Source organism: candidate division WOR-3 bacterium (genome assembly GCA_039802005.1).
Classification (GTDB): Bacteria; Hydrothermota; Tepidihabitantia; order SM23-42; family JAOAFX01; genus JAOAFX01.
Map to the genome: position 1 here is coordinate 57,672 of JBDRVV010000004.1, position 57,671 is coordinate 115,342.

Below are 57,671 nucleotides of genomic sequence, written 5' to 3' on the forward strand. Positions count from 1 at the left end.
TGATGTCACCCAGGGTGTGGTTCACGAAGATTGTCACATTGCATCATTATTATTATCAAAGGCAAAAGGTATAATAATTGCGCCGAACAAAATTGATTTATTGAATAAACAGGAATACAGAAAAATCTTACATTCTACGATTGGATCATTTAGGTTCGTTGATTTCGCACCCGTTGTTCTTATTTCAGCAAAACAAAATATTGGCATTGATAGATTACTTCAGGTAATAATTGATGTTTATTCAGAACTCAACAAAAAGGCAAGTACAAAAACCCTTAAGGATTTACCAGATTCACTCAAACCTCCACCGAACGGCCGAATTTTAAAGATAACCCAAACTGACACAAATCCACCAAGATTCAGGGTTCAAACAACAGTCCAATTAAAAGAAAATTATATTCAATATTTGCGCAACACAATAAGAAATTATTTCGGGTTCTCTGGTGTTCCTATAATTATCAAAACTGAACAGACAAGGAAAAATAAATGATGAATATAACAAATATTCTGATTTCTTTTCTTATTGGAATGCTATTCGGGATAATACCATTTTCTTATTTGTTGGGACTTATAAAAGGTGTTGATTTGAAGAAAACCGGAAGCGGCAATATCGGCGCAACAAATCTTGGCAGATCTCTTGGTTTAACATTTTTCATCATTGGATTTTTACTTGATGCGTTAAAGGGTTTTTTACCAGTACTCATTACCCGTTCTTTCAATCTCTATCCCGCCTTTGCAGGTGCCGGAGCAATCCTGGGGCATATCTTTAATCCTATTTTTCATTTTAAAGGTGGAAAGGGGGTATCAACAACGATTGGCGTTGCTCTAAGTATTGTGCCCCAACCATTTTTGATAGCAATTGGCGTATGGTTGATTATTTATCTAAGTACCTATATAGTTTCAATCGCCTCAATAAGTATGGCAATAATTCTTTCCATTGCTACATTTTTGATTGGAAAATCAGAACCGAGTGAAAAGATTTTGATTGTAATTATCAGTATACTCGTGCTCTATGCCCATCGTTCAAATATAAAAAGATTAATAAACAAAACAGAATCAAAAACAATCCTGTGGAGGAAGAAATGAATATAGCAATTCTCGGATGTGGTAACTGGGGTTCGGTGTTCGGCATTATGCAGTATAAAAATGGTCATAGTGTAAAAATATGGGAATTTGATAAAAAACGTGCTGAGAAGGTTCAGAAAACAAGAGATAACAGTCCATTTCTTTTAAAATATAGAATCCCTGATTCAATCTTGATTGATTGGCGTTTGGAAAATATAGTAAAAAATTGTGACCTAATAGTATTTGCAGTACCCTGCCAGACATTGAGAAATGTTTTAATCGAAATGGAAAAAATAAAAATAAAAACAAAAGAATTTTTGAGTTTAATAAAAGGGATTGATATAAAAACCCTCCAGTTACCATCAGGAATTATCAAAAACAGATTTCCTGAAAGTAAATGTTTTGTGTTATCAGGTCCCTCAATTGCAAATGAGATAATAAGAAATGAACCGACCGCTGTCGTCCTTGCCAGTTATGATTTAGATAGGGCAAAAAAATTACAACCCGAGATTGCTGCGGAAAATTTTAGAATTTACATATCTGACGATGTAATCGGAGTTGAACTTGGTGGTGCGGTTAAGAATGTACTGGCGCTCGCCTGCGGAATAAGTGATGGATTAGGGTTTGGTTCTAATGCCAAAGGTGCATTAATATCACGGGGTATCTTAGAAATTCAAAGGCTTGGCTCAAAAATGGGCGCAAATCCTAAAACATTTTATGGGTTATCAGGTCTTGGCGATTTGATAACCACATCTTTCAGTGAAGAATCGAGAAATCATTTATTTGGCAAGATGCTCGGCAGGGGTAAATCTGTAAAAGAAATAAAAAAAGATTTTGTAATGGTTGCCGAAGGGGTACCGACTGCAAGGGCGGTAATGGAACTTGCAAAAAAATATAATGTTGAAATGCCAATATCAAAGGTTGTTTATGAAATCATTTACAAAAGAAAATCCCCTTTACAGGGTTTAAAGAGTTTAATGTTAAGACCATTAAAAAATGAATAGAGGAGGTAAGGATGGCTGAGAAAGAGTTTTATTCTATAAAAGAAGTAGCAAAAATGCTTGAAATTCCTGCTTATGTATTGAGATACTGGGAAAAAGAATTTCCTATGCTTAGACCACACAGAAATAGACTGGGCAGGAGATTTTATTCTCAGAAAGATATAGAAATAGCACGTATGATAAAAGTAATTTTGTATGAACAGGGATTTACAATAGCGGGTGCGCGAAAAAAGTTGGCATCTATAACCCAAGGTCCGGAACAATTAACATTGCCGTTAAGTGATGCAGTAAAGATTATAAAAGAAGTGAAAGAGGAGTTAAAAGAAATCCGCTCTCTGTTAGATTAAAAATCTTTAAATTTTAGAATCCTGATTGACAAGGTTTTTATGTTGAATATAATAATTATGTTTGCCGGGATGATGGAATTGGTAGACGTAGCGGACTTTTGAGAATTCCGCTTCCGTTTAGCGGAATTCGAAATCCCGCATGCTGTTTGCGGGAAAAATCCTATCGCCGTGAGGCGATAAAAAGATTTTAGTATTGATTTATATTATCGTTGCCGGGATGATGGAATTGGTAGACGTAGCGGACTTAAAATCCGCTTCCCCGCAAGGGGAGTGCCGGTTCAAGTCCGGCTCCCGGCATTGTCGTAGTATAAATGCCAACCCCGCCACTTTGTGCGTCGGATTAAACTTTGGATTTTGACATTTGAAATTTTGAATTACAATAGACCTTTCTGCCTATATCTTGCAATTCTATTCAGGAGTGTCTTATATGATACCCTCAGTCTCCTTGCCGTCTCTGCTTTATTCCACTCTGTTTGCTCAAGAGTCTTTTTGATAAGTTCTGCCTCAGCCATTTCTCTGCCATAATTTGCTGCGGTCTTTAAATCCATATTTCCCACTAAAACTTCCGCTCTCTTTTTTGTCTGTAATGGCAACAGGATGTGTTCAGAATTTATAGTTTCTCCAGCCAGTATATTTGCCCGCTCAATGGTATTCTCCAGTTCACGCACATTTCCGGGCCAATCATAATTAATTAATTTTTGAAGGGCAGATTCCGAAATCTTCTTATTTGATTTTATTTTTTTTAAAAAATGTTCAACAAGCAAAGGAATGTCTTCTTTTCTGTCTCTCAATGGTGGAATTATTATTGGGAAAACACTTAATCTGTAATAAAGGTCTTCCCGAAATCTTCTTTCATTAACGAGGGTATGTAAATCCTTATTGCTTGCCGCAATTATGCGGACATCAACTTTTATTGAAGCAGTTCCACCCAGACGTTCAAATGTTTTTTCCTGAATGACCCTCAATATTTTTGCCTGCAGATCAATACCCAGATCTCCAATCTCATCAAGAAATATTGTGCCTTTATGAGCAAGTTCAAATTTTCCAATCTTCCGTGCCACCGCACCGGTAAACGCGCCTTTTTCTGAGCCGAATAATTCATTTTCCAACAATTCACTTGGTATCGCTGCACAATTTATGGTTACAAACGGAGCCTCCTTTCGGGGCGATAGACTATGACAGGCCCTTGCAAATAGTTCTTTTCCAGTCCCTGATTCACCAAGAAAAAGCACAGTTGCTTCAGTTGGTGCAACTTTTTTGAGTAACTCAATTGATTTTTTTATCACTTCACTCACACCTACAATTTCAGGGAAACCATGGATATTTTGGACCATCTCTTTGAGCAGAATGTTTTCATATTGGGCTCTTTGCTCCCCAATGATCTTTTTGACTAAAATAATAAGTTGCTCTGTATCAAATGGTTTGGTAAGAAAATCACAGGCACCCATTTTCATTGCTTCAACCGCTCTCTCCACTGTACCAAATGCCGTCATTATAATAAATTTTGCCTCTGAATCAATGTTTTTCAATTCACGGAGGACATCAATACCATCAATGTCGGGAAGACGTAAATCCAACAATACAAGATTTATCTTTTCTCTCTTAAAAATCTGAATAGCCTCACGCCCATTTCGGGCAATTAAGGTTGAGAAACCTGCATCATCAAGTGCCACCTTCAATATCTCAGCAAAACTTGTTTTATCCTCAACGATTAGTATATCTGCCATTAGATTTTAAAATTCTGTATTACCTTTGCGAGCCTTTCAGTAATATTTAGCAATTCCTGGCTTGTGGCAGCAAATTCCTCAGTTGCTGCTGATTGTTCCTCAAGCGAAGCAAGGATTTGCTCTGCCGCAGTAGAATTATCCTTTGAAATATTAAATGAGTCCTCTATTTGTTTCAACATTGCAGTAATTTCTTCTTCTTCTTTGGAAATAACATTTTTGATATTTTTTATTGCCCCATTCAATTCAATAACCGCATTTGATATTGTGCGTAATGATTCGGTTGTGGATTTAACAACCTGATTTCCATCATATATTGCCTTTCTTACTTCTTCGGAGCTTTCCGCTACACTTTTTATTGAATCAATCATTTCTTTTACTATTTCCCCGATCTCCATCGCTGAGTTCTGGGTATTATCTGCAAGTTTCTTTATTTCATCAGCAACAATGGCAAAACCCTTTCCGAACTCACCCGCACGAGCAGCCTCAATGGAGGCATTGAGGGAGAGAATATTTATCTTTTCTGATATTTTATTGATAGTCTCTATTATTTTCGTAATTGTATTTGATACATCATGTAATTTTGCCATCAATCCAATAAGATATTCATACCTGGTTCCTATAATCTCTATATTTTTTAATGCCATATCACTCATCTGTAATCCATTATTTGCACTTGCTGAAAAATTCTCAGCGTGAGTCTCAACTTTTTTTATGTTATCAACAACTGAAAAACTTATTTCACTTAAAGACTTACCCATAGAAATTGATTTATCAAGTTCCTGAAACTGGCGGTCAACGCCTTCGGTCATCTTCTGGGTTGTAGATACAATCTCTGAAATTGCCGTTGACAACTCATTTGATGTTGATGCAATCTGTGCGCTGATTTCGCTCAATTGTTTAGATGTATCAACGACCAGTTTTATTATATTTGCCTCGGTCTCAACGAGAGTCTTAATAGTTCTGCCTAAAAAATAAATTTCGTCCGGTGCTCCCTTTTCTTCAATATGTACATGCAAATCTCCCTTCTCCACTTTTTTCAAAACTTCTTGCAGTTCTTTAAGGCGCACAAGGTCACGGTCAAAGTCTACAATGAGTAAGAAAGAAACAAATGTTAAGAAAATTAGTTTAACTAATTCCATCCCCAAATTTATTTCCGGGTATAAGTTCTGAGTCAAAACCAACATTAAAACATAAGCAAAGTCTACAAGGGCAATGGCGTAAATTCCATTTTTTATCCCGAGCAGGTAGCCCGGATGCAAGATGATATAGAAATATATCAAAAAGAACGGAATTCTTAATTGAGGTTGAATAAATGATAGACAAAATGTTAAAATTGTTGCAGTCACGGTAGTTATGATATAAGGAATTACAGGCGAATAGATATTTTTGGTTGACAGTATGTAAATGACCAGCCCGAAAATAAAGACAATTGCGGTAAGAACAGGTATAAAGATTGGAACTGGAAAGAACTTTAAAATTGCACCGAATAAAAATACCACCTCAAACAACAGGCAGAATAGCATAGTTGCCATACTGCCTTTTTTGGCAAAATTTAAACCTTTCAACCTCATATCTTCGTTGGTATTCATTATCACCTCCTGAAAATTTCCTGGGTTTTCTTCATCGCACAGAACTCACCACACATAGTGCAGGTGAGTGCGGAATGAGAACGTTTACGTAAAAATATTTTCTTCGCCCTTACGGGATCAATCAAAAGGTTGATCATTTTTTTCCAGTCAAGAGAGAATCTTGCTTTAGACAAATTAAGGTCACGCATCTTTGCCCCAACCAAGCCTTTACCAATATCTGCAGCGTGGGCAGCAATTTTTAAGGCAATAACACCTTCACGCACATCTTCCACGCTTGGCAAACCGAGGTGTTCAGCAGGAGTAACATAGCATAAAAAATCCGCCCCATAATAAGCAGCAAGGGCACCTCCGATTGCAGCAACGATATGGTCATAGCCTGCTCCAATATCTGTCACCAACGGACCAAGCACATAAAATGGTGCACCATCACATATTGTTTTTTGTAATTTGATATTTGCCTCTATCTCATTTATTGGAATATGTCCCGGCCCTTCCACAATTACCGAAACATCATTCATTCTTGCTTCTTTTACTAAATCACCAATTATCACAAGTTCTCTTATCTGATATTCATCTGTAGCATCACTAATCGCACCAGGTCTCAAACCATCGCCAAGACTAAGTGTTGCTGTGTATTTCTTTGCTAACTTGAGCAGACGATCGTAATATTCATAGAGAGGATTTTCTTTATTATTTGCCTTCATCCATTCAATCATCATTGAACCACCACGACTCACCACACCACAGACTCTTCTCTTTTTTTCCATTCCCCTTATTGCTTCCCTGGTGATACCACAATGGACCGTAATAAAATCAACGCCATCTTCAAGATGTCTTTCTATTGTTTCAAATATTTCATCAACACTCGCCTTTGTAAAAGGCTTTTTCTTCTTGCGCATATCAATCGCCACTTGATATATCGGTACCGTCCCCACTGCCACACTTGATGCATTCAAAATCTCTCTTCTGATTCTATTAATATCTCCACCCGTTGACAAATCCATCACCGCGTCAGCACCACTCTCAATAGCAACCTTTAATTTTTTCAACTCATATTTTAAGTTTGCAAAATCAGGCGATGTTCCTATATTGGCATTTATCTTCGTCCGACATCCCTTTCCTAATATGAGGGGTTTTATTTTATGAAGGCGACTTTTTATTAAAACCGCGGTTCCGTTTTTTAAATTTTTTTTCAATGTCTCGGTGCTTATCCCTTCTTCTTTTGCCAGTTTACCAATCAAATCATTCATTTTGCATACTCCACATTAACACCAAGGGAGGTCTTAGGAACTGCATATGCAACAAATTTTAATATAAAATTCATTGCCTTTTCTTCATTTGGTGCTTCAAATATTAAAACATAATCCGGTTTGCCAAAAAGTGATAAAAATTCTCTAATCTTTATTTCTTCGGGAACTTTTAAAGTCTTGACTGCATTGAGCAATTCATCAGCACGACCTGGAATAACATCAAGCGTAGTGATAAAAGTCATTCTGCCTCCTCATAAATTATATTATATGCTAAAATGTAAAGCTGTCAAGAAATAGGTGGATTCTATAAAGTGCCTTGATATATTCTATATTTTTTATATAACCTACCACCCATTTTTAAAATTGTATTATTTACTGGGTAATTATCCTCAAGGGTCCAGCTCAATTCTCCACTATTGTATCCGAGTTTCATTCCGGCCTTCAAAGTTTCAAGGACCATCAATCCTTCAAGGCCCAATTTTTGATAATCTTTTTTAACCCCCATTATCATCAATCGAGCCTCCTTAATTTTATTTTTGTAATAGAGAAATTTTATCATTCCAAGGAGGTCTAATTTACCATTTAGTTTTTTTAGAATAAAGTTATAATTTGGTACAGTTAGAGAAACACCGACCGGAACATTATCAATTTCAACAATTATAACCAATTCGGGGACAATGAGATCTTTAAGAGTCTTGGCAATATGAGAGAATTCGGAATCAGTCATTGGTACAAAACCCCAGTTTCTGCTCCAGGCGTCGTTATAGATTTCTTTAATCTTTTTCACTTCGTTTGAGAAGTCATCAATATCAACCGGTCTTACCTTTAAATCTCTCACCCTTTTACGAATAAGCGAGCACATTTTTTCTAATCTCTCAAATGGTGCATTTTTTGCTTCAATATAAAAAGCATATAAATCCTTTGCCTTTGTTAGTCCTGCGGCTTGGGCGAGTTCATGGTAATATTCAAATGTATATGTCATCATAATCATCGGCTCTAAGAAATAGCCTTCAAGGAGAAATCCCACCTCTTCATTGGTCGAAGGATTGAATGGACCAACAAATTTAGTCATTCCTTTTTCTTTATGAAATTCGCGCACGGCATTGAATAATGCCACCGCCGACTCTACATCATCTTCGCACTCAAAGAATCCAAAATATCCAGTCTTCTCATTCCAGAATTCAATAAAATTGTAATCAACTATTGCACAAACCCTACCAACAACTTCCTTATCGCGATAAACAAGAAACATCTCTCTTTCTGCATGCTCCCAGAATGGATAATTTTTCTTATCAAACATATTGTAGACATCTTTTTTTAAAGGTGGAACCCAGTAACGGTTATTTTTGTATAAACGATACGGCAACTCTACAAAAGACTTTAATTCCTTTTCATCTTTGACCGGAACTACTTTTATCACTTTACCAGACCAAATTCTTTAGCGCACCGTCTAAATACATCAAGCACGATATTTATATCTTCGTCTGTATGCGTAGCCATATAACTTGTTCTGATAAGTGCCCTGCCCGGTGGTGTGGCAGGAGAAATAACTGGATTGGCAAATACACCATTTTCAAAAAGGCTTTTCCAGAAGGCAAAACATTTTTCATCTTCACCGATAATCACGGGGATAACCGGGGTTATGCTCTCACCTGTATCAAGCCCGATATCTTTAAATCCCTTTCTCACTCTTTCTGTTACTTCCCAGAGTCTTTTCCGGCGTTCTGGTTCAGTCTTTATTATCTCCAGAGATTTTAACGCACTGGCAACTGATGCCGGGGTCATACTTGCCGAAAATATGAGTGCGCGGGCAGTATGTCTAATGTGGGTTATCACATCCTTTTCCGCTACGACGAAACCACCAAGTGATGCGAATGATTTACTGAATGTACCCATGATTATATCAACTTCATTTAATAAATTGAAGTGTTCACATACACCACGCCCGTGCTCTCCCATCACACCAATGCCATGAGCATCATCTACAAGCAGCCTCGTGTTAAATTTTTTCTTCAGTTTTACAATCTCCGGTAGATTTATTACATCGCCCTCCATACTGAAAACTCCATCTACCACAATCAATTTTCCTTTATTATGGGGTATTGATTTCAATATTCTTTCCAGGTCATTCATATCATTATGTTTAAATTTTTTGACCTCAGCGAATGAAAGTCTACAACCATCTATGATGGATGCGTGGTCCTGCCTATCTATGATAATAACATCGTCTTTACCCGCAATCGCAGATATTATTCCGAGGTTAGTTTGAAATCCGGTTGAAAATACAATTCCATCATCTTTTTCAAAAAAATCGGCGAGCTCTTTTTCAAGTCTGATATGAATATCAAGTGTCCCGTTTAAAAATCTTGAACCAGAACAGGTCGAACCATATTTTTGAACCGCTTCAATTGCAGCTCTTTTCAATCTTTCATCTGCAGCAAGTCCAAGATATCCATTGGAACCTATCATAATATATTCCCTGCCGTTAATCATTACTCTATGGTCCTGTGCTGATTCAATTGGTGTAAAATAAGGATAAATATTTATACTCTTGGCACGATTTACTGCTTCAACGGTGGCTTTGCATTTTTTAAATATATCCATTTTTTTATTATAATGAATTTCTCACTAAAGTCAATATCATAAAATGTTTCGCAAAAACCACTTCAGTTCAAAGATTTTTTCAATGTCCTTTGCATTCAGGAATTTTCTTGTCTCACAATCTTCCTCAACAATCTTCTTTAAATGCCTTTTTTCTTCCATTGACCTGAACGAAAGTTTCTGAACCAGATCATACGCTGTCTTTCTATTCATCCCTTTCTCAATCAATCTATTCATCAAATTCTGTGATGCATAAAGCCCAAGACTGTTATTGATATTCTCCATCATCCGTTCAGGATAGACCCTTAAATTTTCTAAGACCCATATAATTTTTTTGGTTATATAATGAACAATATGAAATGCATCAGGAATGATAACCCTTTCTACCGAAGAATTGGTCAAATCCCTTTCATGCCAGAGATTGATGTTTTCAAACGCTGGTATCAAATAACCCCTGAGGACCTTTACAAGACCACATACCCTCTCACAGGTAATTGGATTTTGTTTATGAGGCATTGCTGATGAACCCTTTTGACCTTTCGTAAATGGCTCAGCCACTTCACCAATTTCAGAGCGTGAAAGATTTCTTATCTCGGTGGCTATTCTCTCAATGGCACAACCATATAGCACAAGGGCGGTTAGCAGAAAGGCATGCCGGTCTCGTGGTATTACCTGAGTTGAGACCGGTTCCGGCACCAAGTCTAATTTTTTCATAACCTTCTTTTCAATGTCCGGTGGAATAATTGTATAACTACCAACAGCACCTGATAATTTACCGAATGCGATTTCTTTTTTTGCCTGACATAACCGCTCTCTTGCCCTCAATACTTCCTGATACCAGGAATTTATTTTATAACCAAATGTGATAGGTTGAGCGTATATCCCATGGGTTCTCCCAATTTGCGGTGTCTTATGATATTTAACTTCAAGCCTTTTCAAATTTTTTAATAGTTTATCTATATCCTTCAGTACAATGTTAAGCCCATCTTTCAATATCAAACCCCAGGCGGTATCAACGAGGTCATAAGAAGTCATACCAAAATGGAGCCATCTTCCCTCTTCTTTACCAATCTTTTCTCTCACTGCCTCAAGGAATGCAATAACATCGTGGTTTGTTATCTTCTCTATCTCTTCTACCCGCTCAGGGTCAATCTTTATCCTCTCTAATTTTTTACCCAATCCCCTTGGAATTATTCTGAGTTCTTCCTGGACCTCTGCGACTGCCTTCTCAACAAGTACCCATACTTCCATTTTATGTTCTTCACTGAATATCTTTCTTATCTCTTCTGTTTCATATCTTTTTATCATAGACTAATTATACCCAGAAAATTTTTGTTTTCAACAAAAATTTTTGATATCTTGCGGAAGTCTAATTGACAAAAATTATCTTTAAATTCTTTAGTTCATTTTCATTCTGTATATGACAGAAATAAATCCCATTTGGCAGGAGAGTATTCGCTTCATCCCTGCCATCCCAGGCTACAACATATTCTCCAGAGATTTTGAATTCATGCATCAGCCTCCTCACCAGTCTGCCCGATTCATCGTAGATATTTATCTTTACTATTCCGGGTTTAGATACATAGTAATTGATATTGACTGATTTGTTGAACGGATTCGGCTGAAGGATAAAATTTTTTGTCGCATCCTTGCCTGCTCGGTCAAATTTTTGGTATATTGGAATTAAATGGACAGGTTCACCGGGTTTTAAACAGGCAATTGTGCGATTCGGAATTTCAACCCATCTCTGGCTTGATGTATCAAGTGGTTGGGAAGCAACGACCCAGAAATTGGAAACCAGGGAATCAGGATAATAGTAAACGGTTATTGCCCTTGGTTCTGATTTTGTAAAATTTAATGCCCATAACTTATTACCGTCAGACATCACAAAGTTCAATTGCGCATTACTCGTTCCAAGCGCAGAATCGAGTTTAATAACTGCCATCTTAATACATTCCTCAATTGAAAGATCAGGGTTCATATCTAAAACTTCAATCATTAGTATGGCGAACAAATCAGAATCAAGATAGTTTGGAGCATAATCAGGAGGATTTTGCTCAAGATATAGAGGATTGATTGAAGAAATCAATCTTAGTAAAATGTCCGTATTAATTGTACCATTATGGGCAAAGAGTATATCAAAATTTCTTTTAATACATTGTCTCCGAAAAGGATGAGGATCAGGAATGCCACCCGTTGGTCCGCTGGAACTCTTACGCACATGGGCAACTGCAGAATTTTTAACATTTCTGAGTAATTCCTTGGTCATTTCTGAATATCTGGGGTCAAGTGGTGCAGATGGCTCTCCACGACGGATAACTGGTAAGATTGTATCGCTTTGGGATTCAATAAAATAAGCAATACCCCAACCATCAGGATTTTTTGCTCCGAGTTTGCGTAAAGAATCAAGGTGGGTTGTGATAATATCACTAATTGCTGGCGTGTTTTCAGACAATATAATACCCCAGAACCTGCACTCATGATTTTGTTCCAAATTTTTCCGGCAGGAAATAGTAAAGGATAAAATGATAAATAGAAAAGTAAAATATGGAATATCCTTATTTTTGCATTGGCCCATATTTGAATTATATTGATAGAAGATTTGATGTCAACAAAGTAAAATTTCTAAACAAAAATTTGCTATTGGTTAATGGGCATGACTGCCGGTATGGTCTTTGGACATTGTCATCTGCGTTAAAATTAAAATTTGGCTATTGTTTGGAGTTTGGTGCTTGGGGTTTGGAATTTAACAATTTTTTGGGGCTTGGTTGATTTGCTCATAGTTTTATCACTGATATTATTATCTTTTCTTTAAGATTGTCAGCACAAATAAAATAAATCCCTGGAGGAACTTCATTTGCGTTTTCATCGTTACCATCCCAGATAAAATCCACAATTCCTGATTTTTTTGGTGCTAATTTTTTTAATAATCTTCCGTTAATATCATAAATTTTTATATCAGACAGATCCAAATGTTCTGAAGGAGCAAATTTGATATATAGTTTTTCCCTGAATGGCGAGGGGAATGTTCTTATCTTGATGGGAGATATAGCTTTTTTGCACAATTCCTTAACTCCCACCGGGTCAGTATATGTCTTAACGAGATAAGCATTATTATCACCAGCACCATAGGAATTGGTTATGCCAGCAATTATGTATCCATTGTCCGATGTTTTTTTTACTGAATAAGCACAATCTGTGCCTGTACCACCGTAAAGAAACATCCAGAGATTCAACCCAGAAGTATCTGTTCTTACCACATACATTTCATAACTGAAGTTACCGCCAATTACATAATTATTTTGACCCACTTCCTGAACTGAGAATGCAGTATCGTTATTCAAACTTCCCTGAAACCTACTCCAAATTAATGTTCCACGCTGGTTATATCTCAAAAGACACCATTCATATCCAAGCAGTGTAAAATATCCAGTTCCACAAACAATATATCCAGAATCTTGAGTCTGTTGAACACAGAATCCCTTTTCATCAAGGTAAGAACCATAGAGCCCTGTCCATTCAATGTCTCCCAGCGAATCTATTTTTACAGTGTAAACATCGCTACCACCATTACCATAAGAGTATGTTTCGCCCGTTATAATACAGCCATCATCAAATGTGCTGTTCACACAATATGCGTAATCATCCAAATTCCCGCCATAGGTCTTAAACCAGATAATATTACCGGTCGAGTCTATTTTTATCAAAAAGACATCGTTATTGCCTGCGCCTGATGAATTTGTTGTTCCACAAATGAGGTATTTATTGTCATAAGTTTTAACAATTGAATAACCAGATTCTTCAAGTGAGTCTCCATAGGTTTCTGTCCAGATTGAGTCACCATATTCATTTATTTTGATTAAGAATATATCGCCCATGCCCTGAGTGAATGAATATGTAGTCCCAAGAATCAAATAATTATTATTATCGGTCGGACAGATTGCATAACCATAATCGTCCTGTGAACCACCGAAAGTTTTTGTCCAAATCGGATAACCCAATGAATCAACTTTAAAAACATAAACATCATATCCACCATTGCCAAAAGAATTTGTTGAGCCCACTGCAATAAATCCTTTATCTGAACATTCTATAACGGCACGGGCATAATCATCATTGTCACCCCCGTAAATCCTGCCCCATTTAATCTCAGGACTTTGCATTATGAAGATGTTAAGAAAAATAAAAAACATACCATTTATATTTTATTAATTGCCAATTGTTTGTCAATTTCCCCCTTGACAGGTTTCAGTTTTTGATTATAATAGGTTATGCTTTCGAATAGAAGACCATTTTGGTCGAAAAATCTAAAGGTGGATTCAATGGCGGTTTCTAAGAAGGCAATGCGGGATGCAATAGTGGATGCTGCCCGCTATATCTTTGCAAGATTTGGATATCGCAAGGCAACGATTGATTCAATTGCCCGTGCTGCACGCAAGGGCAAAAGTTCGGTTTATTATTATTTCAAAAATAAAGAAGAAATTTTTCTGGCGGTTATTGAAAAAGAAGCAAATGCAGTTAAATCCGAGATAAAAAATGCCCTTGCCTCAGCAACCGACCCGCGTGAGAAACTTACAATCTATGTCCTTACAAGAATGCGGGTATTCCATCGCATTGCGCGTTTTTATAGTTCATTCCGCGAGGAATATTTAAAAGAGTATGATTTTATCCAGCGTTTTCGTGAAAATTATGACCGATACGAAACAAAACTCATTCTTGATATTCTGCGGGAAGGAATCAAAAAAAATATCTTTTCAATTCCGGACCCAGCACTGGCAGCCGGATATTTTGTAACCGCTCTTAAAGGATTTGAATATCTCTGGGGAACCGAAGAAGATATTGACAAACTTGAGAAAAAGACCGAGGCAATGCTGGAAATGCTTTATCGGGGCATTCTGAAAAGATGACAAAAATTTTTTTAGTAATTTTCGACCAAAAAACTAAAATGGTCAAAAATTCTGTAAAGGAGAACATAAATGAAAAGAATTGCATCATTCATTGTTAATAAACAAGCAATTATTCTTTTTGTAATCACTGTATTGAGTTTTCTGTTCGCATTCTTTTTAAGGAAAATTGTAATAAATTCGGATTTGAGCAGTTATTTACCGAAGACTGACCCGGCGGTTAAACTTCTTGATTATATCGGTGAAAAGTACCGCGGAAATAGTCTCGCTATTGTTATAATAAAATCGGATGATGTTTTTAAACTTGAAACCATAAAAGCCATTGACTATCTCACCCGTCAATTCCGTCAGATTGATGGTGTCACTTATGTAACGAGTTTAACCAATATCCTTGATATTAAAAAAACCGAAGAAGGATTGGAGATTGGTAAATTGATTGATGAAGATAATATTCCTAATCAGGAGGTCTTATACAAAATTAAAGAATATGCACTACGTAAAGAAATTTATCGCAATAAATTGATTTCTGAAGATAGCAAGACGACTCTTATCATCTGTCGTATTGATGGGGACAAATCAAAGGTGGCAAAGACGATTGAAAGGGTCACGAAAAATGCAGACTTGCAAAATATTAAAACCTATTTTGCCGGTTTGCCTTTCCAGTTGAATGCGGTAAACGATATGATAATAAAAGATATAAAAATTCTTTTGCCATTTGTGGCACTGGTGATTTTGTTAATTCTCTATTTGAGTTTTGGTTCATTGCTTCATGTTGTATTGCCTTTGATCTCGGTTGGTCTGAGTGCCCTGTGGACTATAGGACTTATGGCATTATTAAAAATCCCTCTCACCATTATCACCAATATCATACCTGCGATCCTTATGGCAGTTGGTAGCGCCTACGCGATCCATATAATTTGTAAATTTATGGAAGAAAAAGACGAAAATGTTCAAATACGAGCGAAAAATTCTTTATCCAAGGTAATTATTCCAGTGTTTCTTGCAGCCCTCACGACCATTATAGGTTTCACATCTTTTATCTTTGGGTCTTATCTTATTATGATACAACAGTTTGGAGTTTTCACATCTTTAGGCATTATTTTTGCATTTTTGCTCAGTATAACTATAATACCAATAATCCTTGGGAATAGCAAGAATTTGAAATTGAATCAGCGGCAAAATTTGAATTTTTTAAATCGGATAATGGAACACACTGGATATTGGATTCTTCGCCATAAAGACATTGTCTGGATAGTGGGAGCAGTTATTGGAATAGGATTTTTGTTCGGTACTTCTTTAATAAAAACAAAGGTGGATTTTCTTGATTATTTTAAAGAGAAAAGTTCCATTCGGATCACCGAAAAGATAATGGAAGAAAGTTTCGGCGGTTCAGTCCCCATACAGATTCTAATAAAAGGAGATTTACAGGACCCCGAAGTCCTCCTGGCAATGAAAGATTTTCACAATTTTCTTGATACACTCAAAGGCGTATATCACCCACAATCCATAATTGATTTGATTGAAGAAATGAATGATGCAATGGGCGAAGGGAAAAAAATCCCTGATACAAAAGAAAAAATCAACAATCTCTACTTTCTTCTTGAAGGTGAAGAAACGATTGAACAACTCATTAACGATGATAAGACTGAAGGCATTATCCAGGCAATGACCGCGGGTGCATATAATGAAGAAAGCGAATTAATAATTAAAAAAATTCGGGACTACATTAAATCCAAGAATAACGGTCTCTATAACTTTGAATTCACTGGCTCTGCAGTCGTTTACCAGCATCTGAACCAGAGTCTATTAAAAAGTCAGTTAATCAGTCTTATCATTGCAATTGTTGCGATATTTATCTGTTTGCTCTTTCTCACCCACTCGCTCTCTGCAAGTCTTTTAGGACTAGTGCCGATCTTTTTCGGATTATCTATTCTCTTTGGAACAATGGGATTTTTAAAGATTCCGCTTGATGTTGCAACTGTGCTTTTAGGAAGTATCTGCGTGGGAATAGGTATTGATTACTCAATACATTTTCTCAACCGTTATTCTTACGAGCGTAAGCAAAATAATCCTGAAAAGGCATTGCTTACTTCAATAAAATATACTGGTAGCGCAATTGTAGTAAATGTATTCACGGTAATGTTAGGCTTTTTAGTTTTAATCTTTTCTAATCTTGTACCGGTGATAAGATTCGGTATCTTGCTGGGAATAACAATGCTAAGCACTGGTTTGGGCGCAACCGTTCTTTTGCCCGCAGTTATTTTAAAAACAAAAGAAAACAAAACAAGGAGAACAAAATGAAAAAATACATAAAAATAACCAGCATATTCTTTGTTCTGCTGGCTGCAACTCAAACAATAGCGGCTGAGGAATCTTTGAATGCCAATGGGGTTTTAAAGAAAGTTGATGAAGTCCTCATGGCACCCAAAGACCTTTCAGCACTGATGAAAATAAATATCATAAATAAAAATGGTGATGTGAAAAATCGGGAAGTCCAGATGTACCAGAAAGGTGATAATAAAAGGTTGGTAAAGGTCTTGGCACCTGCAGATCAGAAAGGAATTGGATTTCTTTCTTTACCCGATGATGTGATCTATGTCTATCTTCCTGCCTATAAAAAGACCAGACGCATCGCCGCCCATGTGAAAAATCAGAAATTTGTGGGCACAGATTTCACCTACGAAGACCTTGAGGCTAAGAAATATTCTGAGAAGTGGCAACCAGAAGGTTTAAAGAATGATGGGGTATTTTACTTACTTGAGCTCAGTCCCAAACCTGGTCATATCTCCGAATATGCGCGGGTAAATCTGTATGTGCGAAAGGATGATTACTTTCCAGTGAAATCCGAATTTTTCAACAAAAAAGGCGAGATGATAAAAAAAATGGAAATCCTGAAAACAGAAATAATAAAAGGATATATCATACCCAAGAACTATCTTATGCAGGACATACGCAGTGGCAATAGAACCGAAATGGTAATGGAAGAGATAAAGGTTGATACCGGCTTAAAAGATGATATCTTCACGGAGCGAAATCTTGCCCAGTAAAAAAATTATCCTCTCCTTTACCCCCCGAAACAAGCCTATCCTGGCGCCACGCCAGGATTCGGGACAGGTTCTCTCCCACAGGCGGAGAGATTAACTGAGAAATCCAAGGAGGTCAAAATGAAATTACAAAAAATAAATAAAATAATTATAATATTTTTTGCATTAAACCTTGTCTTCGGTCTTGATTGGTCTGGATATTTTTCCACAGACCATAGATTTCTGATAAAAGAATACGCACCACTGTCTTTTGAAGAATACAGACTAACTCTAAATCCCCAGCAGAGCATCTATGATAATATCAAATTCTCCAGCGAAATCTGGCTTCGTTCATCCGGTCTGCCCGAAATAGAAAATCTTGATGACCTTTTTACAAAGGACAGGATTACACCATTTGAAATTGATATTCGCGAGGCATACATTGATATTCTAAAATTTCCTGTGGAAAATATTGATATGCGGATTGGACGACAGCGGATTGCCTGGGGAACTGCAGACAAGATAAATCCCACCGATAACCTGAATCCCCTTGACCTTGAAGATATCTGGGATTTTGGCAGACATCTTGGGTCAAACGGAATTAAGATTGAAGGCTATATTAAAGATTTTAACCTCTCTTATATCTTTATTCCGCGATTCACACCGGCATTATTACCGCAGAATGCATTATACACAAATTATTCTAATATCACACTTCCACCGGGTATCAATCCTGCACAAATTACTAACTCAATTTCTATGCCCGATTACAATATAAAGAATTCAATACAAGGATTGCGGGTAAAAAAGAATCTCTTTAACTTTGACTTCTCAATGAGTTATGTCTATGGAAGAGATGGCATTCCAATCTTAAAAAATACCACAATTATCCCAGTGGATATGCTCGGTAATGTTAATATCTACAACGAACTTGCCTTTCCTAAAATGCAGATATTTGGCATGGATTTTGCCGGTGCAATTGGTGATATTGGAATATGGGCAGAAGGCGCATTATTCTTGCCCGAGAGTATTCATTACGAGATTGATTTATCACAACTGGGAATGGGTGTGCTGGATTCTTTGATTCTTGATAAAAAACCATATGCGAAATTCGTGCTCGGTAGTGATTATACATTCAAAAATGGCATTTATATTAACCTGCAGTATGTTCATGGATTTTTCCAAGAGCGTGGCAAAGAAATTGAAGATTACATATTACTCGGTTTGGAATGGAAATTATTTGAAGATAAATTGAAACTGATGCCGCTGGCTGGTGGCTTTGAAATTAAGGATTTTTCTGATTTCAAGAACAATTATGCATTTGTTTATGCCCCTGAAATTTCTTATAAACCAGTTGAAAACTGTGAGCTAATTCTTGGGGCGCGGGTGATTGATGGAAAAGAGATAACAAACTTTGGCAGATTGAAACAGAATGACGAGTTTGTATTGAAGGCAAGATACAGCTTCTAATTAGCTAGACAGTTAAGGGTAAATATTTATCTTATTTACGGAAATGTAGGGCAAGCCTGTAAAGGTTCGCCCTTGCTTTAATGTAGTAAATTATTCAATTTTTACCAGTTTCTTGGTAATTATGTGACTATCCTTTTTCAATTGAACAAAATAGACACCGGGGACTGTTAGCGATGAGACTTTCTGCCCATCTATGCGGTAGATTGACAATTGTGCATCCGCAGGATGATAAATTATTTTTGACTGTTTAGTAAATGGATTTGAAAATAATAATTGCAAATCAGATTGGACTGGTTTGTTTTTCGCAAATTCTTCGACTCCGATTTGATTCAGACACCGTGAGAAATAGATATCGGGATTAGTTTGCCCATTGCGACAATCACACCAGAGTGCAGCAATATACTGACTTCCTGCAGTACAAGCAGTGTAGTCACCAATAAATGTATTGGCGTATGCCACGGTATCCGACACCCTTTGATTGACACTCCAGGTAGTTCCATAATTTGTTGAGTATGCATAGTACTGACCAATCCAGTATCTACTCCGGCCTCTGGTATCATGCCAGACAACATGGAGATTGTCATTCGGGTCAACTGCAATCCAAGGATAGAATTGCAAGGTAGTATCACCCGCAGGTGTATCATTTATCTTGACCGGTGTTGACCAGTTAACACCCTGGTCTGTTGAACGCGAAAAACTAACATCCAGTTGATTACTACCCCAGCGTGAATCAGCAAAGACAACATATAAACGTGTTCTATCCCTGCTCGTCGCAAATGAAGGTATATTGTTTAGACGATAAGGTGTAGTAGGAGGACTCCAAGGGCAGGTTATAATCGTTTGCTGTCCGAGCCAGGTAGCACCTAAATTAGTTGATCTGTTCAAACGGATGTCCTGCATTCCCCAGCCAACGAATAAATTCTGCCCGGTCCCACGGAAAGCCATAGTTCCGTTACCTCCAGAGCCAATTGAAACCGCGGTAGACCAGGTCTGTCCGTAATCAGTAGAATATTTGAATCTCAATGCCCCGGTTCCACCATAATCATACCAAGTCAAAAACATATAATTCCCATCAACTGTTGCCCAGGGTTTATCATCAAGGGTATTGGGTGTGTTTGGTGTTAAACAAAGCGATGTTCCCCAAGTCTTACCCCAATCACGGGATTTAGTCAGAAAAATATCACCGGTATAGTTTGATGCATTGTAGGATAGCCAGACATAACAGATATGCCCTGAATCATTTACCACAATGCAAGGATCGCAATCCCCAGGATAGGTTGGTTCATACATTAAAGTCTCAGCCCAAGTTGTGCCGCTATTGGTAGAACGGGCAAAACCCACATGATATGTACCCGTGCGATTATCATTCCAACCCCCGCAGAATAATGTATCCTGATAGTTTGCCATGGTCGTTTCATTTTGATTGCCTGTGCCCGGGTCCTGGCTTACCTTTATATTCGGTATCCATGGTGGATTTGCAAAGGCCGCTCCGCATAATAAAAGCAAAATAATGGATCTCATTTTTCCTCCCGGGTTGATAAGATTGCATTGATTTTATCAATTAATTCTTTTTCCAGGTTTCCATTTGATTGTGCACTACGCCAGTGGGGCGGAATTAATAGTAATGCTGAGGGTGTTCCAAATCGTTCAAACCCTGCATTAATTTCAATTTTGGTATTTTCAGCATCAATTGAATTTAGTCTTATGAATATCTGTACTCTTGCTTGGGTCCAGCCGGGATTATCGTCTGGGAATTCTTCGACGATATACTGCGAAAGAGATTTGATATTAAATTCGGTAATTGCGGTAACAATATTGTTCTCATCTTTATAATCTATTTCATATCCCGACTCAGTGATAACTTTTTGCAAAGTATTGGTTACTTCTGGTAGCGGGCAGTTTAATATTGTATCATACGAGAAAAGACAAAGCAAGAAAAATGACATAACACCTCCTTACTCATAAATTGTAGTTAAATATCAAAAAAAGTCAATAATTAATATTCATAAAAAATACCCTTGACCTTGCCATTTAGATAATTATAATTTTATACAATGTCCAGAATTATTTATACACTTGGTACGGGCACTCGCGGTATAAAAAATTTTTTCAAGATAATTAAGAACAAAAATATTGACATAATAGTTGATGTGAGAAGATTCCCCACCAGTAAATTTGAAGAATTTAAAAAGAAACATCTTGAGCGGATTTGTAACGAAGAAGGCATTGTATATTTATACTTCGGCAACGAACTTGGCGGATTTCGTAAAGGTGGATATGAGGGATATATGAAAACAGATGAATTTACAAGAGGCATTGATGAAATAGTTAAGATCTCATATGATAAAACCATCTGTATCATCTGCGCTGAAACGCTACCCTGGAAATGCCATAGAAGATTTATTGCAAAAAAATTGATGGAGATAGGTTATGAGGTTATCCATATAATTGATGAGAAACATAGCTGGCAGCAAAAATTCTTACATTCTTCCTTGAAAAGAGAGGGTGAATAATTATATGATACGAATCGGTTGTTGTGGATTTCCTGTTGCAAGAGAAAGATACTACAAGAAATTTTCAGTTGTTGAAGTCCAATCAACATTCTATGATTTTGTCAACCCTAAGACCTTAGAAAAATGGCGTGCTGAAGCACCAAAAGATTTTGAATTCGTCTTGAAGGCATTTCAATTTATAACACATTCTGCAAATTCACCTACTTATAAGCGCGCGAGACACACAGAAAATCTGAAATTAGAAAACCTGGGCAATTTCAAGCCGACAAAGGATGTCCTTGAATGTTTTAAGGTACTTACCGAATATGCCGAAATTCTTAAGACAAGGGTTATAATCTTTCAATCACCGCCCAGTTTTGAACCGAGAAAAGAGAATATAAAAAATATGGAAAAATTCTTTGATAAAATTGACCGAGGAAATTTGCTCTTTGGCTGGGAATCAAGGGGAAAATGGCAACCAAATGAAATCAAAAATATTTGTGAAAAACTTGATTTGGTTGATGTGGTTGATCCGTTCTTAAGAGAATCAACTTATGGCAAAATCTTTTATTATCGGCTACACGGTGGGAAGGACTACAAACACAAATTCACTGATGAAGAATTAAAAAATCTGGCAAAAAAAACAAAAAACAGGGATGGCTACGTGATGTTCAATAATATTTCAATGTTTGAAGATGCACATAGATTTTTTGAGATAAGGAGGTGATTTATGTTCTGTCCAATATGTAAGGCAGAATACAGACCGGGCATAACCGGATGTGTAGATTGTAATGTGGAACTTGTTGATAAATTACCCGAAGAAAAGGTCGATAAAAATAATAAACAAGATAAAGAAAAAATTAATTATGAGGAGGTCTGGATAAGTTTCAATCCTGCCGAAGTTATGTTTGTAAAATCCATTTTGGCAGAAACTGAAATGGAATACTATTTTATTGGTGAAAATTTTCAGGTCGTCCAACCACTCGTTGAACCAATAAGATTAATGGTGAGAAAAGACTATGTTGTAAAAGTAAAAGAAATTCTTAAGGAGATTGCTTTCACTCCTAAATCAGAAGAAACAGATTGATTTTTTAGAGATGGTTCTGATTACTATTGCATAATGTAGTGACAGAGTTTACTCTGCACAATTCTATTGACTTACTAATATTTTTTTTTACAATCTAATCACTATGCGGACCGGGATTGCAGATTTACCATTGCATTATGGCAGGGCACCGAGATGGCTTTTTGAAAAAATGGTCAAACTCTCAAGGGCAATCATAGAAGTAATTGTTGCCGAATACGGACCAGACGAATTTTTAAAACGCATTTCTGATCCTTACTGGTTTCAGGCATTCGGCTCGGTCTTGGGATTTGACTGGCATTCATCAGGTGTTACTACAACTGTCTGTGGTGCAATGAAAGAAGGAACAAAGGATATTGCCTTTGCACTCGGCTTATTCTTTTGTGGCGGTAAAGGTGGCACATCAAGAAAGACACCAAAGGAGATTGAGAAGATTGCTGAAAAAATTGGCAAAGACCCAAAGAATTTGATATACGCTTCAAAACTCTCCGCAAAGATTGATAATACCTGTGTCCAGGATGGGTATAATTTGTATCATCATATGTTTATTTTCACGAAAGATTTAAATTGGGCAGTTATCCAGCAGGGGATGAATGTAGTTCCCCTAACCCTTACCCCCGCATCAAATACGGAGCAGGCCTTCTCCCGCTGGGGGCGAGGAAATATAAAAAAAGGAACTGCACGTCGGTACCACTGGCTTTCTTTAAAATTAAATTCCTTTGTCTGTGAACCGCATAATGCAGTATGCTGCGATATGACTCAACCCTGCCTTAATATGGTCGCAGAAGAGAGCGAAGAATCAAGAAGAATTGTGACTGAAATTTCAAAAGAGAAACCAGAAAAGATTCTAAAAGAGACTGAAACAATTTTGAAGATGCCCACCAGGCATCCGGTATTAAAAATTGATATAAATCCCAAATATTTTTACAAAGTATTACTAAAGACATACGAATCTTCACCAAAAGATTTTGAAAACCTTCTCCAGGTTGAAGGCATAGGTCCTAAGACCTTGCGGGCACTTGCCCTAATCGGTGAATTGATATATGGTGCAAAACCCTCGTTTCGCGACCCGGCACGATATTCATTTGCCCATGGCGGGAAGGACGGATTTCCTTATCCGGTTGACCGCGAAACATATAACCAATCAATCAGTTTTCTTGAATCGGCGATAACACATGCAAAAATTGGTGAAACCGAACGGTTGAAAGCACTCCGAAAGTTAAAATTCATTTATTAGCTTAGACAAGTTAACCTGAATCCTTATTGCTTTCCCTTTTCTGGAAATTTTAAGTTCTCATACTAAATGTCAATATGCGCTTCTTTTTCCGCAATCTATTATAGCACGTATTAGCCCATATATAAGTTCCAATCCCCCTCTTTCCCCCTTTCGTAAAGGGGGATAATGGGGGATTATTGAATGAGAAACCAAAACTTCTGATAGTTAAGAAAAAATTCAGGAACGATCTCTTCATATTGAAAAATGTGGAGAGGATAGTCAGCAAGTTAACCTGTTGACTTTTTTAATTAAATTTATATAATTTGTGGTGAAAGTTTCAACCAAATTAACTTTAATAATCATTCTTGCAACACTAATATTTTTTTATTGTCGCAGATTTCCCGAAAGTGTAGGTAAGGCAAGAGATGTAGTAATTGTTGCCTCTGAATCAGATACCACACTGATTAATACAAATCTTCAAATTTATCATTATGTCCCCCAGCGTGAACCATATTTTATTTTTGTCTATGCATCTGACACAATGCTAAAAAATGTAAAACAATTCCATTCGCTCTTCTTATATGGTTCGTTAAAAGAGCAATTCATATATGAATTGCTGAATGAAGAAGCCCGTGAGGCGACAAAAAAAGATACATTCAATCTTTTCAAAGTTAACAACCTCTGGGCAAAAAATCAAACCGTTTTGATACTTGCTGTATCTGAAAATCAATATATCAAGCAGGGGATCATTAAATATCAGAAAATGATTAAAAAAATTCTTGAAGAGGCGTATTACCAGAAAGTAAAGTCATCATTTTATGAAAAAAATATGGATAAGAATATTCAAAATCAGTTAATTAAATTTGGGTGGTCAATGGATGTGCCTGTTGGCTGGATGATTGATTCTACATATAAGAGCGAAAATTTTATCTATGTCCATACCCATTATCCTGACCGTAGCGTATTTCTGTATAAAGAGAAAAGCACATTTTTAAGTGATTCATTTGCAATCGAGAAAAGAAATGAACTCACAAAAAAATTTTATAATGGGGATTATGTTTTCAAAGAGCTGACAACAGTTGAACCAATTGAATTTCAAGATATGAAAGGATTGAGGATAAAAGGCGTCTGGCAGAATGATTCGCTTGTAGCGGGTGGACCTTTTATTTCCTATTTTCTGACCAAAAATGATTCGTTATATGCTATTGATGGAATGCTATTTCTACCCGGTGAGCGGAAAACTGATTATATAATGGGACTCGAGGTAATGATGAATTCAGCAAAAAGAGTAGGGTATGCAAAATAATTCACTTGACAATCTTTATTATTTGATTAAAATATAGTGTTGGAGGCATAAATGGCCGAACAAGATTTTACTGAAATTGCCCGATTGGCAGAACGATATAACAAGGACCCTAAATCACGGATTTTTGTGCAACTTGCTGATGCCTATAGGAAAAATAATATGGTTGATGAGGCTTTAGAGGTTCTGAAGCAAGGTCTTCAGCATCATCCGCAGTATCCGCTTGCCTATCTAATTTTAGGTAAGTGCTATTTTGATAAAAGGATGTATGGTCAGGCGAGGGAGGCATTGGAAAAAACTATTGAATTTGACCCAGTTAATATAGTGGCGCTGCGGATGCTCGCCCAGGTATGCGAAAATTTAAAAGATGAAGCCTGCCAGATAAAAGCCTATAAAGGAATTGTCTCAATTGACCCGAGCGATGAATTGGCAAAAAACAAACTTACTCAACTTGAGGCAGGGCAGAGAAAGGGAGAGATCTACACACTAACTCTTGCCCAGGAATACGAGAAACAAGGCAACCTGGAAGAGGCATTAAAAGTTTATGAACACTTAAGTTTTATGGACCCTACAGACCTCGCTATTAAACATAAGGTAAACGAGTTGAAAAATAAAATTTCTGGGGTTGTTCAGGAAATAAAAAAGGACGAAGAAACAAAAGTTGCTGAAATGAAATTAGAGAGTTATTTTCAGCCCGAAGATATCGCTACTACACCCGAGGTAGAAATGCCACAAGTCCCTGAACCCCAATTAGGGGAACATATCATTGATCTTGATAAAACACCTCCCCCGGTGATAGAAGAAATAAAACCAGTGATTACGCAAGAACAACCTGTCATAGAAGAAGCAAAACCTGAACCTGTTATTGAAAAGAAAGAAATGGAAAAAATAGAAGACACCGAAGAAGTCCTCTCACTTGAGGAATTCCTTGCTGAACCGGTTGAACAGGTGCCCGAAACAAAACCCGCACCGGTCATTGAAGAAGAAATCCACCCCGATATCTCAGTTAAAGAACCTGAAAAAACACCAGTTAGTGAAACGTTCGGTGAGCAATTTAAAATAGAAGAACCTGAGACGCCGTTAGTGGAAAAACCAAGTAAAGCTGAAACAGAAGAGACTCAATCAATCCAGGATTTACTTATAAGTCCGGTTGAACAGGAAATAAAACAAGAACCCGAACCAGTAAGAGAAATAGTAATTGAAAGGCCCCCGGAAAAAATTGAAGAACCGAAAGAACCTTTAAAAACGGCGGAAGAAAAACCCGTTGAATCACAACCAACCCAATCCGAAGAAGAAAAGAAAAAAGAGGAACCCCCCAAACCAAAAGAAGAAGATTTCAAATCGTTCCAGGATTGGCTTTCAAGCCTTTTGAAATAAAATTATGAATATCAAAAAGATAAAAGAACTCGTAAAAATATTAGAAGAAAGTCCCCTTACCGAGATTGAACTAACAGACTTTTGGGGTAGAAAACTTAAGTTATCAAAGGCTGATGGTACTCGGAAAGGGAAATTTATTGAAACAAGTGTAGTTGTTCCAGAAACAAAAGAACAACCTACTCCATTAGTATCTACAACAAAAGAACCCGAGAAAAAAGAGATACAAAAAAAGAATCTTGTAGCAATCCGTTCACCGATTGTCGGAACATTTTATCGTGCACCCGCTCCTGATGCACCCCCTTATGTTGAGGTTGGCGATATAGTTAAACCCGGTCAGGTCGTCTGCATAGTTGAAGCGATGAAACTGATGAATGAGATTGAATCTGATGTTGCAGGAAAGATTGTGCAGATACTAGTCAAGAACGAAGAACCAGTTGAATATAATCAGGAATTATTTCTGGTTGAACCACTATGAACTGGTTAAATGGTTATTGGTTGAAATTAAATAATTAAAAAGAGAAAAATATGGAGCTTAAAACTTTACTTGAAAAAATGATGAAAGTAAATGCCTCAGACCTTCACCTTAAGGCTGGGGCACCCCCGGTTTTTAGAATTGATGGTAGACTTGTGATAGAAAAGTCTGAGTCTTTAACTCCGGAAGTTCTAAAGACAATGGCATATCAGATAATGACCCCTTCCCAGCAACAGACCTTTGAAAGAATGAAAGAGATGGATTTTGCAATTGGGGTTCGTGGTGTAGGGCGCTTTCGTGTCAATATATTCTTACAGCGTGGTAGCATTGCGATTGCAATGCGGGCGATACCGATGTCGGTAAAAAGGATCGATGAATTAAATCTACCACCAATCCTAAAAGAAATTTCTCTAAAACCCAGGGGGTTGATTCTTGTCACCGGGACAACCGGCAGTGGCAAATCAACAACCCTCGCGGCAATGATAGAACACATAAACGAAAATATATCAAAACACATCATAACAATTGAAGACCCGATTGAATATCTATTCCGCGATAATCTTTCAGTGATCAATCAGCGTGAAGTTTTGATGGATACCATATCATTTTCTATTGCACTTCGCCATATCTTGCGTCAGGATCCTGATGTTATATTAATCGGGGAAATCAGAGACCGAGAAACTATGGATGTGGCACTGAAGGCTGCGGATACCGGACATCTGGTTATGTCTACACTCCACACATTGAATGCAACCGAAACAATCAACCGTATCATATCGTTTTATCCACCACACCAGCATCAGCACATAAGAGTTTTACTTGCTGCCACCCTTGTTGGAGTAGTATCTTTGAGGCTATTACCGAGGGCGGATGGTAAAGGGAGAATTCCTGCCGTTGAAATTCTTGTGGCGACACCAACCATTAAAGAATATCTACTCGATCCAGTAAAAACATTATTGATACAGTCGGTGATTGAAGAAGGCTATGGACAATACGGTATGCAGACATTTGATCAATCTATATTCCGCCTCTACAAGGATGGACTGATATCTTATGATGATGCAATTCAAGCAGTCTCCAACCCCGATGAATTCAAACTGAGGCTTGTTGGTATTGAAGCCACTGCAGAACGTGGCTGGGGTTCTTTTGAGAAAAAGTAGTGGGATTTGAAAAACTCCTTGTCGCCAATCGTGGCGAAATCGCCATAAGGATAATTCGTGCGGCAAAAGAACTCAATTTAAAAACTGTAGCGATATATTCAGAAGCCGATGCTGATGCACTCCATACGCGTCTGGCAGATGAAGCTGTTTGTATAGGTCCGGCACCAGCGCGAGACAGTTATCTCAATATAACAAGAATCATCAGTGCTGCAGAAATAACCGGGGCAAGGGCAATACATCCCGGCTACGGATTTCTCGCTGAAAATGCAGAATTCGCTGAAATATGTGAATCCTGCGGGATTACATTCATAGGTCCTAAACCCGAGCACATTAGGGCAATGGGTGATAAGATAAGGGCTAAAGAAACATTTGCGAAATTCGGCGCCTCGGGAATTCCAGGCAGCGACGGAGAGGTTGAAAATATTCGTGATGGGAAGAAGATTGCCTCAAGGATAGGATACCCCATAATTCTGAAGGCTGCGGCCGGTGGGGGCGGGAAGGGAATGAGAATAGTCAGAGATGAAAATGAAATGGAATCCGGATTTAGAATCGCCCAGGCCGAGGCAAAAGCAGCGTTTGGCGACCCAAGGCTATATATTGAAAAATACATTGAAAGACCAAGGCATATTGAAGTTCAAATTCTTGGAGATACCAAAGGCAATGTTGTCGCTTTGGGAGAAAGGGAATGTTCAATCCAGAGACGGCATCAGAAGTTAGTTGAAGAATCACCCTCAGCAGCGGTTGATGACAATTTGAGAAAAGCATTAATGGAAACTGCGGTAAAGGCTGCCGTTGGAATTGGTTATCAATCAGCAGGCACGATTGAATTTCTTATGGACGAAAATAAAAATTTTTACTTTATGGAAATGAATACGAGGATACAGGTTGAACATCCGGTTACAGAAATGGTTACTGGAATTGACATATTAAAAGAACAGATAAAGATTGCCCTTGGAGAAACAATTTCTTTCAGACAAGATGATGTTAAATTAAGAGGAAGTGCCATTGAATGCAGGATAAATGCGGAAGACCCGAAAAGGAATTTTGCGCCCTCACCCGGAAAAATAACATTCTTCCATATCCCTCAGGGAATTGGCGTTCGTTTTGATACACATATTTTCGCTGGTTATACTATACCCCCACATTATGATTCATTGATTGGAAAGCTCATCTGCCATGGGAATTCAAGGAAAGAAGCGATTGCCCGGATGAAGCGGGCACTCGAAGAACTTGTAATAGAAGGAATTTCTACAACAATTCCATTTCATATTGAAGTTATGAATAACGAAAAATTTATTGAGGGTGATATTTCAACTAAATTCATTGAAGAAAATTTTGGGCTTAAGTAATAGTAAATTTAAATTAAAGAATTTTACGCAGGAATTGACCAGTATATGAATCTTCTTTTTTTGATACATCTTCCGGGGTTCCTGTACAAACAACTTTTCCTCCCTCTTCCCCACCTTCGGGACCCAAATCAATAATCCAGTCGGCACATTTAATTACTTCAAGATTATGTTCAATCACAATTACTGTATTACCACGGTCAACAAGTTTGTTTAAAACATCCAGAAGTAACTTTACATCTTCAAAATGAAGTCCTGTGGTTGGTTCATCAAGGATATATAATGTCTTTCCGGTAGCAATCTTTGAGAGTTCTTTAGCAAGTTTTATACGTTGTGCCTCTCCACCCGATAGAGTAGTCGCTGGTTGACCCAATTTTATATAACCAAGTCCAACATCATATAATAACTGAAGTTTTCTTTTTATCGGTGGAATATGCTGAAAGAATTCAAGTGCCTCTGATACTGACATATTCAATACCTCGCTGATATTTTTACCTTTATATTTAACTTCAAGGGTTTCACGATTGAATCTCTTACCTTGACAGGCATCACAGGTTATATATACATCAGGAAGAAAATGCATCTCAATCCACAAAATTCCACCCCCCTCACACTGCTCACACCTACCGCCCGGTACATTGAATGAAAACCTGCCCGGTTTATAACCGCGCACCTTTGATTCGGGCAGAGATGCAAAAAGATCCCTTATTGGTGTGAACGCACCGGTATAGGTTGCTGGGTTTGAACGGGGTGTTCTACCAATTGGCGATTGGTCAATATTTATTACTTTGTCAATATGTTCAAGCCCAATTATCTCTTTATATTCACCTGGCGGGTATTTTGAATGGTAATACTCCTGTGCCAGTGCGCGGTAGAGAGTATCAACAATGAGTGTAGATTTACCAGAACCACTAACACCTGTCACACATACAAATACCCCAAGAGGAATTTCTACGTCTATTGATTTGAGATTGTTTGCCCTTGCCCCTCGAATTATCAAAGAACCCCTTTTTTGTCTGCGTGTTTTTGGAATTTCTATTCTTTTAATTCCCGATAAATATTGTCCCGTGATTGATTTAGGATTCTTTGCAATTTCATCAGGAGTGCCCACACATACCACATAACCACCATTTTCACCGGCCCCGGGTCCCAAATCAATGATATAATCGGCAGAATGAATTGTCTCCGAATCATGCTCAACAACCAGAACTGTATTACCGAGGTCGCGTAAGGACTTTAAGGTGTCAAGCAATCTTTTGTTATCTCTTTGATGAAGCCCGATAGAAGGTTCATCAAGGATATATAACACGCCGACCAATCCCGAACCAATCTGGGTGGCAAGTCTCACCCTTTGTTCCTCGCCGCCGGCAAGTGAATCAGTCGTCCTATCAAGTGTAAGATAATCAAGTCCGACCGAATTCAAAAATTCAAGCCTTCTCATGACCTCCTTTATTACATCCTTTGCAACAATCTTCTCTTTTTCAGAGAGATTCAAATGTTTAAAGAAATTAAGGGCATTTTTAACTGAAAGTTCTGTTATCTCAGCAATATTTTTCTCATTTATTTTAATTGATAAACTTTGAGGTTTCAATCTTTTCCCTTTGCAATCAGGACACGGTGTAATAACCATATAGTCTTCAATTTCTTCACGCACAGATTCAGAACTTGTCTCATGAAATCTTCTCATCAATTCAGGGATAACTCCTTCAAACATTTCCTGGAAAACGCCCCTTCCCGAACCATCTCTTCTAATATATTCTACTTCTATCGGTATATTTTCACCGTGCAAGATAATCTCCCTGACTTCAGGGGGCAATCTATTGAATGGTTTATCAAGGTCAAATTTTAATTTCTTTGCAAGTCCTTTCAATACTGCAGTGCGCCAGGAACCCGGTAATCCATAAGGTTTTATTGCACCATCAAGGATTGAAAGATTAGGATTAAGAATAACCCTTTTAGGTTCAATCTCCATTTTTGTCCCCAACCCATCACAGGTTTCACAGGCGCCGTAAGGAGAATTAAATGAAAACATTCTGGGAGAAATTTCAGGATAACTTATACCACAATTAACACAGGCAAGTTTCTGGCTAAAGATTACTTCTTTTTTTGAATCAATGATAACTATTAAAAGTCCTTCCCCTTCTCGCAACCCCATTTCAATTGAATCCGCAAGCCTTTTTCTTATTCCATCTTTTAAGATAATACGATCAATAACAATTTCAATATTGTGTTTTTTATAGCGTTCCAGTTCAGGTACATTTTCAATCTCATAGATTTTACCATCAATCCTCACCCGAACATAACCCCTTCTTTTTATCTTTTGCAGATACTCCTTATATTCACCTTTTCTTCCCCTTACTACCGGTCCGAGAATCTCAATCCTTGTTCCAGCAGGATAAGAAAGTATTGCATCAACTATTTGGTCCGTCGTCTGTGATTCAATATGCCTTCCACACTGATAGCAATATGGAATTCCGATACGGGCATATAATATTCTTAAATAATCATATATTTCTGTGACCGTACCCACAGTTGAACGGGGATTTTTTGATGCAGTTCTCTGCTGAATTGCGATTGCCGGAGAAAGTCCATTTATTTCATCTACATCTGGTTTATCCATCATACCCAAAAATTGTCTTGCGTATGCTGACAAGGATTCTACATATCTCCGTTTACCTTCAGCATATAATGTATCAAATGCAAAAGAAGATTTGCCCGAACCAGAAATGCCGGTGATTACAACAAATTTATTTCTTGGAATAAAAACATCGATATTTTTTAGATTATGAACCCTTGCACCCTTGACCCTTATGCCATCATTTTGATCCAACATATTCTTTAAAAAATAGTGTTTGATTAACAACCAAATATTTTTTCCCGTACGAATGAAATAATAAGAGATAAATTAACTTTTCAAAAAAATTTATCAATATTATCAATTGGTTATTCATTGTTTAATTTTAATCAAAAGGCACTGAAAGTCAAGGATAGTTCTTTTAATCTGATAATTCTATTTTAAACAAAAAAGCATATTCCCTATTGACAATGGTTCAAAATTATTTATAATATTATAGCTTTGACCGTAGAGGTTGCCCTTATGAATTTCAAGGGCGATGAAGGCTGAAAGGAGGAAATTTGGTCTACGGAAAAGTTAAATGGTTCGACGGTAAGAAGGGTTACGGTTTTATAGAGAAAGAAGATGGTTCCGGTGATGTCTTTGTCCATTATCAAGATATAGTGGGTGAAGGTTATCGGGTCCTTAGAGAAGGCGAACGAGTTAAGTTTGAGATAACCCAGACTCCGAAAGGAGATAAAGCAATTAAAGTCGAACGTGCAAAAAATGAATAACGGATTCGTAGCAATCCAAAGCAGAGCCTGGATAAATCCAGGCTCTGCTTTTTAAAAACATCACGAAATGGAAAAAAGAGCGGAAGAAATAAAAGAACTTCTAAAAAATAGCATAAATCTTGAAATCCAAGGCAAGTACAAAGATGCGGTTACTTTATTGGAAAAGGCAATAAAGTTAAACCCCAAGGATGGCAATTTATATAACCGTCTCGGCGATTTATATCTGAAATTAAATAGAACAAAAGAGGCAATCACCGCATATCAGACAGGCATAGAGGCATTTAGGGCAGACAATTTTTTAAGAAATGCCCTTGCCCTTTGCAAGAAAATTTTGCGTTATGATCCCGGTAACCCCGAAATCAATTTTACTATTGCCAAAATACTCATTGACCTTGATGAAAAGGGTGATGCATCGATGTATCTATTCTCTTATATAGAAAGACAAATGGCATCGGGCAATAAAAAAGAAGTAATGCAGGCAATGGAACTCTTAAAAAGTCTTAAATTGAACGATAGCAATGTGGCGAGCAAGATGGCAACAATATATGATAAGGTAGGCGAAAAGAAAAAGGCTGAAGAAGTAAAAAAAGAAATACCTGAAATCACCCCGGAACAAATTCCCGAAACAAATATTACCGATCTTGAATTACAACCGATAATTGAGGAAAGTAGAACAGAATCTCATTTACATAAAACAAACGTTGATTTTGAATCTTTAAACCGTCTGGAGAATATTTCCAATGAATTTGAAAGGGTGATTAGGGAATTACGTAAGACAATGCGAATAGATGAAGTTATTGTTGCAATTGATAAGTCATTAAATATCTTCTCCCAACAACAAAAAGAAACAATCAATTTGTTACATAAATCATTAAATACTGACTTAGAAAATTTACGGCGAGTAATCAGTGGCTTGCAGGAAGGTTCAAAGAAAAATTTAGATGAAATTTCAAAAATTATTACAGCCCTGGATCGTTCAGTAAATGAAATTAATAAAAATCAAAAATTCATTGTTGAAGAAATTACCAGAAATCTAAATAATATCGGTGGACAATTTGAATCAGCAACCAAGAAAATGCTTGAAGACCTCCGAAATCTTACATCCTGTTATGAATCAACAAGCAAAGATGTCTGCACAAAGGTTGATGAAAACCGTCAGATTACATCATCTTTATTAAAGGTCGGCAGCGAAACAAAAATTGGTATTCAAACCATTAATGATAGTCTCTTAAAATTTTTTCTCAATCAGGATGCCCAGATTAAAAAATTAAATAAATTTATTTTAATTGTATGTATAATACTCGGTGGCATAGCAGGTTTACTTTTGCTTATTTTATTTTTAAAATAAAAGACTAATGCAAAAACAATTTTTACTTTATCCCGATTCTTATTGACTTAGTTAGTCTAATATATATAATTATCTATGAAAATACTTGTTACTGGCGGTGCAGGTTTTATTGGTTCACATATTGTAGATGCTTATATAAATGAAGGTCATAATGTAGTAATCATTGATGACCTCTCAACCGGTGATATTAAAAATGTAAATTCTAAGGCAATTTTTGTCAAACAGGATATCATTAGTCATGAAATTGAAGAAATATTTAAAAGATATAACTTTGACATTGTAAACCATCATGCAGCCCAGATAAATGTGCGTCGTTCTCTTGACGATCCATTATTCGATGCCAAGGTAAATGTAATGGGTTCGCTAAATTTACTCAGTCTTTCTGCAAAATATAATGTTAAAAGGTTTATTTTTGCTTCAAGTGGCGGTGCCATCTATGGGGAACCCGAAAAATTCCCTATCACCGAAGATTTTAAACCCGAACCACTATCTCCTTATGGTGTTGCAAAACTCACGGTAGAAAATTATATAAAAGTTTTTGCAAGACTATATAATTTTGATTATGTAATTCTGCGGTACAGTAATGTATACGGTCCAAGACAGATCTCCAAGAGCGAGGCGGGTGTCATATCAATATTCATAAACCAGATCCTTGAAAATAAAGAATGTTTTGTAAATGGTGATGGTAACCAGGTACGAGACTATGTCTATGTTGGAGATGTAGTAAAAGCAAATCTCTATGCCCTTAATTCCTGCCCGGGATATTTTAATATTGGCACCGGAATCGAAACCAGTGTCAACGATTTGCTTGATATTTTTAGCACAATACTTAAAAAAGAGATAGCCCATAAACACCGGGAACCAATACCAGGAGAAGTATTCAAGAATGTCCTTGATTATTCTAAAGCGAGAAAAACTTTTAACTGGTCGCCCGAAGTTCCGTTGATAAAGGGAATTGAGCTAACCTATAGATATTTTTATAATGAAAGGCAAGGCAAGGTATCTTGACCCTGAAGTCTTAGCCCGATTATCAAATATTGGTATAAAGGCAAGGCTTGTAGTAGAAGGATTTCTGACTGGATTACACCATAGCCCCTACAAGGGTTTTTCTCAGGAATTCACAGATTACCGTCCTTATATTGCCGGTGATGAAGTAAAGTGGATTGATTGGAAGATATATGCAAGGCGGGACAGATTTTATGTAAAAGAATATCAAGAAGAAACCAATCTCCGCGGTTATATCTTACTTGATAAAAGTGGTTCAATGGGTTATGGTAAAAAGATAACAAAACTTGAGTATGCAAAATTTCTCAGTGCCTGTATCGCCTATCTATTATTCAAACAGCGTGACGGGGTTGGGATAATCACATTTGATACTAAAATCAATGAGTTTATACCACCATCAGCGAGGAAGATTAATTTTACAAGGAGCATTGAAGTAATTGATAAAGTAAATCCAGGAAATGAAACATCACTCGCTAATGTATTATTTGACCTTGGTCAGAGGATAAAAAGACGCGGACTCGTAATACTCATCTCAGATTTATTTGATGATCCAATACGGGTTTTAAAATCACTAAAATCTTTTCGTGCGCGTAAACATGAAATAATAGTTTTCCAGATAATTGACCCGGATGAATTTATCTTTCCATTCTCAGAGACCGCACTGTTTCAGGACATGGAAACGAATGAGCATCTTGTTATTGAACCTAAGGCGATAAAACATTCTTATCAGAAGAACTTCCGGGCATTCCTTGATTATTACCAGAAAGGTATGTTTGAATCACACATTGATTATGAGTTAATCAACACGACACAAAGTTATGACCGGGCGTTAATCTCTTATCTCCATAAACGCACAAAACTATTATGAAATTCCTCAATCCAATTTATCTTTTTGGTTTGGTTCTAATCGCAGTTCCCATAATTATTCATTTAATGTTCAAAAAGAATTTGAAAAAAGTCCTTTTTTCATCTTTGTTATTTTTAAAAACTTCCGAATCACAGAGGTTGAGATGGCTGAAATTAAAAGAAATTTTAACATTAATAACCCGCTGTATAATGGTTGCCTCCATATTTTTAGCCCTTGCCAGACCTCAATATGAAGGAAATTTTTTTACGAAGAACAAACTTGCTGCAGTGTATTTAGTTATTGATAATTCCTTTAGTATGCATTATGGAAAAAATTTTGAAAATGCCTTAAATCAGGCAGAAAAAATTATTAATAATTATTCTTCACGAAGCATTTTTTATGTGGTGCCGCTTTGTCTTCAAGACGGATATAACCCATTCTGGGCAGAAAAAAATACCGCACTCAGTCAATTGAAATCCATAAAACTATCCTTTGCTACCGGCTCATTAAAAACATTATATGAAAAATTTTTACTGGAACATACGGATATCCCAAAAGAATTCGTGTACATAGGTGATGGCCAGATTATAAACTTCATAGGCCTTAAAGAGTTAACAAATTTCTACTGGTTTCAAATTCCTGGTGGTAGCAACATCGCTATTGAAAATGTATCACTGAAAGAACCTTATTTTATTCCCAAAGATAATTATGAATTAAGTGTAAATATCAAAAATTATGGTTCAAAACCATTTTCTACAAAAATTGAACTCACTGCGGGCAATTTTTATAGAGACCAAAAATCAATAATTCCTGCTGGGCAGAATATAGATATATCTTTCTCAATACCTTCCTATATCCGCAATGGCATAATAAAGATTGAAGAAGATAGCCTATCTGATGATAATCAATATTATTTTTCTAAATCACTGCTTGAAAAGATAAGATTGTTAATAGTGGGTGATTCAAAATATATTAAAATAGCATTAGCCCCTTCCCCGGAAATAAAAACCCCATTTGAAATAGCGAAAGCAAATAGTATAAAAGAATTGGACATTAGACCATATCATATTATTTTAATTAATGGAATAGAAGAAATCACTGAATTTGAACTTATAAAACTACAGAATTTTCTTTTCCAGCCAAAGAGCGGTCTGATACTATTTTTAGGACCAATAATCGGCTCCAATTTAAAAAATTGGATATACAATTATGCTAATCTTGAGGAATTTCTGAATCTTGAAGGTTATGTTACTATAAAATGGATTGATACTGATTATTCTTTCTTTTCTTTATTCAAAGAAGATGCTGGTTTAAGAGGAGTAAAAATTTTCAAAATGTGGAAAATGAAACCTAAGTCAAAGACTCTGATAAAACTTGATAACGATCTGCCGCTTTTAATAAATCAAAATAATATTATGATTTTCCCGACTGTGTTCAGTGATACCTATACCGATATTGTCTATAATCCCAATTTTATCCCCCTTTTGCATTCCGTTATTTATGGTCTGTTGAACAAAAATGTTGATAATGAATATCACATAGACGAAATTGAACAAAAGGTTAAACTGAAAGAAAAATCAAATATTATAAAACCTGGGTTTTATAAATTAGATGGAGATACTATAAGCGTCAATATAAACCCTGTTGAGAGTAATCTATCATCATTAACAACGGAAATGGCAAAAAATTTAGGTATAAAAATTCTAAACACCGAATCAATTGGTGGTTTTACCGATTTAACAAATCTTTTTTTGCTCCTTTTATTATGTTCATTTTTGTTTGAAATAATACTTTTATTATTGTAATCAATAAATAAAGACTTTAATAACCTGAGGTTTTGAATAAACCAAACTAATAAACTCAGGCAATATAATCTCCGGGGAAAGAAAATATTCACCGGGGACTAAATCCGATACCTTAATGCGCGCAATTATATCTTCTTTGTTCAGATTATCAAGGCGATCTCGGGTTCCAGAAATAATCAGTGTATCAATGACTGTATTCATAATCCTAACCCTCTGTCCAGTGTTTTTCAAAACAATTACATTAATTTCGGTAAAAGTTTTAAGAGATACAGAATCAATGACCACACGTATTCTTATATTATCGCGGGAAATTTCTATGGGCTCAGCGATAGGTTCAATCTTCAAACTCTTTTCAAATGTCGCGGATTTGTTACTTACGTTGAGTGACTCTGTAACAACCCCTTCTAATTTTTGTAAAATTTTTTTTGCACCGGATACATTTAATGTATCAAGGACCTCAATCTTTGATATAACCCAACCATCTTTTGGATGTCCTTTTATCGGAACGAAAGTTTTGACGACTTTTATTATCTTTTCATCAATGTCAACATTAATAAATTTTGCATTGTAATTTACTGACAAATCCTTGATTGGTATTGTTAAATCCTTTGTTGATATAACATTTCTGCCTGGTACAACATCAGCGAGGTTACATATTATTTTTGGTGGAGATGCCCATATACCAAAAAGATTTTTACCTTTTCCATTAAAACTAACCTTTAATTTCGGCACCGATTCTGTAATTATATAATTATCAGAAAGATTAGTATAAACAATAGGTATTTCACGTTCATAAGTATATGTTCCATCAATTGCTACAAAAAGCCACAACCCGAATGATAAGATTAAAGCGAAAATCTTGCGCGCCGGATCTACAATAAAAAAATTTACAACTTTTTTCAGAACATTTTGCATAGAAATACCATTATCCCCTTTTGAATATGGAGACGATTTTCAGCCTGGTCGAATACTATTGAATGAGGACCATCAATTACTTCATCCGTAATTTCTTCGCCACGATGTGCAGGGAGGCAGTGCATAATCAAATAATCTTTCTTCTGCGCATTTTTTAAAAGTTCACTATTTAATTGAAACGGTCTAAAAATTTTCTTTCTGCTTTCTGCTTCAGATTCTTGTCCCATTGATGCCCAAACATCAGTATAAATGACATCGGCGTCCTTTACAGCTTCTGCTGGATTACTTGTCCATTCAACCTTTTTTGCCCTTGCCATGTATTCTCTGTTTGGTTCATAACCCTCGGGTGTTGACACATTAAGTTTAAAATCAAGCAATGCCGAGGCAGCAACGAATGAGTTACATACATTATTGCCGTCACCAATGAATGCCAGTGTTATTTTATTCAAGTCTCCCTTTTTCTCAATTACTGTAAACAGGTCACAAAGAATCTGACAGGGATGCTCAAGGTCACATAAACCATTTATTACCGGAATATCAGCATTTTCAGCGAGTTCTCTTATCGTTTTATGACTGAACACCCTTGCCATTATTATGTCCACCCAACGCGAAAGATTTTTTGCTACATCTTTAACCGTTTCTCTCTTCCCTAATTGTATATCCGCAGGTGCAAGATATATAGCGTGTCCACCGAGTTGAGTCATTCCGGTCTCAAAGGTAACCCGGGTTCTTAAAGATGGTTTTTCAAATATCATTGCCAAAGTTTTATCTTTTAATAATTTATGCTCAATTCCCTTTTTCTGTTTTCCTTTCAAATCCCGGGTTATTTCAAATATTTTGTTAATCTCATCCCGGGTTAAATCAAAGATTGATGTGAGATCTCTTTTCATTTTTTCACTCCTTCATTTTATTATATAGAAAAAAAATGAAAAATCAATATAAAATTTTTTGTTACACCAAAAATACAAATAGCGTCATTATATCATGAGAGAAAAATGGATTGTGTTTCTTGACTTTAATTTTTATCTATGTAATATTGGAAAAGGGGGTATTATGAAGAATTACAAAATATTATTTTTAACAATATTAATATCTCTTACTTTTAGTTATGGAGCAATGCAAACATTCTACGAAAATAATAAATTTCTTATGACATCACCAGGTGCATTATATGTGGGGTTATATGGTTATGATAATCCCGCCCTTTTGACCTATTTACACCAGTTCGACCTTGCATTTATTTGTTCTGACCGGTTTGGAGAATGGAATGACTTTAATGAATGGATGGTCCTCACGGGCGTTCCAAACTTGGGTTTTACAATAAATCATAGAAAATTTCCTACAAGGACTATAAATAGTTATGATCTTTCACTTGCTTTAGGTAATAAAAGACAGAGTTTAGGAATAGGCTATGAATGGTCAGACACCGATACTAATATTCTGAAAATTGGTTCTTTAACCCGTCCTGTTAGATACATATCTATGGGTATTGTCGGTTCATTTGCCAGTTCCGGAGGTGACCGCGAAGTTTATTTTGATCTTGGCTTTAGGCCATTTGGTAATGAAAAAATTACATTCTTTGTTGACAATGCGATACATAAAAGTATTGATATAAAAGACAGTCCATGGAGCACCGGATTGGTCATGGAACCATTATCCGGTATAAGAATTACTGCAAGGTATTTTAATGACCGTACAATCACAATAGGTATAAACTTTAGTTTCGGCAGAACTGGAATTATTACTCAATCACATTTTGATTCTAACCAGAAATACCAATATAACACATATGGCATAAGACTCGGCGCCTATGACCGCAATATATTTGACATTCTGCATCAAAAAAGTGATTATCTTCAAATTGACCTTCAAGGCACATTAAAATATCAGCGTTATCTACTATTTGATAAAAGTAACACATTGTTATCACTCATGAAAACGATTGAAATCGCTAAAAATGACCCGACGATAAGCGGTATTGCACTCAACCTTTCTGGTATGGATATTAATCCCGAGTTCATATGGGAATTGAGAGAAAAACTAAAGGATTTCAAATCTTTCAAAAAACATATCGTTGTATATATTGATGAAGTTGGAATAATGGATTATTATCTTGCCTCCGTAGCGGACAGAATTGTCATCGACCCGCAAGGTGGGATCAATCTTCAAGGACTCCTCATGGGTAGACTATATTTTAAGAACACACTTGATAAACTTGGAATCGGAGTAGATGAATGGCGTTATTTCAAATACAAATCTGCAGCTGAAACATTTTCCCGAGACAAAATGTCTGAGGCCGATCGGGAACAAAGACAGGCAATAATTGATGATATTTATAATACAATTAAAAATGATATTTGTAGCGCCCGCGGGTTTACCAGTGAAAAATTTGAAAAATTGGTGAACGAAGTAAGTCTATTCTTACCTAAGGATGCGATAGAAGAAAATCTTGCTGACACATTAGGCAGATGGAATGAAGTAAAAGAAATGGTGAAAAGCATAGAAGGAAACAACAAGAGATTCATTGATAAATCCAATTTAATTTATCACCATTTACCAAAAGATAACTATTGGGGCGAAAAACCAAAGATTGCTGTAATTTATGGACTTGGTGAATGTGCAATGGATACTGGGATAAAAGCAAGAAGTTTAATAAAGGATATTGAATGGGCAACTGAAAGGAAAGATATAAAGGCAGTCGTTTTCAGAGTTGATTCACCGGGTGGTAGTGCCCTTGCTTCAGATATCATTGCTGAGGCGATAAAAAAATGTCAAAAAAAGAAGCCAGTGATTGTATCACAGGGTGCAGTTGCAGGTTCTGGGGGATACTGGTTATCAATGTATGGCGATAAAATCGTTGCTTCACCTTTTACAATTACCGGGTCCATCGGCGTAATCGGCTTATGGCTATATAACAAAGATTTAAAAGAAAAACTGGGGTTATCTACTGATTTTGTTAAGGTGGGCGAACACGCTGATCTCGGCTTTGGATTCACATATCCATTCCTTGGACAATTACCCGACAGAAATCTGACTGAGCCTGAAAAACAAAGAATGGAAATGTCTATAAAATCACTTTATAAAGAATTTGTCATAAAAGTTGCTGAAGGTAGAAGGAAAAAAACCGAAGAGATAGAAGAAATCGCCCAAGGTCGTGTATGGTCAGGCATCAGGGGTAAAGAAATAGGACTCGTGGATATAATTGGTGGGATTGAGACTGCAATAATGCTTGCCAAGGAGAAAGCACATATCCCCAAGGAAGAAGATGTAACAATTATTGAATTACCAAAACCACAGCTTATTACACCCGATTTATTTCAGCCCAAAATAATAAATGCAAATAAAGAATATACGGAATTTATAAAATACCTTCAATTTCTTGCCGAACATAATGGGGATGTGCTAGTGATAATGCCCCTTGAAGATTTTATGTCAAGGAAAAATAACTATTTGAAATAATTAGACGGAAACTTTAAAATACCAACTTTAGCAAGCAACAGCACAAGAATGGTATAAAAAATAGAAATCAATAAGTTTTTTGTCAGACTGTTTTGCTTTTCGTCTTGTTTACCGATAAGTTTTTTAGTACTATGATGGAGTAAGATAAAACCCACTACATTTGTGACCCAATATCCAAAAATCATCATCGGCAGAAAAATCTTTTCTGAAATCAAACCAAATGGAAATGCAAAGATATAAGCAATAGGAAGGTTTATTATTATGTCATTCCACCATGAAAGGGGTGAAAGAAGGTAACCGATGATAAAGATAATGCCACTTTTAATTTTTTTGCTCATCGGGATTATATCAAAAATTTTTACTCAGTCTATAACTCCTTCTTCGCTGCCTTCTCAAGAATATTGAAAATGACAGGATTTTTTAAAAGTGACATCACCTGTTCACCGATTTCGAAATTATGCTGACGAACCCTGTCCAAAAACTGTTTAACCCGGCTGTAACTTGGCTCAATCTTCTTCAACTCTTTCTGAATTTCTTTTATCTCTTCAATCAAAATCTCTTTTATATCACCGCTTATTTTCTCATCCGTATTCACCCTATCAATTAGTAAATTAAATTCCTTAAATATGTTTATCTGCATTGCAGATGTATCACTTGTTACCGGAAATGTAATATCAAATTGATAATCATCCTCTACTAAATCAACACCCTTACTGGTTATACGAGCACCAACGAAAAGACTTCCTTCCAAGGGTTTTTGAAGCTCAATATAACCTTTCTCTTCAAGATAGACAATATTAAAATTGAGCGTTTTTAAATCGATATTCAATGCCTCTTTGAATTCTCTTGGTGTAATGCGATAATATGGATGTTCTTTAAATTTTTCGTATGCCATTTCCAAAATTTTACGCCTTATTTCAATATTTGTCATTTTATAACCTGAAAAAATTTACTGAAGCCATATCTGGAATATTAGACCACCACGGTCAATGATAAAATATTTATTTTTAAAATCCCCGACCGCTTTTTTAAAATCATCTTTATTCCTTATCCTTGTGTCGCCGATACGGAGTATAACATCTCCCGGCGAAAACCCAAGCTTCTCGCCAATGCTTCCTGGGTCTACTTTCGTTACTACCACACCCTGTTTATAACCCAAATTAAACTTCTTTATTAAATAAAGATTAATATCTTCAACATAGATACCCAATTTTGAACCAATACCAATCGGTTCCTGAAATTCTTTTACAACGAGGCTGACATCCAGAGAATCTTTATTTCGATAAAGTTTAATATGTAATGTATCACCAACAAATGTGTTTGCGCTTATCCTATCCCAAGCAGAAGTGCTATTTATGATTTCATTATTTAACATTATTATTCGGTCGCCCTCTTTTATTCCTGAAAAATAGGCCGGACTGTTAGGTTCAACATTGCTAACAAGAACACCACGCTGTTCAATACCCATTGCTTCGGCAATCTCCGGGGTGATATCCTGAACCCATATTCCGACCCAGGGTGTTCTTATTTTACCAAATTGTTTTGTTTCGTTGATAAACTTTTTTACGACATTTATCGGACGGGCAAATCCTACACCTTCTGAACCACCACTTGAAGTAAAGATAAAAGTATTTATCCCAATAACTTGTCCTAAAATATTAACAAGAGGTCCCCCCGAATTACCGGGATTGATTGCCGCATCGGTCTGGATCATATCCTTATAGATTCTGTCTTCATAGGTTGACTTAATTGCACGGTTGAGTGCAGAAATAACACCAACGGTTACAGTTGGCCTCGTGTCTTCAAGCAAAAAACCGAAAGGATTGCCCAATGCAATCACCCATTCGCCAATCATCAAATCATCCGAATTACCCAATTCAGCATACGGCAGATCCTTACCATCAATTTTTAAAAGTGCAAGGTCCAAAGCGTGATCCATCGCCACAATCCTCGCTTTGAACTGTCTTGCGTCGGGCAGCGTCACACTTATCTCAGTTGCATTTGATACTACATGTTCATTAGTCAAAATGTATCCATCTTGCGAGATAACCACTCCAGAACCGAGACTTTTGACTTGCTGTCGATAACGCTGTTCCGGAAAGAAATCACCAAAAAATCTTTGGAAAAATTCATCATTAAAAGGCGAAACAGTGATAATTCTTGTCTGAATAACAGTTATGGATACGACCGATGGTCCTACCTTATTTGCCGCAAGAACGATTGCATTCATACGTTGTTTTGAAATCTCGTCGTTTATACTTACAAGACGGAGGTAATCTAATCTATTATCACGGTTTTTTATTTTAAATTGTTGATATAAAAATAAACAAAAAAGGCAAGTGATAAATCCAATAAATCCTGCGAATATTTCTCTTCTTCTCATTTCTACCTTTGACTCCTCATTAAAAATTTAACCATTAACCAATTCGCTTCTGCCAGTCTTCAAGAAATTTTGTAATTCCGACATCTGTAAGGGAATGTCTTATTAGTTGGGTAAAAACTTTATAAGGTACAGTGCAGATATCAACACCCAAAAGCGCTGCCTGACGAACATGCTCTGGATGTCGCACTGAGGCAAAGATAATTTTGGTCTTAAAATTATAATTTTTATAAATTGACAATATATCATTAACAACTTCAATACCTGGATTACCAATATCATCTAATCTTCCTACAAAAGGGCTGACGTATGCAGCACCAGCCTTTGCAGCAAGCAATGCCTGATTTGCAGAAAAGACAAGGGTCATATTAACATTTATACCTTCTTTTGACAAAATCTTTGTTGCCTTCAAACCATCCACAGTACAGGGTATTTTTATAACCACATATTCACTTATTTTACTTAAATCTATCGCCTCTTTTACCATTTCTTCTGTTTTCAAACTCAATACCTCGCCACTAACCGGACCCTTCACAATATCACATATTTCCTTTAAAATTTTTTTATAATCACCCTTCTCTTTTGCCATCAATGATGGGTTCGTGGTCACGCCATCAAGAATCCCCCATTGAGCAATTTCTTTGATTTCATCCAGATTTGCAGTATCAAGATATAATTCCATTATCTTCTCCTTTCAAAAAAATTTTTTACTTGTATCAATATTTCACTTCAACTAAATACAAACCATGTGCAGGGGCAAAATAAATATTATTTAATGCACCAGCAAAAATCTTTTTGACATCATCGGGCTTAAACCTACCCCTGCCCACATCAACCAAAAATCCCACAATACCACGTACCATCCTTCTTAAAAATCTATTAGCCTCCACGCTTATTATAATATCAATATTCATTTCTGTCAATGACAAATTCAATATATTACATATTGTGTTTTTCTCCTGCCCATCAGAATCATCGTCACTTGTAACCGAGAGATTTTTAAAATCATGTTCACCTATGAAATATTTTATAGTTTCTTTCATTAAGTTAAGATTTAGTGCATAATCAACATACCAGTAATATTTCCTTTTGATTGGAGAAAACAGGCTCATAATTTTATATTGATATACCTTGCTACACGCTGAAAATCTTGCATGAAAATCAGCAGATACTTCTTTGATTTCTTTTATATAAATATCCTCTCCAATAAGTGCATTTAATCCATTTTTGAGATTATTGCAGGATATATTAGAATTGATTTTGAAATTCGCAACTTGAGCAAGGGCATGAACCCCATGGTCTGTTCTTCCCGCACCGATAATTCTTATGTTTTCACCAGTTATTTCTTTTATCGCTTCTTCAATCTCACCCTGGACGGTTCTCTTATCGGGTTGATATTGCCAACCGTAGAAATCTGTGCCATCGTATTCAATTGTCAATTTTAGATTCCTCATATTTTAATTAAACTATTATAACAATCATGCAAGCGGCAGTATAATTCTGAATATTGCCCCTTTGCCAACCTTGCTTGAAACCTCAATATTACCATTGTGGGCTTCAATAATTTTCTGGGCAATTGAAAGTCCCAATCCAGTCCCGCCTTTCTTTGTTGTATAAAAAGGTTGGAAGATCTTTTTTAAATCTTTTTTCGCTATCCCCGGTCCTTGATCAATTATTTCTATCCAGCCATATTTATTGTTATAACCTGTTTTTATAAAAATCTTTTTACCCTGTTCACTTACTTCACAAGCATTTATGAGAATATTTAAAATGCCAGATTTCAATCTGTTTAAATCTGCCATAATCTCAAAATCTACGCCATCTCTTATGAACTCAAGTTTTTTCTCGCCAAAATGAGAAATGATATAAAGCAATGCTTCATTGATAACATCACTTACTTTAATTCGATATGTTTTTTTAGGAACAAATTGCGCAAAATTCAAAAAATCAGTAACGATTTCATTCAATCTGATTGACTCTTTTAATGCCATTTCAATGAATGGCTTTGCTGATTTAGGAACCCGGGCTTTAGCGATGACTTCCAATGAACCCCTTATTGAAGCAAGAGGGTTGCGAATCTCGTGGGCTAATGACCCACCAAGCTCAGCAAGCATCTTTGTTTGCTTAGATATTCTTGATGCCTCTTCTAACTTTTTTATTTTGGTCAAATCCTGTAGAATTGCAAGCGCGCCCTGTCTATTACCGATATGGGAACAGGAAAGCAGGTAAAAAGTATTTTTGATTTTCAATTCTCTTACATTGTCAATGCGCTCCGGGCTCTTTAAGAATCTTGCGAGATAAAGATGGACATATGAACGAATATCATCTTCTATAATATTTGTATAAATAACTGAACCTTCGCTATCAATCACCAAAATTCCTGACGGTAAATTTTTTACAATCTCTTCGGTCGTAAGGTTTAATTTTTTCAACTCTTCAGTTCTTATGCGATACCTTTCAGAAAGCCAGCCACTTAAAATTGCTGTGAATAAAAATAAAAGGGAGAAGAAATAGAACTGTTGAATCACATATTTGGCTTGAAGTGATCTTTCATTTATTTCAAAAAGCATCAGACCGAAAAAACAAAGCACTGAGAGCAAACTTATTATGTATGCACCTTTTCTATAAAGATAAATAGCCGATGTGATGATTAGTACAACATACAACAAGGGAAAAAGACTTTCCATTCCGCCTGTAAAATGGATTATCACTCCAATAAAAGGAATATCTGTCATTAATAAAATATATGTAAGGATTTCTGACTTTATCCACTTATTAAGTAACAAAAATAATAACGAGATTATAAAAGAAGTTAGGATAATAAACCAATAGGTTACTGGAATATTATAATAAATTGGGTATGAAGAGCTGAGTAGGGTAAAAGTAATAACAAGAGGATGGAGCAGAATAAGCCCCACCAAAGGATCAATAGACTTTTTATAAAACATTTATGATAGAATAAAGCAACTGCTTATATTTATATTCTATCCTACTAATTATTTATTTTTTGATAAGACTATTCAGTAATTGTTGAAGCCAGCTGGAATATCGGTAGATACATTGAAATCACAAGGAATCCAACAACTCCACCCAGGACAACCATAATTATTGGTTCAAGGGCATTGGTAAGGTTTTCAACTGCTTGGTCAACCTCAGCATCATAAAAATCTGCCACCTTTGAAAGCATATCATCAAGTCCACCAGATGCCTCACCAATTGCAATCATCTGTGTCACCATCGGCGGGAACACCGCGGTCTTGGAAAGAGGATCAGCAATATTTTCTCCACCCTTTATAGAAACCCTTGCTTTCAATATTGCATCTTCAATAACCCAGTTGCCGGCACTCTTTGCTGTAATCTCAAGGGCATCAATAATTGGCACACCGCTAGAGAGCAAGGTAGAAAGAGTCCTTGAAAATCTTGCAATCGCCTGTTTTTTTATCAAATCTCCAAATACTGGCGTTTTCAAAAATAATGGGTCCAATGCCTTGGCACCGGATTCTGTCTTATGCCACCTGCGGATGATCGTGAATAATAGTATTAATCCGATGAGTAATGGCAATGCGGCGACTTTCATAAAATTTGAAATCCTGATAACGAGCTGCGTCATTGCGGGCAGTTCCCTTCCTACCCCTTCATACATTCTTGCAAAGATAGGAATCACAAATATCAATAGAACAGCAATTGCGCCCACTGCTACCACACTGATGATTGCAGGATATATCATAGCGCCGCGTATTTTTCTCTGCAATGCTACGGTTTTTTCGAGATATGTTGCCAGACGCTGGAGAATGGTATCAAGTGCACCGCCGGTCTCACCCGACTCAACCATATTCACATAGAGATTATCAAATGCCTTGGGTTGGCGTCTTAAAGCATCTGCGAGAGAAAGACCTCCTTCAACATCGGTACGAACTTCATCAAGTACCCTTTTTAAACCCGCGCTTTCGGTCTGTTTTGAAAGAATTTCAAGGCAATTAAGCAAGGGCAAACCCGCACCTAACATTGTAGCAAATTGCCTTGTGAATACCGATAGTGCCCTTTTTGAGATGCGTCCTCCAAAAAGTGCAAATCCCTTTTTTTCTTCTTTTATTTTAATTGAAGTTGGAATTATTTTCTTCTGGCGTAGTGCTGCAACAACATCAGCCTGTGATTGAGCTGTCAATTCACCACTGGCTGATGCCCCTGTTGCTGTCCTGCCTTTCCATACAAAAGTTGGCATAATACCTCCTATTTATATGATACTTGGTTAAAAACCTAAAATTAACCAGTTAACCATCATATCCCTATCCTAAGACTGGTGATTTTTGTTCAACCATATGTTCAAATTCTTCAATGTTCGGAGAATAATCAAATGCAGTCTCAAGAGTAATTAGTCTTTTCGCATATAGATTATACAATGCCTGATTCATAGTCTGCATTCCATACTTTTGTCCGGATTGAATCATTGAATAAATCTGATGCTCTTTGCCATCGCGAATAAGTGCCCTTATTGCGGGAGTAGCAACCATTACCTCCGCAGCAAGCACCCGCCCACCCCCAATCTTGGGAAGCAATTGTTGAGTCACCACACCTTCAATGACAAAGGCAAGTTGAGAACGGACCTGCCCCTGTTGATGGGATGGAAAGATATCTATTATTCTGTGAATTGATTCTGCGGCTGAATTTGTGTGGAGTGTAGCAAGGGTTAAATGTCCGGTTTCAGCAATTGTAAGAGTAATTGCTATGGTTTCCAGGTCACGCATTTCACCTACCATAACCACATCCGGGTCCTCCCGCAAAACATATTTCAATGCATTGGCAAACGATTTTGTATCACTTCCCACCTGTCTCTGATTTACAATCGCTTTCTTATGACGGAACAAATATTCAATTGGGTCTTCAACGGTAATAATATGACATCTCCTATCACTATTGACTTTATCAATTATTGCCGCAAGTGTAGTTGATTTTCCGCAACCGGTTGGACCGGTTAATAAAATTAAACCCTTGGGACGACTGGCAAGTTCCTGGACTACAGGTGGAATTCCAAGTTCTTTAAAACCCCGTATTTCAAATGGGATAGTCCTTATCGCCGCTGCAATACTACCTCTCTGCTGAAAACAATTACCCCTAAATCTTGATAAACCAGCAATACCGAACGAAAAGTCAAGTTCCCATTCCATTTCAAATTTTTTCTTCTGCTGGTCATTCAGCACACTGTAAACAAGTTGTTGAATCAACTCCGGGGTCATCACCTCGTAGTTAGTTGGTACAAGCTCACCATCAATTCTTAGCATTGGTGGGGCTCCAGTGGTTAAATGTAAATCAGTTGAATTTCGCTGTACCATTTCTTCTAATAATTGTTTCATTGTTACGGGCATCTTGCCTCCTTATCCTATTTTAATTTCTCCGCAGAAAGCGGAATAAAAAATATTATCATAATGATGCGGTCTCCCGCATTAACTCCTCAATTGTGGTGATGCCTTTTTTTACTTTTTCTATACCATCATCGCGGAGTGTTTTCATTCCTTCTTCTTTTGCCTGTTTTGCCACTTCATCACTTGAAGCACCTTTTAAAATCATCGCCCTGATAGTGGGTGAAATAGGCATCACCTCGTAAAGTCCAATCCTTCCTTTATAACCAGTTTGGCCACAATTTGAGCAACCTTTGCCTTTATATACAATACCATCAGGAAATGTATCAGGTGGTATATTTGCGTCTTCAAGCAATTTTGGACTTACTTTTATCGGTTCTTTGCAATTAGGACAGATTCTTCTGACCAGACGCTGTGCCTGAATCAATATCAAGGCACTGGCAACGAGATATGGAGGTATGCCCATATCCACCAACCGGTTTATTGTTGTTGGCGCATCATTTGTATGAATTGTAGAGAAAACGAGGTGTCCGGTCAATGCTGCACGAATACCAATCTCAGCCGTTTCAGTATCACGCATCTCACCGACAAGGATTATATTCGGTGCCTGACGTAAGAATGCTCTAAGCGCTGCAGCAAAGGTTAAGCCGATTTCCTCGTGAACCTGAATTTGATTGATGCCGTGAATATTGTACTCTATAGGATCTTCAATAGTCATAATCTGCCTGTCTGGTTTATTAAGTCGCTGAAGTGTGGAATAAAGTGTGGTAGTTTTACCACTTCCCGTAGGACCGGTAACAAGAATAATACCGTATGGACTTTCAATCGCCTTCAAGAATTTTTTCAGTGCCTCATCGCTGAATCCCAATTTTGTTAAATCAAGCATCAAGGCACTACGGTCCAGAATTCTCATAACAACCTTTTCACCATAAAGTGTCGGAATGACTGAAACCCGGAGGTCTATCATTTTATTGCCTACAAGAATATTAATTCTTCCATCCTGACATAATCTATGTTCTGCAATATCCATCTTTGCCATCAATTTTAACCTTGTAATTATACCTGCCTTCAGGTTATATGGTGGAGGTTGTTGTTCTCTTAAAACACCATCAATCCTGAAACGGATTCTTAATTGTTTTTCAAATGGTTCAATATGAATATCTGAAGCACCTTTATTCACTGCATCTGCGATATAAAAATTCACCAGCCTTACCACTGGCCCACCCTCAGCATCCGCTCTTAATTTTGCCTCTTCCACCTCTTCTTCCATACCTGTATCTAATAATTCCAAATCTTCAATACCCAGCTCTTTCGGACCCGCCTCTGTCTTTACTTCAGCCAAACTTGTATCCATTTTATAATATCTGCTTAATGCCTCCCTTATGCTTGTCTCGGAAGCAAGGACTGGATTTATTTCCATCCCCGTAATGAATCTCAAATCTTCAATTGCGCTAATATCAGTAGGGTCGACCATTGCAACAGTTAGAGTCCTTCCTTTTCGGTCAATAGGTATTACTTCATAATGATACGCCTTTTCAGCAGGAATTAATTTTAAAACAGTCTCTGATGGAATAATATAATCAAGGTCGGTCACTTCCATATGATATAGATTACTCAACTGTGCTAAAAGTTTGTTCTCAGGGATAAAACCTAACCTCACAAGAACACTAACAAGTCTCTGACCGGTCTCTTTCTTTTCTTGCATTGCCTGACGCAACTGTTCTTCGGTAATTAAATTATTTTTTACTAAATATACACCCAATCTTTCTTCCATTTATTCCACCCTTGTTTCCCTTATTACTTCTTCTACTGTCGTCAGACCCTGCCGTAATTTCTCTAGGGCTGAGCCACGGAGTGTGAGCATTCCTTCTTCAACCGCTGTCTTTTCAATCTCCTCAGCTGGTGCACGTTTTAAAATCAATTCTCTTATCCGGGCAGTTACAAGCATATTTTCAAATATACCAATTCTACCTTTGTACCCGGTGCCCCTGCACTCTTTGCATCCCTCGCCTCTATATAACGGAAAATCTATTTTATTAGGTTCAATCCCGGCATCTAATAAAACTTCGGGCGGATATTTTACTTCAGTCCTGCATTTCATACAGACTTTTCTCAACAAACGTTGAGAAAGCACTGACAAAAGAGTTGAGGCAATCAAAAATGGTTCAATATTCATATTTACCAATCTGGTTATAGTTGCTGCTGCTGAATTTGTATGAACGGTTGATAAAACAAGGTGACCGGTCAAAGATGCACGTATTGCAATTTCGGCGGTTTCAAGGTCACGAATCTCACCCACCATTATTATATTGGGGTCCTGACGCAAATATGCACGAAGTGCAGAGGCAAAAGTAAGTCCAATTTTTTCATTCACCTGCAACTGGTTTATTCCCATCAATGAGTATTCAATAGGGTCTTCTGCCGTTGTTATATTAATCCCGGGGTCATTCAGTTCAGTTAGTGCCGAATAAAGTGTCGTTGTTTTACCAGAACCTGTTGGACCAGTAACAAGAACAATACCATAAGGTGTCTTTATTGCCCTGCGAAATGTTTTTAAAGTACTTTCTTCAAATCCTAAGAGGTCAAGATTTAATTGAATTGTTGAGCGGTCAAGTAACCTTAGTGCAATCTTTTCACCAAAGAGTGTGGGCACAGTGGAGACACGAATATCAATGATTCTATTGTGCACCCTTGCCTTAATTCTTCCGTCCTGGGGTAATCTCTTCTCTTCAACCTTTAATTTTGCCATAACTTTAATAACTGTTGCTATAGCACGATTCATCTTCTTTGGTGGTTTCAAAACTTCGTGTAATATACCGTCAATACGATAACGAATGCGCATTTCATTTTCATACGGTTCAATGTGAACATCGGAAACATTCTGTTCAACAGCATCACTGATAATCTTACTAACTAATTTAAGGGCAGGACCACTATCACTATCATCCGCAACATTTGATAAGTCTTCCTCCTCCTTTTGCTGGACTACTTCATCCATTACTTTGACTGAAGTCTCACCTGCATCTGCAGTTTCTAATTCATACATCACATCAGCAAGCATTTTTTCAATATGATAATGTTCGTTAATTATCTTTATTATTGCATCCTCAGATGCAACGAGTGGTTCTATATCATAACTTGTGGCGAATTTAATATCTTCTATTGCATTCATATCGCCCGGATTGACCATTGCAAGACTAAGGGTTCTACCCAATCTCTTTATCGGCACAACGAGATATTTAGCAGCAATATCACTCGGGACTAATTTTAAAATATTGGGATCAAGTTCCAGTTTTCTAAGATCGATTGATTTTACACCAAAATGGATGGAGAGTGCCTTTAATAAATCTTCTTCTTTTAAAAATCCAAGCTTTATTAATGTTGAACCAAGTCTTGCCCCATCTTTTTTCTGCTCCTCAAGGGCGCGGGCAAGCATATCTTCAGTAACAAAACCATGTTTAACCAGTATTTCACCCAACTTCATAACATAATATAATATCAATATTTAGAAAATTGTCAATAGGGAATTTAATATCAATTGACTTTTACTATATTTAGAATATATTTAATTATGCTAACTGGAATTGACAGACTTATAGCGGAAAATTTTGCTATGTTTAAGAATAAAAACCTCGCTTTATTAACAAATATTGCAGCAACCGACTGTAAATTAAGACCCACAATCTACCATTTTATTGATTGCAGAAAGATTAATCTGAAATTTATTTTTGCACCGGAGCATGGGTTATTTAGCGCCTTACAAGACCAAATTTATGTCAAAAACCATAAACAGGAAAGAATTCCGGTTCTAAGTCTATATGGCAAAAAACTTGTGCCACAACTTAGTATTATAAGAGAAATTGACACCCTGGTGGTTGATCTAATAGATATAGGAACCCGATATTATACATTTGTCTGGAGTGCATTATTATTATTGAAAGAGTTAGCCCGATTAAAGAAAAAAATGGTAATTCTTGACCGACCCAATCCATTGAATGGTTTGACTGTCCAGGGTCCGGTCCTTGAAGAGAAATTTGTGTCTTTCGTTGGATTATATCCTATGCCAGTGCGACATGGTTTGACTATAGGTGAAATCTGTAATATGATAAATGTTGAAAAACATCTCGGCGTTGATTTAGAAGTCATAAAAATGGAAGGTTGGAAAAGAAAATTCTATTTTCCTGATTGTAGTCTAAAATGGACCGTTCCTTCACCAAATATGCCTTCTTTTGAGACCGCACTTGTTTATCCAGGAATGTGTCTCCTTGAAGGAACAAATATATCTGAAGGCAGGGGGACTACCAGACCATTTGAGATATTTGGTGCACCCTGGATACAAGAAGAAAAACTTGTGAAAGAACTGAATAGAAAAAATATAATGGGTGTAGAATTCCGGCCTCTGAAATTCATTCCGACCTTTCATAAATATTGCGGCAAAATCTGCGGTGGCGCACAGATCTATGTAAATGATCTCAAGAATTTTGATCCAGTTTGTACCGGGCTTGAAATAATTTCTACAATAAAAGAACTTTACCCCAAAAAATTTACCTGGCGCAAACCGCCTTATGAATTTGAGAAAAATAAAATGCCGTTTGATATTTTGATTGGTAACTCCTGGATAAGAGAGGCAATAGAAAAAGGCAAATCAGTGGGAACAATGAAAAAAAGGTGGCAAAAAGAACTAAAGGAATTTAAAAAGAAGCGTGTGAAGTATTTACTTTATGAATAGTATGGAGAATTTCTATGTCACCCTGAATTTATTTCAGGGTCTCATATCTGTCGGTATTTATTTAACAAACTTATGAATGCAATCATTCTATCCGCAGGTTTAGGCAAAAGGCTCGGCAATATAACAAAGAAAATACCCAAGCCTTTATTACCGATAAATGGTATTCCTATAATAAAATTGATTATCAAGAAGTTAAAAAGGGCAGGAATAAAAAATATTGGAATCAATCTTTTTTACAAAGCAGACCTAATAAAAAAATCATTACAAAATTTGCGCGGGATAGAATTCGTGTTTGAAAAATATCTATCCGGAACTGGTGGTGCATTACTCCATTTCAAGAATTTCGTATCTGAAGATTTTTTGATCCACAATTGTGATATCCTTTCAGATATAGATTTAAAAAAGGTATTAAAAAAGCATAAAAAGATAAAACCACTGGCAACGATTGTCTTGGTGAAGAATTATAAAACAAATCGGGTTAAAATTTCAAAAAATCGCGTTATAAAGTTTTATAAAAAGAGAACGAATGGCTGTTATACCTATGCGGGGATCGCTGTTCTTTCAAAAAGAATTTTTAGATATTTTCCAAAAAACAAAAAGGTCTTCAGCCTTACCGAAGTCTATAACAACGCTATAAAAAATGGCGAGTTTCTATATCCTTATATGACAGACAGCATTTGGTATGATATAGGTATTTTAGGGGTTTATCGTTCTTTGAAATGCCGAAAAAATCGGCTCTGGAAATAGAAAAAATGCACATATTTAGTAAAAGACTAAACAGGTATGAATTTGTTGAAGAGATTATTACCGGTGGGTCGGATAGGAAATTTTATCGCATTAAAAAGGATAAAAAGACTTATATTCTTATTGAGGATAAAAATATTAATGATTATGTGAAAATATTGAGGCATCTTTTAAGTATTGGTGTTGGTGTACCGAAATTGATTGAAGTTAAAAAAGATTATGCGATAGTGGAAGACTTGGGAAATGATTCTCTATACAGTTTGATGTGCAATGGATGTAAAGATTGGATAAAATTTTACAAAAAGTCAATAGAGGAACTCGTTAAATTGCAGGTTGATGGATATAAGAATGCACCAGTGAATAATTATTATGATAGTGAGCATATCAAATGGGAACAGGATTATTTTAAGCAATTTTTTTTGAAACAATTTTGCAAGATACCTGATGAAAAAATTTGTGAAATTGAAGGGGATTTGAATTTATTACATAAAAAGGTCGTTGAGGCGGTAAAACCAATAAACAATTTTTTGATGCATAGGGATTATCAATCACAGAATATCTTTGTAAAAAATGGAAGAATTAGAATTGTGGATTTTCAGTCAGCAAGGATTGGGCCATTAACCTATGACCTTGCATCTTTATTAAGGGATGCGTATGTTCGTATTGATAGAAAAAATGAAAATAAATTAATTTCGTATTATTTGAGTTGTTTGGAGAAAAAGAAAGTAAAGATTGCAAAAGAAAAATTTTTTGAAATTTACCAGATTACCGCTATCCAGAGACATATGCAGGCGCTCGGTGCCTTTGCAAACCTTTCACTGAATAAAGGGAAAACGCACTTTAAGAAGTATATCCCGCGCGGACTAAGATTGCTAATTACTGAATTAGAGAGTAGCGAATTCAGCAAATTATTCTTCAACATTTCATCAATTAAACAATTAAACAATTGTTTAAGTATTTAACCATGCAATATATGGAACTGTGCAGATTTTTAGATAACTGTGTTAAATTAAAAAAGATTCCTGGAGCAGTATTGTGGGTTGGGAATAATAAAGATGTTTACATTTATGAAGTATTTGGTTATCGGCAGATTTTTCCCAGAAAAGAGAAATTAAACAAAGATACAATCTATGACCTTGCCTCGCTGACAAAACCTCTGTGCACCGCAATGGCGATTATGTTGCTATTTGAAGAAAAAGAGATTAAACTCAATGACCGTATTGAAAAATATCTCCCTGATTTCAAAGATAAACCGAATGGTAAAAAGACAATAAAGGAATTACTCACCCACACCTCCAGTTTGCCTGCCTGGTTTCCATTATATTTACTCAATCCACAGGAAAGGATTGATTATCTTTCCCGTATAAATACAGGCAAAAAAGAAGTCGTTTATTCGTGTTTAGGATATATCATTCTTGGATTGATGATTGAAAGAATTACAAATCAAGGTCTGGATATTTTTTGCAAAGAAAAAATATTTAAAAGATTGCGTTTGAAAAATACACTGTTCAATCCATCAAAAAAAATAAAAAACATTGCTCCTACTGAGTTAGGAAACGAGCACGAAAAACAAAAGGCAAAAGCGTATGGTGATATATCAAATGTAAAATGGCGTGATTATTTAATTAAGGGCGAAGTTCATGATGGAAATTGTTTTTATGCATTTAATGGTGTTTCCGGAAATGCAGGACTATTCTCTAACGCTGAAGAACTGGCGAAAATAATGCGGGCATATTTAAATGGTGAGATTGTAAAACCGAGTACTTTGAGATTAATGATTAAAGACTGGACCGGGGGCAAAGAAAAAAGGGGGCTTGGCTGGTGGATGAATCCCTATCCAGGAATTTTATCCAATTCAGCATTCGGGCACACCGGATTCACCGGCACAATGATTATGGCTGACCCGAAGAAAAATTTAATAGTGATATTATTATCTAATAGCGTCCACCCAGAAGTACATCTCGGCAGGATGCCCAAGATAAGAAAAAAAGTTGTGCAATTGCTTGTATGCTGTTTTACATAAATTCATGAAAATAAAACGGGTACAGCAAGATTTTAAAGAAGCCCTTGAAGATAATTTCTGACCCAGAAGTGTTTCAGTTCTACTTGAGATTTTTCAACTAAGTCATTTATGCAAAGCTAAAGTTTTATTCGACATCGTTTCATAGTCGGATAGTCTAATAGTTTTATTGTTTGATGATTAGATGTTTCTATGGCTGGAGTTAAGGCGTGAACCTTTTATCTCCATTTACCATTATGCGCTTTATATCCCGTGCTAACCCCTTGCTTGGGTTAATAATTGGACCG

Annotated in this window: 51 protein-coding genes and 1 tRNA gene (1 of these 52 only partly in view); 28 read left to right on the forward strand and 24 right to left on the reverse strand. The window is 36.6% G+C overall.

Annotated features, from left to right (window positions below; all coding sequences use genetic code 11):
* The 5 genes from der to ABIL69_02305 form a co-directional block, all read left to right on the forward strand.
* A protein-coding gene (gene der / locus ABIL69_02285; GenBank protein ID MEO0122815.1) for a ribosome biogenesis GTPase Der crosses the window boundary here: on the forward strand, positions 1 to 490 show its final stretch. The gene continues 788 nt to the left of window position 1, outside the view; 490 of the gene's 1,278 nt are visible here — the last part of the coding sequence; its start codon lies beyond the left edge, outside the window; the stop codon is at positions 488 to 490.
* Positions 487 to 1,086, forward strand: a complete 600-nt coding sequence (gene plsY, locus ABIL69_02290) for a glycerol-3-phosphate 1-O-acyltransferase PlsY (protein MEO0122816.1) — start codon at positions 487 to 489, stop codon at positions 1,084 to 1,086. The genes der and plsY overlap by 4 nt, the downstream gene beginning before the upstream one ends.
* The gene (locus ABIL69_02295; GenBank protein MEO0122817.1) at positions 1,083 to 2,069 is read left to right on the forward strand and encodes an NAD(P)H-dependent glycerol-3-phosphate dehydrogenase; all 987 of its coding nucleotides are present in this window, start codon (positions 1,083 to 1,085) and stop codon (positions 2,067 to 2,069) included. Before plsY ends, ABIL69_02295 begins: the two co-directional genes overlap by 4 nt.
* 11 nt (positions 2,070 to 2,080) lie before the next feature.
* Positions 2,081 to 2,413, forward strand: coding sequence for a MerR family transcriptional regulator (locus tag ABIL69_02300; GenBank protein MEO0122818.1), 333 nt, complete (start codon positions 2,081 to 2,083; stop codon positions 2,411 to 2,413).
* 211 nt (positions 2,414 to 2,624) lie between these two features.
* Positions 2,625 to 2,710, forward strand: a tRNA-Leu gene (locus ABIL69_02305).
* Positions 2,711 to 2,787: 77 nt separating this feature from the next.
* On the opposite strand, the gene ABIL69_02310 is transcribed toward ABIL69_02305, so the two are convergent.
* From ABIL69_02310 to ABIL69_02350, 9 genes are all read right to left on the reverse strand, one after another.
* On the reverse strand, positions 2,788 to 4,140 hold the full coding sequence (locus ABIL69_02310) for a sigma-54 dependent transcriptional regulator (protein MEO0122819.1): 1,353 nt from the start codon (positions 4,138 to 4,140) through the stop codon (positions 2,788 to 2,790).
* Positions 4,140 to 5,729: a methyl-accepting chemotaxis protein gene (locus tag ABIL69_02315; protein ID MEO0122820.1), complete on the reverse strand. Its 1,590-nt coding sequence runs from the start codon at positions 5,727 to 5,729 to the stop codon at positions 4,140 to 4,142. The genes ABIL69_02310 and ABIL69_02315 overlap by 1 nt, the downstream gene beginning before the upstream one ends.
* 2 nt (positions 5,730 to 5,731) lie before the next feature.
* Positions 5,732 to 6,979, reverse strand: coding sequence for a phosphomethylpyrimidine synthase ThiC (gene thiC / locus ABIL69_02320; GenBank protein ID MEO0122821.1), 1,248 nt, complete (start codon positions 6,977 to 6,979; stop codon positions 5,732 to 5,734).
* Positions 6,976 to 7,221: a hypothetical protein gene (locus tag ABIL69_02325; GenBank protein ID MEO0122822.1), complete on the reverse strand. Its 246-nt coding sequence runs from the start codon at positions 7,219 to 7,221 to the stop codon at positions 6,976 to 6,978. Before ABIL69_02325 ends, thiC begins: the two co-directional genes overlap by 4 nt.
* A 62-nt stretch (positions 7,222 to 7,283) precedes the next feature.
* Positions 7,284 to 8,399 carry a hypothetical protein gene (locus ABIL69_02330; protein MEO0122823.1) on the reverse strand — a complete coding sequence of 372 codons (1,116 nt, stop codon included), beginning with the start codon at positions 8,397 to 8,399 and terminating at the stop codon, positions 7,284 to 7,286.
* Complete coding sequence (locus ABIL69_02335; GenBank protein MEO0122824.1) at positions 8,396 to 9,583, reverse strand: pyridoxal phosphate-dependent aminotransferase family protein; 1,188 nt, start codon at positions 9,581 to 9,583, stop codon at positions 8,396 to 8,398. The genes ABIL69_02330 and ABIL69_02335 overlap by 4 nt, the downstream gene beginning before the upstream one ends.
* 36 nt (positions 9,584 to 9,619) lie before the next feature.
* Complete coding sequence (gene purB / locus ABIL69_02340; protein ID MEO0122825.1) at positions 9,620 to 10,888, reverse strand: adenylosuccinate lyase; 1,269 nt, start codon at positions 10,886 to 10,888, stop codon at positions 9,620 to 9,622.
* A 61-nt stretch (positions 10,889 to 10,949) separates the two neighbouring features.
* A complete protein-coding gene (locus ABIL69_02345) occupies positions 10,950 to 12,158 on the reverse strand; it encodes a class II glutamine amidotransferase (protein ID MEO0122826.1) in 1,209 nt (402 codons plus the stop codon).
* A gap of 199 nt (positions 12,159 to 12,357) precedes the next feature.
* Positions 12,358 to 13,773, reverse strand: a complete 1,416-nt coding sequence (locus ABIL69_02350; GenBank protein MEO0122827.1) for a FlgD immunoglobulin-like domain containing protein — start codon at positions 13,771 to 13,773, stop codon at positions 12,358 to 12,360.
* Between the two features lie 78 nt (positions 13,774 to 13,851).
* Here ABIL69_02350 and ABIL69_02355 point away from each other — a divergent pair, with 78 nt between their 5' ends.
* The 4 genes from ABIL69_02355 to ABIL69_02370 all read left to right on the forward strand — a co-directional run bounded on the left by ABIL69_02355 (position 13,852) and on the right by ABIL69_02370 (position 18,977).
* Positions 13,852 to 14,487, forward strand: a complete 636-nt coding sequence (locus ABIL69_02355) for a TetR/AcrR family transcriptional regulator (protein MEO0122828.1) — start codon at positions 13,852 to 13,854, stop codon at positions 14,485 to 14,487.
* A gap of 69 nt (positions 14,488 to 14,556) precedes the next feature.
* Positions 14,557 to 16,785, forward strand: a complete 2,229-nt coding sequence (locus ABIL69_02360; GenBank protein MEO0122829.1) for an MMPL family transporter — start codon at positions 14,557 to 14,559, stop codon at positions 16,783 to 16,785.
* The gene (locus tag ABIL69_02365; GenBank protein MEO0122830.1) at positions 16,782 to 17,531 is read left to right on the forward strand and encodes an outer membrane lipoprotein-sorting protein; all 750 of its coding nucleotides are present in this window, start codon (positions 16,782 to 16,784) and stop codon (positions 17,529 to 17,531) included. Before ABIL69_02360 ends, ABIL69_02365 begins: the two co-directional genes overlap by 4 nt.
* A gap of 117 nt (positions 17,532 to 17,648) precedes the next feature.
* Positions 17,649 to 18,977, forward strand: a complete 1,329-nt coding sequence (locus tag ABIL69_02370) for a hypothetical protein (protein ID MEO0122831.1) — start codon at positions 17,649 to 17,651, stop codon at positions 18,975 to 18,977.
* Positions 18,978 to 19,067: 90 nt separating this feature from the next.
* Here the strand turns inward: ABIL69_02370 and ABIL69_02375 are convergent, their stop codons facing one another.
* Both ABIL69_02375 and ABIL69_02380 read right to left on the reverse strand, forming a co-directional pair.
* On the reverse strand, positions 19,068 to 20,498 hold the full coding sequence (locus tag ABIL69_02375; GenBank protein MEO0122832.1) for a hypothetical protein: 1,431 nt from the start codon (positions 20,496 to 20,498) through the stop codon (positions 19,068 to 19,070).
* Positions 20,495 to 20,923 carry a hypothetical protein gene (locus tag ABIL69_02380; protein MEO0122833.1) on the reverse strand — a complete coding sequence of 143 codons (429 nt, stop codon included), beginning with the start codon at positions 20,921 to 20,923 and terminating at the stop codon, positions 20,495 to 20,497. Before ABIL69_02380 ends, ABIL69_02375 begins: the two co-directional genes overlap by 4 nt.
* Before the next feature lie 108 nt (positions 20,924 to 21,031).
* Here ABIL69_02380 and ABIL69_02385 point away from each other — a divergent pair, with 108 nt between their 5' ends.
* The 9 genes from ABIL69_02385 (at position 21,032) to accC (ending at position 29,430) form a co-directional block, all read left to right on the forward strand.
* Positions 21,032 to 21,490 carry a DUF488 domain-containing protein gene (locus tag ABIL69_02385; GenBank protein MEO0122834.1) on the forward strand — a complete coding sequence of 153 codons (459 nt, stop codon included), beginning with the start codon at positions 21,032 to 21,034 and terminating at the stop codon, positions 21,488 to 21,490.
* 4 nt (positions 21,491 to 21,494) lie between these two features.
* Positions 21,495 to 22,196: a DUF72 domain-containing protein gene (locus ABIL69_02390; GenBank protein ID MEO0122835.1), complete on the forward strand. Its 702-nt coding sequence runs from the start codon at positions 21,495 to 21,497 to the stop codon at positions 22,194 to 22,196.
* A 3-nt stretch (positions 22,197 to 22,199) separates the two neighbouring features.
* Complete coding sequence (locus tag ABIL69_02395; GenBank protein MEO0122836.1) at positions 22,200 to 22,556, forward strand: hypothetical protein; 357 nt, start codon at positions 22,200 to 22,202, stop codon at positions 22,554 to 22,556.
* Positions 22,557 to 22,659: 103 nt separating this feature from the next.
* On the forward strand, positions 22,660 to 23,790 hold the full coding sequence (locus tag ABIL69_02400) for a DUF763 domain-containing protein (protein ID MEO0122837.1): 1,131 nt from the start codon (positions 22,660 to 22,662) through the stop codon (positions 23,788 to 23,790).
* Between the two features lie 307 nt (positions 23,791 to 24,097).
* Positions 24,098 to 25,075, forward strand: coding sequence for a DUF4837 family protein (locus ABIL69_02405; protein ID MEO0122838.1), 978 nt, complete (start codon positions 24,098 to 24,100; stop codon positions 25,073 to 25,075).
* Positions 25,076 to 25,126: 51 nt separating this feature from the next.
* Complete coding sequence (locus tag ABIL69_02410) at positions 25,127 to 26,449, forward strand: tetratricopeptide repeat protein (protein ID MEO0122839.1); 1,323 nt, start codon at positions 25,127 to 25,129, stop codon at positions 26,447 to 26,449.
* A gap of 4 nt (positions 26,450 to 26,453) precedes the next feature.
* Entirely contained in the window at positions 26,454 to 26,924 is a 471-nt protein-coding gene (accB, locus tag ABIL69_02415) for an acetyl-CoA carboxylase biotin carboxyl carrier protein (protein MEO0122840.1), read from the forward strand.
* A 50-nt stretch (positions 26,925 to 26,974) separates the two neighbouring features.
* Positions 26,975 to 28,081 carry a PilT/PilU family type 4a pilus ATPase gene (locus tag ABIL69_02420; GenBank protein ID MEO0122841.1) on the forward strand — a complete coding sequence of 369 codons (1,107 nt, stop codon included), beginning with the start codon at positions 26,975 to 26,977 and terminating at the stop codon, positions 28,079 to 28,081.
* Positions 28,081 to 29,430, forward strand: coding sequence for an acetyl-CoA carboxylase biotin carboxylase subunit (gene accC / locus ABIL69_02425; protein MEO0122842.1), 1,350 nt, complete (start codon positions 28,081 to 28,083; stop codon positions 29,428 to 29,430). The genes ABIL69_02420 and accC overlap by 1 nt, the downstream gene beginning before the upstream one ends.
* A 13-nt stretch (positions 29,431 to 29,443) precedes the next feature.
* Here accC and uvrA read toward each other — a convergent pair whose 3' ends face one another.
* Positions 29,444 to 32,260: an excinuclease ABC subunit UvrA gene (gene uvrA, locus ABIL69_02430; protein MEO0122843.1), complete on the reverse strand. Its 2,817-nt coding sequence runs from the start codon at positions 32,258 to 32,260 to the stop codon at positions 29,444 to 29,446.
* A 302-nt stretch (positions 32,261 to 32,562) separates the two neighbouring features.
* Between uvrA and ABIL69_02435 the strand changes: the two genes are divergently transcribed.
* From ABIL69_02435 to ABIL69_02455, 5 genes are all read left to right on the forward strand, one after another.
* Entirely contained in the window at positions 32,563 to 32,775 is a 213-nt protein-coding gene (locus ABIL69_02435; GenBank protein ID MEO0122844.1) for a cold shock domain-containing protein, read from the forward strand.
* 67 nt (positions 32,776 to 32,842) lie between these two features.
* Positions 32,843 to 34,123 (forward strand): tetratricopeptide repeat protein, encoded by a 1,281-nt coding sequence (locus tag ABIL69_02440; protein ID MEO0122845.1) that lies wholly within the window; start codon positions 32,843 to 32,845, stop codon positions 34,121 to 34,123.
* Between the two features lie 75 nt (positions 34,124 to 34,198).
* Positions 34,199 to 35,131: an NAD-dependent epimerase/dehydratase family protein gene (locus tag ABIL69_02445; GenBank protein MEO0122846.1), complete on the forward strand. Its 933-nt coding sequence runs from the start codon at positions 34,199 to 34,201 to the stop codon at positions 35,129 to 35,131.
* Complete coding sequence (locus tag ABIL69_02450) at positions 35,106 to 35,996, forward strand: DUF58 domain-containing protein (protein ID MEO0122847.1); 891 nt, start codon at positions 35,106 to 35,108, stop codon at positions 35,994 to 35,996. The genes ABIL69_02445 and ABIL69_02450 overlap by 26 nt, the downstream gene beginning before the upstream one ends.
* A complete protein-coding gene (locus ABIL69_02455) occupies positions 35,993 to 37,780 on the forward strand; it encodes a BatA domain-containing protein (protein ID MEO0122848.1) in 1,788 nt (595 codons plus the stop codon). Before ABIL69_02450 ends, ABIL69_02455 begins: the two co-directional genes overlap by 4 nt.
* Here the strand turns inward: ABIL69_02455 and ABIL69_02460 are convergent, their stop codons facing one another.
* The gene (locus ABIL69_02460) at positions 37,781 to 38,695 is read right to left on the reverse strand and encodes a hypothetical protein (GenBank protein ID MEO0122849.1); all 915 of its coding nucleotides are present in this window, start codon (positions 38,693 to 38,695) and stop codon (positions 37,781 to 37,783) included.
* A complete protein-coding gene (argF, locus tag ABIL69_02465; GenBank protein MEO0122850.1) occupies positions 38,680 to 39,585 on the reverse strand; it encodes an ornithine carbamoyltransferase in 906 nt (301 codons plus the stop codon). Before argF ends, ABIL69_02460 begins: the two co-directional genes overlap by 16 nt.
* Positions 39,586 to 39,748: 163 nt before the next feature.
* Here argF and sppA point away from each other — a divergent pair, with 163 nt between their 5' ends.
* Positions 39,749 to 42,154, forward strand: coding sequence for a signal peptide peptidase SppA (sppA, locus tag ABIL69_02470; GenBank protein ID MEO0122851.1), 2,406 nt, complete (start codon positions 39,749 to 39,751; stop codon positions 42,152 to 42,154).
* On the opposite strand, the gene ABIL69_02475 is transcribed toward sppA, so the two are convergent.
* From ABIL69_02475 to pilB (ABIL69_02520), 10 genes are all read right to left on the reverse strand, one after another.
* Positions 42,142 to 42,492: a hypothetical protein gene (locus ABIL69_02475; protein MEO0122852.1), complete on the reverse strand. Its 351-nt coding sequence runs from the start codon at positions 42,490 to 42,492 to the stop codon at positions 42,142 to 42,144. The genes sppA and ABIL69_02475 overlap by 13 nt on opposite strands.
* Before the next feature lie 29 nt (positions 42,493 to 42,521).
* Entirely contained in the window at positions 42,522 to 43,085 is a 564-nt protein-coding gene (locus ABIL69_02480; protein MEO0122853.1) for a hypothetical protein, read from the reverse strand.
* A gap of 18 nt (positions 43,086 to 43,103) precedes the next feature.
* Complete coding sequence (locus ABIL69_02485) at positions 43,104 to 44,537, reverse strand: trypsin-like peptidase domain-containing protein (protein MEO0122854.1); 1,434 nt, start codon at positions 44,535 to 44,537, stop codon at positions 43,104 to 43,106.
* A gap of 34 nt (positions 44,538 to 44,571) precedes the next feature.
* Complete coding sequence (gene fsa / locus ABIL69_02490; GenBank protein MEO0122855.1) at positions 44,572 to 45,216, reverse strand: fructose-6-phosphate aldolase; 645 nt, start codon at positions 45,214 to 45,216, stop codon at positions 44,572 to 44,574.
* A gap of 34 nt (positions 45,217 to 45,250) precedes the next feature.
* Complete coding sequence (gene truA, locus ABIL69_02495) at positions 45,251 to 45,988, reverse strand: tRNA pseudouridine(38-40) synthase TruA (protein ID MEO0122856.1); 738 nt, start codon at positions 45,986 to 45,988, stop codon at positions 45,251 to 45,253.
* Positions 45,989 to 46,012: 24 nt separating this feature from the next.
* Positions 46,013 to 47,269, reverse strand: a complete 1,257-nt coding sequence (locus tag ABIL69_02500; GenBank protein MEO0122857.1) for an ATP-binding protein — start codon at positions 47,267 to 47,269, stop codon at positions 46,013 to 46,015.
* Positions 47,270 to 47,550: 281 nt separating this feature from the next.
* On the reverse strand, positions 47,551 to 48,756 hold the full coding sequence (locus ABIL69_02505; GenBank protein ID MEO0122858.1) for a type II secretion system F family protein: 1,206 nt from the start codon (positions 48,754 to 48,756) through the stop codon (positions 47,551 to 47,553).
* A 64-nt stretch (positions 48,757 to 48,820) separates the two neighbouring features.
* Complete coding sequence (locus ABIL69_02510; protein MEO0122859.1) at positions 48,821 to 49,897, reverse strand: type IV pilus twitching motility protein PilT; 1,077 nt, start codon at positions 49,895 to 49,897, stop codon at positions 48,821 to 48,823.
* 55 nt (positions 49,898 to 49,952) lie between these two features.
* Positions 49,953 to 51,665: a type IV-A pilus assembly ATPase PilB gene (gene pilB / locus ABIL69_02515; protein MEO0122860.1), complete on the reverse strand. Its 1,713-nt coding sequence runs from the start codon at positions 51,663 to 51,665 to the stop codon at positions 49,953 to 49,955.
* Entirely contained in the window at positions 51,666 to 53,375 is a 1,710-nt protein-coding gene (pilB, locus tag ABIL69_02520) for a type IV-A pilus assembly ATPase PilB (protein MEO0122861.1), read from the reverse strand. It abuts the gene before it with no gap.
* A gap of 87 nt (positions 53,376 to 53,462) precedes the next feature.
* On the opposite strand from pilB (ABIL69_02520), the gene ABIL69_02525 reads away from it, so the two are divergent.
* From ABIL69_02525 to ABIL69_02540, 4 genes are all read left to right on the forward strand, one after another.
* The gene (locus ABIL69_02525) at positions 53,463 to 54,620 is read left to right on the forward strand and encodes a DUF1343 domain-containing protein (GenBank protein ID MEO0122862.1); all 1,158 of its coding nucleotides are present in this window, start codon (positions 53,463 to 53,465) and stop codon (positions 54,618 to 54,620) included.
* A gap of 72 nt (positions 54,621 to 54,692) precedes the next feature.
* Entirely contained in the window at positions 54,693 to 55,367 is a 675-nt protein-coding gene (locus tag ABIL69_02530; protein ID MEO0122863.1) for a sugar phosphate nucleotidyltransferase, read from the forward strand.
* Positions 55,368 to 55,372: 5 nt separating this feature from the next.
* Entirely contained in the window at positions 55,373 to 56,326 is a 954-nt protein-coding gene (locus ABIL69_02535) for a phosphotransferase (GenBank protein ID MEO0122864.1), read from the forward strand.
* A gap of 11 nt (positions 56,327 to 56,337) precedes the next feature.
* Positions 56,338 to 57,387, forward strand: coding sequence for a serine hydrolase (locus ABIL69_02540; GenBank protein ID MEO0122865.1), 1,050 nt, complete (start codon positions 56,338 to 56,340; stop codon positions 57,385 to 57,387).
* The last annotated feature ends 284 nt before the right edge of the window (positions 57,388 to 57,671 follow it).

Bases quoted from the DNA above. Each gene is read 5' to 3' on its own strand.
- plsY (MEO0122816.1), top strand. From the start codon at position 487: ATGATGAATATAACAAATATTCTGATTTCTTTTCTTATTGGAATGCTA.
- ABIL69_02295 (MEO0122817.1), top strand. From the start codon at position 1,083: ATGAATATAGCAATTCTCGGATGTGGTAACTGGGGTTCGGTGTTCGGC.
- ABIL69_02300 (MEO0122818.1), top strand. From the start codon at position 2,081: ATGGCTGAGAAAGAGTTTTATTCTATAAAAGAAGTAGCAAAAATGCTT.
- ABIL69_02310 (MEO0122819.1), bottom strand. From the start codon at position 4,140: ATGGCAGATATACTAATCGTTGAGGATAAAACAAGTTTTGCTGAGATA.
- ABIL69_02315 (MEO0122820.1), bottom strand. From the start codon at position 5,729: ATGAATACCAACGAAGATATGAGGTTGAAAGGTTTAAATTTTGCCAAA.
- thiC (MEO0122821.1), bottom strand. From the start codon at position 6,979: ATGAATGATTTGATTGGTAAACTGGCAAAAGAAGAAGGGATAAGCACC.
- ABIL69_02325 (MEO0122822.1), bottom strand. From the start codon at position 7,221: ATGACTTTTATCACTACGCTTGATGTTATTCCAGGTCGTGCTGATGAA.
- ABIL69_02335 (MEO0122824.1), bottom strand. From the start codon at position 9,583: ATGGATATATTTAAAAAATGCAAAGCCACCGTTGAAGCAGTAAATCGT.
- purB (MEO0122825.1), bottom strand. From the start codon at position 10,888: ATGATAAAAAGATATGAAACAGAAGAGATAAGAAAGATATTCAGTGAA.
- ABIL69_02345 (MEO0122826.1), bottom strand. From the start codon at position 12,158: ATGGGCCAATGCAAAAATAAGGATATTCCATATTTTACTTTTCTATTT.
- ABIL69_02350 (MEO0122827.1), bottom strand. From the start codon at position 13,773: ATGTTTTTTATTTTTCTTAACATCTTCATAATGCAAAGTCCTGAGATT.
- ABIL69_02355 (MEO0122828.1), top strand. From the start codon at position 13,852: ATGCTTTCGAATAGAAGACCATTTTGGTCGAAAAATCTAAAGGTGGAT.
- ABIL69_02360 (MEO0122829.1), top strand. From the start codon at position 14,557: ATGAAAAGAATTGCATCATTCATTGTTAATAAACAAGCAATTATTCTT.
- ABIL69_02365 (MEO0122830.1), top strand. From the start codon at position 16,782: ATGAAAAAATACATAAAAATAACCAGCATATTCTTTGTTCTGCTGGCT.
- ABIL69_02370 (MEO0122831.1), top strand. From the start codon at position 17,649: ATGAAATTACAAAAAATAAATAAAATAATTATAATATTTTTTGCATTA.
- ABIL69_02375 (MEO0122832.1), bottom strand. From the start codon at position 20,498: ATGAGATCCATTATTTTGCTTTTATTATGCGGAGCGGCCTTTGCAAAT.
- ABIL69_02380 (MEO0122833.1), bottom strand. From the start codon at position 20,923: ATGTCATTTTTCTTGCTTTGTCTTTTCTCGTATGATACAATATTAAAC.
- ABIL69_02385 (MEO0122834.1), top strand. From the start codon at position 21,032: ATGTCCAGAATTATTTATACACTTGGTACGGGCACTCGCGGTATAAAA.
- ABIL69_02390 (MEO0122835.1), top strand. From the start codon at position 21,495: ATGATACGAATCGGTTGTTGTGGATTTCCTGTTGCAAGAGAAAGATAC.
- ABIL69_02395 (MEO0122836.1), top strand. From the start codon at position 22,200: ATGTTCTGTCCAATATGTAAGGCAGAATACAGACCGGGCATAACCGGA.
- ABIL69_02400 (MEO0122837.1), top strand. From the start codon at position 22,660: ATGCGGACCGGGATTGCAGATTTACCATTGCATTATGGCAGGGCACCG.
- ABIL69_02410 (MEO0122839.1), top strand. From the start codon at position 25,127: ATGGCCGAACAAGATTTTACTGAAATTGCCCGATTGGCAGAACGATAT.
- accB (MEO0122840.1), top strand. From the start codon at position 26,454: ATGAATATCAAAAAGATAAAAGAACTCGTAAAAATATTAGAAGAAAGT.
- ABIL69_02420 (MEO0122841.1), top strand. From the start codon at position 26,975: ATGGAGCTTAAAACTTTACTTGAAAAAATGATGAAAGTAAATGCCTCA.
- uvrA (MEO0122843.1), bottom strand. From the start codon at position 32,260: ATGTTGGATCAAAATGATGGCATAAGGGTCAAGGGTGCAAGGGTTCAT.
- ABIL69_02440 (MEO0122845.1), top strand. From the start codon at position 32,843: ATGGAAAAAAGAGCGGAAGAAATAAAAGAACTTCTAAAAAATAGCATA.
- ABIL69_02445 (MEO0122846.1), top strand. From the start codon at position 34,199: ATGAAAATACTTGTTACTGGCGGTGCAGGTTTTATTGGTTCACATATT.
- ABIL69_02450 (MEO0122847.1), top strand. From the start codon at position 35,106: ATGAAAGGCAAGGCAAGGTATCTTGACCCTGAAGTCTTAGCCCGATTA.
- ABIL69_02455 (MEO0122848.1), top strand. From the start codon at position 35,993: ATGAAATTCCTCAATCCAATTTATCTTTTTGGTTTGGTTCTAATCGCA.
- ABIL69_02460 (MEO0122849.1), bottom strand. From the start codon at position 38,695: ATGCAAAATGTTCTGAAAAAAGTTGTAAATTTTTTTATTGTAGATCCG.
- argF (MEO0122850.1), bottom strand. From the start codon at position 39,585: ATGAAAAGAGATCTCACATCAATCTTTGATTTAACCCGGGATGAGATT.
- sppA (MEO0122851.1), top strand. From the start codon at position 39,749: ATGAAGAATTACAAAATATTATTTTTAACAATATTAATATCTCTTACT.
- ABIL69_02475 (MEO0122852.1), bottom strand. From the start codon at position 42,492: ATGAGCAAAAAAATTAAAAGTGGCATTATCTTTATCATCGGTTACCTT.
- ABIL69_02480 (MEO0122853.1), bottom strand. From the start codon at position 43,085: ATGACAAATATTGAAATAAGGCGTAAAATTTTGGAAATGGCATACGAA.
- ABIL69_02485 (MEO0122854.1), bottom strand. From the start codon at position 44,537: ATGAGAAGAAGAGAAATATTCGCAGGATTTATTGGATTTATCACTTGC.
- fsa (MEO0122855.1), bottom strand. From the start codon at position 45,216: ATGGAATTATATCTTGATACTGCAAATCTGGATGAAATCAAAGAAATT.
- truA (MEO0122856.1), bottom strand. From the start codon at position 45,988: ATGAGGAATCTAAAATTGACAATTGAATACGATGGCACAGATTTCTAC.
- ABIL69_02500 (MEO0122857.1), bottom strand. From the start codon at position 47,269: ATGACAGATATTCCTTTTATTGGAGTGATAATCCATTTTACAGGCGGA.
- ABIL69_02505 (MEO0122858.1), bottom strand. From the start codon at position 48,756: ATGCCAACTTTTGTATGGAAAGGCAGGACAGCAACAGGGGCATCAGCC.
- ABIL69_02510 (MEO0122859.1), bottom strand. From the start codon at position 49,897: ATGCCCGTAACAATGAAACAATTATTAGAAGAAATGGTACAGCGAAAT.
- pilB (MEO0122860.1), bottom strand. From the start codon at position 51,665: ATGGAAGAAAGATTGGGTGTATATTTAGTAAAAAATAATTTAATTACC.
- pilB (MEO0122861.1), bottom strand. From the start codon at position 53,375: ATGAAGTTGGGTGAAATACTGGTTAAACATGGTTTTGTTACTGAAGAT.
- ABIL69_02525 (MEO0122862.1), top strand. From the start codon at position 53,463: ATGCTAACTGGAATTGACAGACTTATAGCGGAAAATTTTGCTATGTTT.
- ABIL69_02530 (MEO0122863.1), top strand. From the start codon at position 54,693: ATGAATGCAATCATTCTATCCGCAGGTTTAGGCAAAAGGCTCGGCAAT.
- ABIL69_02535 (MEO0122864.1), top strand. From the start codon at position 55,373: ATGCACATATTTAGTAAAAGACTAAACAGGTATGAATTTGTTGAAGAG.
- ABIL69_02540 (MEO0122865.1), top strand. From the start codon at position 56,338: ATGGAACTGTGCAGATTTTTAGATAACTGTGTTAAATTAAAAAAGATT.